The sequence below is a fragment of the Desulfovibrio inopinatus DSM 10711 genome (assembly GCF_000429305.1).
Classification (GTDB): Bacteria; Desulfobacterota; Desulfovibrionia; order Desulfovibrionales; family Desulfovibrionaceae; genus Alteridesulfovibrio; species Alteridesulfovibrio inopinatus.
The window spans coordinates 37,215-94,885 of record NZ_KE386880.1; the positions used below are offsets into that span (position 1 = coordinate 37,215).

Consider the following 57,671-nt stretch of genomic DNA (forward strand, 5'->3'; position numbering starts at 1 on the left):
AACAATCTACACATAAAATCGTCGACTGGTGTGTTTGCATCCATCCTCAACTGTGTTGCATCGGTCGCATACAACACAACAGGGAGTCCTCTCGTTGTGCGGCCGATGATTGGCCTGGATGATATTGGTGGTGATACCTTGAGCCGGCTCGTGTTGCGTTTGCATGATGCGTCAAGCGGATTGCCGTATAACTTGTCAGCGATGCCGGATGGCTCGTATGTATATATAGCCGTGCAAGGATATGCATGATTGGAGGTTGTTATTATGGCGTTACGTGGTCAGTATATCGTGCCCGCTGGCGTTAATCTGGCGGGACTATTTCCTGGAGCATCAGAATATGTATCAGATGTTCCGTACACAATCCCCTCGGCCCTGATTCGTGTCCTTTCGCCCAGTGTCGAGCGGTCAAATGCTACGCCAAAATTCGTAGGGTATATCGATAGGTTACAAATTACAGCACTGGATGATGAGGGCGACGCCGTGGGGGTGCTGTGCGTCCCGGTTGCGTTTCCATTCCCGATGACTGTGGGGGATAATGTGGGCGATATTGTCGCGCAATCGTATGTGCATCTCAAAACACTACCGGAGTTTGTGGGCATGGAGGATGTGTAGGTGGAGCGGGGCTACTAGAGAGTGTTTTTTTCGCACGTGGTGTGCAAAATTTTCTAGCGCGGGGTGCGCGGGGATAGTTTAAAACGATTGTATGAGGAATGGGTTCAGGGGGGCGGAGGTTCAAATTATTTGGCGCTGTATGCCAAGAAAAAAGGCTTACGATTTTTAATCGTAAGCCTTTGAAATTTTTGGTGGAGATGGCCGGGATTGAACCGGCAGCCTCAGCGTTGCGAACGCTGCGCTCTCCCAATTGAGCTACACCCCCGTGGGAAGAGCAAATTTTTATGAAACGATGAAGGATTCGTCAAGAAAAAATTATCGACATTGTGTCGAAAAGTGTTTGGAGGCGTTTCGTATAGGTGTGGTCTCGGAAAAGGAGAGTTTTCCAGTCTTCGCGGAGAGTGGTGCATAAGGATGGTTTGGCCAGCAGCCGTTGTATGGTCGTTGGTGCTTGGTCGGGGGACGAGAACGTTATGGGGTGTGTCAGGTCTTTAGGAAAGAGAGAGAGTCCCGGCGTATTGTCCGTGACGAGCAGACCTCCGCTAGCAAAAACGTCGAAGTGGCGTTGCGTCAGGCCATGTGGAAGAAGGAGGCTGGTCAAATTGAGCGTTATTGGGGCATGTTCATAAAAACTGCTGAGTGCTCCGTAATAGTCCACTGGAGGACGCAAATCCGTGCCATGGGGCAATCGGTCGTGCCACCCCTCATCGCCTATAACGGTGAGTCCGCAATGTTTGCTCACGTTGGACAGAACGGCCGTACGAAGAGAGAGGGAGGCCGTTTCCGCGGCAAAGCCGAGAGTTCGTACAGTCTTACCCGGCCACAGTGATGATTGTCCGAGTGTCGACATCCACCAGTCGAAGTCCGGTCGTGTGCCATGCCGTATCATATCTTCAGCGTGGCGCAGAATATTGTCAGGGACTCGGCATCCAGCAAAAAACGCGTCTTTACCGGGAAACGCGCTTCGTCCGACAAAGAGTGGTGCGGTAAGGGATGGCTGCGGTGCAGCGTGCCCCGGATGGAAAATCGAGGGGTCAACCGCCAACGGTAAATGATAGACTTGCTCGGCGCCGTGTGCTTTTAAAGGCGCGAGAAACCAACTGTCGGTGATAAATAAATGGAGTCGTTTCCAATACGGCGCTTTGAGTCGACTGATCAGGTGGAAAGGGTTGTCCACGCACCAGGTTGCACAGGGGATGTTCGCCGCTGTCAAACGTTCGAAGAGGAGTCCATGATCGTCAAAGCCTTGGAAGTTGACACTGAGAAAAAGACGTGGTCGTGCATTGGCCAGGAGATCGTTGAGGTCTTCGTGAGTTATCTCCGGATTGATCCGATGCACATTCAAACCAAGTGCATGCAGTGCTGTGTGAATTTCCTGGACGAGTAATCCTTTCGCGTCTCCGACAAGCGCAATCGATTGCTCCGTAATATGACCGGTTGGCACCGGAAACAGTAAGTTCGCCCATAGCGGTCCCCAAAACGATGGAAAGAGTGACATGCCATGCTGATACGCATAAACACGGCCAAAATGGTGTTGTGTAATTTGGTCTGGTTTTATGCGCGTCCAGTCGCCTGGGATGGCGGCCATGAACTGCGCACGTTGGCTGGGAGTCCACTGTGACAGCGTGTCTTCGCTTTCTATATAATAAACCTTTGGCTTCGGAGTTGATAGTCCGTCATCATGGACAAGACGAGTGCACATATCGGTAGGGTTGGGACCAAGACCAAGGCACAGATATGGGCCTGAACCGGCATCCTGACGAAGATATTGCTTGGGACCGGACATGAGCGTTCGCATTTGGCCGAGTTCATTACGGACACGTAATCGGAGTGGACGAAGTGATTTTGTCATAACGGTATTGTGTTTGCCAGAGGGGTGCCTGCACGAGTGCAACGGGGAGGAACCAAATTCACTGTGTCGTCGCATGGAATACATTTTTTCAGTCGGAATCGACGGGGAGACCCCTCTTGGCGTTGTCCGCGTCTTCAGGTATGATACCAAATTGGACAAACACCATGAAGAAATATCAGGATCATTATTTTAAACGGGCCAAACAGGAAAACTATCCTGCACGGTCTGTCTACAAGCTTCAGGAAATCGAAAAGCAGTGCCATATATTCAAGGCCGGGCAGGTCGTGCTTGATATGGGGGCGGCACCGGGTTCCTGGACATTGTATGCGGCAAAGAAAGTTGGGCCATACGGACGTGTGTTGTCGGTTGATATCCAAGAAACACAAACGGAATTTCCCGACAATGTGACGTTTCTCGTTCACGATGTTTTTGAACCCGAAGGCGCACTACAGGAGTTGTACGAACAGTACAGTCCGTTCGACATCGTCTTGAGTGATATGGCTCCCAAAACAACGGGCATTAAATTCACAGACCAGTGCAATTCTTTGGAATTGTGTGAAAGTGCTTTGGAGGTGGCGAAAGAGCGCCTCAAACCAGGAGGCCATTTTGTCGTCAAAATTTTTCAGGGACCGGATATAAAAGCCTACACAGATTCCCTGCGCCCGCTTTTTACCAAGGTGAAGACCATCAAACCGAAAAGTTCTCGCTCCGAAAGCAAAGAAGTGTTCATCGTGGGGCTTGGAGCGAAACCACAATAATAATCGCTTTATGCCGGGCACACGGCAATGGAGCGTCCCAGGGCTTTCCCTGGACGCGTGGTTGATCTGTGCGACCCGAACAACAGGAGGAATACATGGCCGGACATAGTAAATGGCATAATATTCAGGCGCGGAAATCCGTTCAGGATGCCAAGCGTGGAAAAATATTCACCAAGATCACAAAAGAGCTCATGCTCGCCGCCAAGGCTGGTGGTGCTGATACGGCACTGAACAATCGCCTGAAAACCGCCATTGCCGCGGCAAAATCAGTGAACTTACCCAAAGATAAGCTCGAAATGGCCATCAAAAAAGGCACGGGCGAACTGGCCGGAGAAAATTTCGAAGAGGTTATGTACGAAGGCTACGGTCCCGGTGGCGTCGCTATTTTGGTTGAAGCCGCTACGGACAACCGCAACCGAACCGTCGCTGAAGTCCGCCACATCATGAGCAAGAAGGGCGGATCCATGGGTGAAGCCGGCTGTGTCGGCTGGATGTTCGAGAAGAAAGGCGTCCTGACGTTCGACGCCACCAAATATACCGAAGAACAAGTTCTTGAAGTGGGCTTGGAGGCCGGTGTCGATGATGTTATTGCGGACGAAGAAACCGTAGAAGCGCATGTGGCACCGGAAGATTTTTCGGGCGCACAACAAGCCTTCGACGATGCTGGCATGGAATACCAGAGTGAGCTTTCGTTGTTGCCGCAAAACACGATTGGCGTCGACAAAGAAACTGGGACCAAGCTCGTCGCGCTGTTGGAAGCTCTTGAAGACAATGACGACGTGCAAAAAGTCTATTCCAACTTCGATCTTCCTGATGATTTTTTTGATGACATGGAATAACCAGGCATCTCACGGTTCATTATATTGGATCGGGGCCGTCGGTGCGGAGCTGTCCTCGTGACGGCTCCGCGTCCTGGAAATGGCGTGGTTGTACTTGGGCTTGATCCCGGTTCCCGTGTCATGGGATACGGTCTTGTGCGGGAAACGTCGGGCGTGTTGTCCTTTGTGGATGCGGGATGTCTTCGCATTGGCGCAGAACCGGATTTCGCGGTTCGTTTAGGACGAATTTTTACGCATGTGCGCGATCTTATTGCCCGGGAACAACCCGATGCGGCCGCCGTTGAAAATGTGTTTCTCGCCAAAAACACCGCGTCGGCTTTAAAACTTGGTCAGGCTCGTGGTGCAGCGTTAGCGGCATGTGCTGTCGCAAACGTCCCGGTCCACGGGTACGATCCTACCGTTATCAAAAAGAGCCTTGTCGGCGTCGGGCGGGCAGAAAAGAGCCAAGTGGCATTTATGGTGGCTCGTCTGCTCGGTCATAAGAAGACCTTGGCTGCCGACGCGTCTGATGCCCTAGCCGCGGCGGTGTGTCATCTTAACCATCATCGCATGCGTATGCTAAGCAGGCTGAAATGATTGGATATCTCGAAGGCCGCGTCATGGCCAAAGATGAAACCGGGTGCCTGCTTCTCACGGCGGGTGGGGTAGGGTACGACATCAGGCTGTGTGCATCGGTGTTGGCTGAACTTCCCGACATCGGCGGTCAAGCCGGTATATTCATCCATACCATTGTTCGGGAAGATGCACTCGAACTTTATGGATTTTCCAGCCTGGATGAGAAAAAGACCTTTGTGACCCTGATCGGCATCACCAAACTCGGTCCCAAAACCGGCTTGGCTATTTTATCTCGATTTTCTCCCGATGATCTCCGTGCCATTGTTGTTGGGGACGATGTCAATGCGCTGACCATGGTGTCAGGCATTGGCAAGAAATCCGCTCAACGTATTTTTATGGAACTCAAATATCGGTTGGATGTGGATGGCGCTCCGACACCAGTGCAAGGAAAGCCGGCTGCGACAAACACATTTGCGGATGCATTGACCGGTTTGACCAATCTCGGCTACCGAGAAGATGAAGCTAGAGCTGCATTGAAAGCTGTTTTTGAAGATGAACCAGAGGCCGATGTCTCCATGGCGCTACGTTTGGCGCTGAAACACATGGCCGCGGAGCGAGCATGACCCTGATGTCTGCGGGGAACGATGAATCGATCCGTCCGGAACGGTTGTCTGACTTTGTCGGGCAAAACGAACTCCGGGCCAATCTCGAAGTCTTTTTACAGGCTGCTCGTGATCGCGGGCAGGCTTTGGACCATGTTTTATTTTATGGCAGCCCCGGTTTAGGGAAAACGACCCTGGCGCGGATTATGGCAGGAGAACTTGGTGTCAATCTCGTCACCACCTCCGGACCGGTTTTGGAACGTTCCGGTGATCTCGCGGCTATTTTGACGAATCTGGGGAGCAAAGATCTTCTCTTTATCGATGAAATCCATCGTATGCCTCCGGCTGTGGAGGAGATACTCTATCCGGCCATGGAAGATTTCAAGCTGGATCTCATCATTGGGCAAGGGCCGGGGGCTCGAACCGTCAAAATTGACCTGGAGGCGTTTACTCTTGTCGGCGCGACCACTCGTATTGGGCTGTTGACGTCGCCGTTGCGTGACCGCTTCGGTGTTCTCCAACGCCTCGAATTTTACAGTCCACAGGAACTTGCTCATATTGTTTTGCGTGCGGCATCCATTATCGGTGTTCCGCTCACAGACGATGGGGCCATGGAATTGGGCCGACGTTCACGCGGTACTCCACGGATTGCCAACCGTCTTCTACGGCGCGTACGTGATTTCGGTGCTGTCCAAGGCGCTGAGGCCATTGATGCCACAGTGTGCTCGCAAGCATTGGATCGGCTGGATGTGGACCCATGCGGCCTTGATCAGATGGACCGGCGTATTTTGTCGATCATCATCAATCATTACAATGGTGGGCCTGTTGGTATCAAAACGTTGGCCGTCGCCTGCTGCGAAGAAGTCAGGGCGCTCGAAGAGATTTACGAGCCGTTTCTTATTCAATGCGGGCTTATCAAACGGACAGCTCGCGGACGGGTCGCCACGGCCAAGGCGTATCGTCATCTGAAAGTCACCTTGTAAAGGAAATCGCCATGCCAGTAGTTCAGAATCTCGATGTGCGGCTTTTGGCTGAAACGCCTGATGCCTTGTCACTTATTTATGCCGCCTTTCGACAATGCTATCATGCCGGGTTTGTCGGCGACATGTGGCCCAAATTGCTCTCCGGCGAAATTAGTCAAGACAAGCAAGCGGAGTTCATTGAGAAAGTCATGCAATCCGGCCATGACTCGCCGATTGAACATGTCAGTTTCACCTTTGCGATTTCCGGGGTGTCTCGCGCACTGACCCACCAACTTGTACGACATCGTATCGCATCGTATTCTCAGCAGAGTCAGCGGTATGTGGATGCTGGCGGTTTCGGATATATCATGCCTCCCGCTATTGCCGGTATCCCAGAGGCAAAGGAAGTGTTCGAATCCTTTATGGCCCATGCCGAGGAGACATACGGGAAACTTCAGGAACTGTTGGCTCATCGCGGAAAGAAATCGAATGAAGACGCACGGTTTGTTTTACCCAACGCCGCGGGGTCCAAGATTGTCGTGACCATGAATTGTCGATCTCTCATCCATTTCTTTGAGTTGCGGTGTTGTATGCGCGCTCAGTGGGAAATCCGAGCTTTAGCCGATCTCATGCTCAAGGAGTGTCGTATGGCTTTGCCCGTTGTCTTTGCCGTCGCGGGAGCAAAATGCGAACGTTTGAGGTATTGTCCTGAGAACGCAGCCTTTACGTGCGGCAAATATCCCCTTTTGGGTCAATAAGCCCCCAATCCCCCATAATAGCTGATTTTAGCCCATTTATAGGGCTATATAGGGCAAAGGCGTCAATTGCATTTTGCGATAGTGCGTCTTTGCCTTTTTCTAAGATTTTCAAAAAAATAAAAAAAGTCTTGAATAAAAAAGGGTTGACAACTCCACGAACATTGGGCTCATGCGCGTTTTCTCCGTGTATGGATGTGTTTTCAAGGGTATTGACAGCTATTAAATGAGAAACAGTCGTTTCTTCGTTCAAATTCACAAAGAAAACTGAGATATTTCTATTTATTGAAGAATATACCTGTGGAAAAAATATTCACAATCTGTGGATAAAAAAATTGAGAAAACCCGAAAGGCCAGCAATGGCGCCCTCTCTCGACTGTGTCGATTGTTTCCAAAAACCATGAGGATATTGGGATAAGATAGTTTTTTTAGTGGGTTATGCTGTAGAGAAACATGTCGGGTAGACGAGTCTAGCATGGCCTAATCAGCTTTTACGTTTTGTGTGCACAGCTGTAGGTTGCGCTTCATGAACGCCATGTGGAAGAGTACCAAACGCATCTTAGAGTCGAGTCTGAATCCTGGTTTGTACCAGGTATGGATTAAACCGTTGAGTGCAGAAATTGACGGGGAGGAAATGACCGTCATTGCGCCCAACCCTTTTGTCGCGTCATGGGTTAAAGAGCGTCTGATGGACGCCATTATAGAGGCAGCCACTCAAGTTGTAGGTTTTCGGCCTCGTCTCTCGGTACAGGCTTCGTCTGAGCAGAAGCCTCGAGCTGTCATGAGCGTTCAAGAAACCGTTCACGGCATGGAGCAGCTTCATCTGCCCGTGCACCAGGATCCGGTCAGCACGCGAGATATTTTCCGTTTTTCATTTGATGACTTTGTCGTCGGTCCATGTAACGAATTAGCATATGCAGCATCGCAAGATATCTGTCGCAAGCATTATGCTGCCGATCAATTGTACTTATGTTCTAGCCCTGGTCTCGGCAAAACGCATTTGCTGCAGGCTATTGGTGCAAGCATGGCCTCGAAGCAAAACATTGCCAAAAAGCGCGTCGTCTATCTGACGGCTGAAGAGTTTGCCTCGCGCATGGTCATGGCGTTGAAAACGAAAGAAATTGAACGTTTCAAGTCTTTTTTCCGTGAGAATGTCGATATGCTTCTTTTGGAAGATATCCACTTTTTTCAGGGGAAAATGAAGCTCCAAGACGAGCTCCTGAATACAATCAATGCCTTGAATTCCCGTGGATGCAAAGTTGTCTTTACGAGTTCTTTTTTGCCGAAAGAACTCAATGGTGTTGACAGCCAGCTTTCGTCTCGTTTCAATGCCGGTTTTCTCGCGGTTATTGACAAACCTGATATGCCGACCCGTTTGCATATCCTGAATCGTAAAGCGCAGAGCTTGCAAATTCAGGTTCCGGGCGAAGTTGCCGAACTGATGGCCGGTCGCATTACCTCGGACATTCGTCAGCTTGAAAGCTGTCTGCATAACCTCATTCTCAAGGCTCGGCTGCTGAAGCGCAATATCACCGCCGAACTCGCCATGCAGGTGCTTAAAAATTACAATACTGACCCTGATAATCTCAGCATGAATCAGATTGTGCAGTTCATATGTAACACTTATGATACAAGTGTGGAGCAATTGCGTTCCAAAAGTCGGAAACGTCAATTTGTTCTTGCGCGCAACACTGCTTTTTTCTTGGCACGCAAACATACGGAATTGTCGCTGCAGGATATCGGTCACCAATTTAATCGCCGTCACTCCACGGTTATCAAGGGCATTACGACCATTGAACGTCACATGTCCATGAAAACCCCCCTGGGCCGCGAACTGGAAAAGACTCTCGATAAATTGACGGCATAATTCCTTCTCATTTTCAGTGGCCTGTAAAAAGAAAGGCAGAACGGTTTCCGTTCTGCCTTTCTTTTGGTGTGGGCGGGGAAATATCTCCTTCGAAAATCATGTGCTATGTCTCTTCAATAGCGGTGAGCTGCATGTTCCCCCATACGGCTATTTCATCACCGAGTTGGGCGAAAAATCCTTCTACACCACGTGACTTGAGCTTTGGAGCGTTCTTGGCTACCTGTTTGAGATCCTCAGGCGTGGAAATGGCGTTGGCAAGTGCCGTGGCAAAGGCATCGGCGACGGCAGCCGAGGAAGATCGTACCGTGACCATATCAGCCAGCCCGAAGCTCAGCGAGTGACCGATGGTGGCCGACGAGGCACACAAGGCTGTTGGAAAATCCTCTGGGGAAAGCGTCAGACCGAGGCGAATCCCTTGAACTGGACGCGCTAACAGGCCGATAACGCGAGAACGTGTCGAGTGCATGAACACATCGCCCCCGTTTTCGACAAGCAAATTGGGGCTTTGGGATACATGTTCTTCCGCAACAGCTTGGGCGATGGCCCCAGCGACGGCAGCCATAGGACCGACATGAGCGAGGCGGCCAGCCTCTGCCATTATACGCACAATGCGCGGAGCTTCGTCAGAGACATCGACCGGCGTTAAGCTATGGCTGAATTCAGGATGAAGCGTGATAAATGTCTTGATCTCGGCGCGAAGCCGTCGCACTGTTTCGGTTACAGTTGTACTGAGGTCGGTTTCTGCAATGATATGCAGGTCGGTGTGTTCCAAAACAACTTGAAAGGCGACTTCGCCCTGTTCCGGATGATGCCGACGATAGGCGCGATCAACATCAAGGTGACGTGGGCTAGGGTGTGAAGGAGTAGTTTTTTTAGCCATATACATCGTCATTGGCCTGATAGGCGCTGATAATGATGAAAGAAAGGGTACATGTATGTCAAAGGCGGCAGGGGATCAACCTGCGGTTTCCGTCGTGATCCCCACCTATAACCGAAGTCGTTGTGTCGGAAACGCGATCCGGTCGGTTTTGCAACAGACCTTCCAAGACGTGGAATGCATTGTGGTTGATGACGGCTCAACCGACAATACGATGGAGATTCTTACTGCTTTTGACGACGTGCGATTACGTGTCACAACACAGCCCAATGCGGGGGTCTCCGCAGCCAGAAATACTGGAATTGCGTTGGCACGAGCGGATATCATTGCTTTGCTTGATTCCGACGATGTTTGGTTGCCTGAAAAAATGGAACGGCAACTGCAATTCATGCACGAGTATGGCTACGCAATATGCCAAACCCAGGAAATTTGGGTTCGTCACGGGGTGCGGGTCAATCCCATGAATAAACATGCCAAGCCACACGGTCATTTTTTTGAAAAAGCATTGACCATGTGTCTCGTCAGTCCGTCGACAGTAGCCTTTACTCGGCAATTTTGGTGTGAATGCGGCCCCTTTGACGAAACGCTTCTTGCCTGCGAAGATTACGACCTGTGGCTTCGAGCGCTATTGGATTATCCTGTTGGCTTGCTTGATGAAGCGTTGGCCATCAAATACGGGGGACATGAAGACCAACTTTCACGAAAAATTATCGGGCTTGATCTCTACCGTATATATTCCCTGATTGCTCTTCTCGGTCATCCTCGGTTGGTGGGGGAGCGACGAACCGCGGTGATCCGGGTTTTGACCAAAAAACGCGATGTGTATGTCAAAGGTTGCCTCAAACGCGATAAACCCGAAGAGGCCTGCCGCATCGCGGAGAAAGTCGATGTGGCTCTGAGCACGATGCGGTAGCAGGCCAAATGATATAAAAGGTATCTGTTGATTAATCAGTGTACTCAACCTTGCTGACGGCTTCTTTTTTGATGGTATTCAATGCGTCCATGAGAACGGTACTGACGTTTTCGCGGATGTCGCCTGCGACGATAATAAAGAGCAAATCGTCGCCTGGTTCAAAAATACCTTCGTGAGCTTTGGCAATAACCTTGAAAATACCCGGCTTTTTTGAGAATTCCTGACAGAGCGCCTCGATTTTATCGTGATCAGGAGTGACTTTGAGACGCGATACGGTTTTGTCTTTGTTTCGAGTGGTACCGCGGACAACACCGTTATGCACGAGAACCATGCCCACGTTTTCAGCGAAGCCCGGTTCTTTCTTCAGTTCGGCAATTGTTTTGGAAATGTCCATGACGTTTTCCTCCTTAAATCGTCTGCTGTGAGTAGGTTTCATGTATAAACTTTCTTCGCTTTTGAAAAAATTGCCCATCATCAGTCAGTCTCGCATGGTGTCTTCGGGACTTGGGGTCTGGATGCTGTGGTCGGGCTCCATCGATCAGGCCGTGTACCATACCATGCGCGAGTATGGTGGTTTTATGTTGGGCGAAGAAAGCCATCAGTGCCTGTGGTTCTTTTTTGGCGATGAAGGACTTCGCGCGTTGGCTCGACTGCAGGTCTGGGCGCGGGTCAATCAGCTACCGGTGTTTTTCCAGGCAATTCCAGTGACAGTTCTTGTCGGATACAAGATGGAATTGTCGTTGTCGATTGCCGAGGATCTTGCCGAACAAAGTATTAGACCGCCCGATGAGCTTGAAGTTTGGGTCCATCCCAACCTTCGTTCCATGGTGACCAACGTCCCCGGACTCTACCTCAAAAAGTCGAACATTGTCTCCGGGCTTGCCAAGCACGATTGGGAAGTGCTGCAAGCTGCTCCCGGATTGTCGTTCGAATCATCTCTCGGATGGATATACATCATTCGTCCTCTTGGCGACCCCCTTGACAAAAAATTTTCTGAAGGCTGGCGTGGAATATATTCACAAATCCAGGCTATGCTTGAACGACTTGGCATCAAGTATATTTTTCATGAAGGCTATCTTATTTTTCAGCTTGAAGGACTGCGCCTCTTTCAGTCCTGGTGCCAAGAATATCTTTCGTTTATCGACCGGATCAAAGATAACCGTCAAGAAGGGAAGTACTGGCCATGCGTCATTGTGACCGTACCGCGCAAGGGACACAATTTCAGTAAAGACCTTCCGAAGAAATTGCGCATTGATTGGAAGCAACTCACTCCTGATTTCCCCCATATGAGCTACCGCTCGGCACTCCTCCTGGGGGGAGATTTCACCATCCATGAAGTGAATTATGGTGCGCAAGTGAATTCGCTGGAGGATTGGTGCAATGTTTCTCTCTCCAGCGACTCGACTGATCGCGATGTCGGTAGCCTAACGATTCAGTACCCCTCCGAGGCGTTTGCGGGCAAATTGGCTCCATGTTTTTATTGTGGCCTAACGAACCACCCTCCGACGATTTGTCCAAGCAAACGTATTCCCAACTGGACGCCGGAAACATGGGATGCCATGTCCGAAATCGACATGAAGCAAATCAACGAGCTTTTTGGCGAACTCAATGCCAGTCTTTCCAAGGAACCTGTCGAGGGAATGACGAGCATGCTCGAAGAGACCGATGAAAAATCGACACTTCTTCGGGCCGTGTTTGAAATTAATTTTGCCTCACAACTTCGCATGATGGGCCTTGTGTGGAGATCTCGAGGAAAAGAACTCCCCCAGGGGCTCCAGCAACTCAATGAACCTGAAGGGGAGATCATTTGGGCGTCGCTCGAGAGTTTACGCAATAATGATTTAGCCAGTGCCGAACGACAGGTTGGCGAGGCGTTGAGTAAATATGTGCGAGCGTTTCAACCGCGCAGTTTGCAGGGCAACCTGGCCATGGAGGCGGGGGATTGGCCGAACGCGTTGTATTACTGGCAGGAAGGAGCGCGTTTTTCCTATACAGCCCTTCAGCGCTCGTACCATACATTTCTTCAGGGACGCGGACTGGAGATCATGGGAGAGTACCAAAAGGCCATTGAATGCTATAAACAGGCGCACCGCGAGTGTCCTCGTTGGTACGAATGCTCGTATCGTCAGGGCGTTTGTATGGTCAAAATGGGATTTACCGACCAAGGGATGAGTGTGTTCTATGAAGCCATGGAAACGAATCCCCACATCTTCAATCGCCTTCTTATTGATCCGGAACTCGAGCGCGGACGTCTTCATGTTTTGACCTCGCTGTGGCGAGCATGGAGTAAGGCGAAAAAAGAAGTCGAAGAGACGATCGAAGATTTGCCGAAGATGTCCGAAAACATGCGTAGTTGGTTTCCGGAAGAAAACGAATTCATCACAGATGGCGATGCACGCCTTGCAGAGATTACACGTCTCTCCAAAATTAATAACTATGTCGCATATAAACGGGTCATAAAGGGGTATGAAGATATCCAGAATGATCTCCGGGAGACCGTCGATAAAGAAATCAAAGTCTTACAGAATAAGAATGTGCGACAATATGATGAACTCCGTGCCATTTCGAGGGAAGCGGCCTGGTTCCCATTTCCCAAACTGTTGCGGGATTTTAACAAAGATTTCAACTTTTGCGCGTCAAAACTGAATTGGATGCGGACCTCCTCGCAGCATGTGGCACAGAACTTCCGCAAGTCACAAATTTTCGTCGATGAAGTGGAAGAACGCATAAAAACACTGAAAGCGCGTCTCGTCACACTACGCATTATTCGTGATGCGACATTGTTTGTTATGCTGCTGGGACGGAATTTTGTTTGGCTTGAAGTTATCGGCCTTGGTTTATCTCTCGTGTTTGTCCCGTTGTTTATCTATATTTTCCATAAAACCGGTCAATTTTGGATTGCGGATCTTGTTGAGCGGCAAAAATGGCAACTGCAACGCGGTTTAGTCATCATTCTCAGTATTATTGCTCTTGCCTTGGCGGCGATTAAAACAGCTGTCTCATTTGAAGGGAAGAAGCAGGAGATTTTTAAGAAAGTTGATGATGAAACTCAGAAGAAGCAGGATGAAAAGAAAGAAAAAATACGCCAAGCCAAAGAACGGCGAGAACGTGCTCGTGAGGAGGCACGTGAGGAGGCTCGGAAGAAACGTTGAATCTGCTTTATTGTCGGGTGTGATGAATTGACGAAACGACTGGAGGGAATGCCTCCTCGTAGAGGAGATTTCCTCCTGCTATTTTGTAGGGATCAAAACTGGTTGCGAACGACATGAACCGTTTTAACGATGGCGCTGATTTATTGATAAAACTTTCGTATTTTACTGTGTGGTTGAAGTCTCTTCAAACGACAAGATGATCTCAGAGAAGAAAAAGCAGCGTTGAAACGACAAAAAAAAAGCGGGGCCGTGGCTCCGCTTTTGTGTTGGCTGATGAAGGATGCGATTTACACGCAGCCAGTGGGTTTGGGCAGGCCAGCCATTTTACAGGCTCCTTTACCCGGTCCGGAGGGGAACAGCTCATAGATGTGTTTGAGCTTGTAGCCGGTGACCTTGGAAAGAATGCGAACCATGGGGGCGATGCCATTCTTTTTGTAGTAGTCCTGCAGGAATTCGATGACCTTGTTGTGTTCGTCGGTCAGGTCCTTGATGCCTTCGCTGTCTTTGACGTAATCAACCCACTCGGGGCACCAGTCTTCAAAGCGCTGCAAGAAGCCATCTTCGTCGATATCAAAGTTTTTTCCCTGGAATTCTACGCTGGGCATTCTGCATCCTCCTTAAGGATTGTGTTGAGAGTTCGGAGTTCCTATCACGAGTATAACGTCGTGTCAAAACTCCTTAAATCGGGACCTTTAACGTAAAACAGCGATCCGCTGTTTCATGACTTGAGGCATCATTCTGAGTGCGAGGACTTGCCTGCATACCAGAACGAGAGTTGATGAAGTAACCCCCAACCCCATCGAGTTTCGATACCTAAAAGGGAAAGGGAGTTATTGTCAACGATTTTACGCACGCTCTTTGCATTTTACGTGTCTGAATTGTCGTCGGCTATGAGTTCTTTCAAATGGTCGTGGATAAAGTCAAGGCTTGGGTCCAAGCGTAACGCGTTGTTGAGGCAATGTATAGCCGCTTCGGTGCGCCCCAGAAACTTATGGCATAAACCGAGATTCGCCAAGTCCATTGCCGATCCCGAGTCAAGATCAAGGGCCGCTTCGAAGTCGGTTGCCGCGGCTTCATAATTCTGTGCTTTGAAAGCGCATACACCCCGCAGGTTGAAATATTCTTTCACCTGGTTATCGCGAGTTATTGCTTCGTTGAGGAGCGGGACGGCATCTTGCCACTTTTCGTCCAATGTCAGGCTGTAGGCCAGATAGAATAGAGCTAATGCCTTGTTCTCGTCATCGGGTTGCTGCGAAATGGCTCGTTCGAAGTGATAGGCAGCTGTTGTGGCCCCTTCTGTTCGTAGAGCGAGGAGACCATGAAAAAAAGAGAGGAAATGGCCTTGTGGGTAGATTTCGGCCAACGTTTCCAAGCCAACGATTGCTTCTATCGTGGAAGCTTCTTCAGCAAGAATGCGGCCGGCAAACAGGCCGAGGCTGGCATGAGGTGTCCGTTCACGGAATAAAAAGCCGGGGACAATATTATAATTTGTCGGAATTCCGAGGCTCGGTTGTGTTGTCTCTACCGAGAAAAGCCGGCGTTGCCGTTGTGCCAGCGATGTTGCTACCTGGCGAAGTTCAATGAGGATATCGTCATCTTCAATATCGGGCAGGCTGGTCAAGGAAACGGTTGTACCTTTCTCCAGCCACGCAATATCCGCCAAGTCGGTAAACTTGGACAGACCGGACGCTTCATAATTACTTCCGGATTCGAAATCTCCGGCAAGCTGGGCTATTTCCGTTAAGGCTCGAATGGCTGCTTTGGATGGTGAGGTCGATGTGCCGGCCGTAAAGACAATTTCCGACGCTTCGGGAAAAGAGGCCGGATCATACGCCACAGCTCCGACAGTGGGAACAGGCATGCCAAGCGTAAAATCTTTGAGGATAACGGTAATTCCGTTGCGGGTGAATTTTTCGAGAAGTTCAACAAGGATTGGATCGGTTACACTCGTCGGATCAATGGTGGGCAAGTGTGGTTGATCGTGATCGATAATGGCACAGACATGACGTTCTACGAGTTCACACGTGCCTTGCAGGATGGACTCCTCAAGACAGTTGCCCGCACTTGATCCGTTAAATTCATTGAGCTTTTTAAAGAAATCGAGCGGGATATAGACGGTTTCCCCAGATTCGACGCATACTGCTGGACAAAAACGCCATCGGATAAGGTCAAGAACACGTATAGCGTTTTTTTCAGAGAGCTCTTCTCCCACGGCCTTGAGCAGTTCGGACACGGGGATGAGTTTGTCGCTATACAGCTCACGAGCTTCGCTATACGTCAACTCCGTGAAATTCTCCGGGGTGTTCCAGAAGGAAAAGAAACTATATCGCTCCGCTAATTCCATAAGAGCCGAGGCTTCCGCCTGAGCAACGCTTGCGCCTTTTCCCATTTGTTTGCGGGTGGGCATAACCGCTCGGGCTGCGTCGCCACAGACGCTCAAGAAAACAGGGATGCCAAGACGACCAGTATCAATACGCCGGGTTTCGGCCAACACATCGTTGCCGAGCGCTCCAAACGCCTTCTTGGCGTCGGCAACGGTTACCTCTGGAGAGATGAGCTTGTCCGAATCCTTGGTATAACCTTTCTTTCGAGAAGCGAGTTTACGCATGTTTTTTCGGGGTAAGACGTGTGATAAGGCTGAGTTGCCTATCCTGAGCATTGCCATCACCTGAAGATGGTTTGAATCCGATAGGTTTCTCGTCAATATTGAAATCACGTTCGATGAGCTTGAAGAATTTTTTAGGTTTGCGATGGTAGTCGCGCGCTAAAACAATCTGAGAATTGGCATTGGGCTTAAGGTGAGCGTTCAGGAATTTAGCAAGTGCCCGATATGTCGGTTCCATATACAGCACTTCTGAGCCGATGATAATGTCATACGTCTCATCGAGCCGCGTGGAAGTGAAGTCAGCCACTGCGGCTTTTGCTTGGCCAACGAGATTATTTTTTAAAATATTGATGTGAGTGAACAGGGCCGCATCGGGAGCGATATCCGTAATCGTTGCTCGAAATCCGGCTTTGGCTGCGGCGAGTCCACATATACCAATGCCTGCTCCGATTTCCAGAAGTTCGGGAGCGTTGGCAGATGGTATTTTTTGGACGACATATCCCAAGAGGACGGACGTCGGCCAGATTTTGGCCCAAAAAGGAAGTTCGAGTTTTTCTCCAGGGGCGGTGTCCCGATCCAACGCTTCGATATACGTTGCCATATCCCGAATTTGTAAAAGTTCGAGATGCGTATCACCGATGGTCAATGGTTCAAAAACGATATCATATCGTTTCCGAGCCAAAGTCAGAAGGTCGTCGAGGGAGGTGGAAGCAAGAACGTCTTGTAATGAATAATCGAGGGATGCGGACATGCAGAGCTCCTTGTCAGGCGCATCAGGCTAAAAAAAAGCCGGCCTGAGGCCGGCTTATTGGTGGAGTGGAGCGGGAGACGGGATTTGAACCCGCGACTTCAACCTTGGCAAGGTTGCACTCTACCACTGAGTTACTCCCGCGAATATGGAGGCGGCATCCGGATTTGAACCGGAGAATGGAGGTTTTGCAGACCTCTGCCTTACCACTTGGCTATGCCGCCAAAATTCGAAGAAAGACTTTACTCTCAATGCTTCGTGGTGTCAACAGAAATCTGAGAGAAGCATTATTTTTTTCTGGAGCGGGAGACGGGATTTGAACCCGCGACTTCAACCTTGGCAAGGTTGCACTCTACCACTGAGTTACTCCCGCGTGCAGAGAGAGATCGTTTAGCTGGGACAGGCCTCGACGTCAAGCAAAAAAAGAAAAAAATTATAAATTTTTTTCTCGCAAGACCATTCGGTACCGAACGCCTTGAAGTTTTTTAAAGGGCAATCCTTGTGCAATCCCTTGGAGAGCAGTCGCTTCATCCACAACTTCACTCCCGCAGAGCACATCAAAACCGGCATCGAAGAGAACGGGGGAGAATGGTGTGGTAGGACCGAGCATCATCAAGAACGCGTTTTTCGGGCAAAGGTCAACCAGTGCATCCAGTGTGTTGTTAAGGAAGGTCGTGCCGGTCAAGGCAATCACATCGGCTTGAGGCAAAAGCTCTGGCGCCTTGGCCGCGGGCACATCGCCGGGTTTGGGAGAGAGTTCGAGTACATCAAACGATGCGAAACGATCCCCCATGCGTTCAACGAAAGGAAAATGGCCAATGACCACTACACGTTTTCCTTCTCCTTTTTTGAGAATGAGATCTTGCGCTTTGAAATCAATGGCGTTGTCGGGAGGAGGGAGGAGCGAATTAATGGACCCCATGCACCATGAAGGATCAAACGCTGGAGAGGGAGCGGTTGGCGTGTCGATAAAGAGTCGAATCAGTTCCATAACCGTTTTATCCTGCGGTGGACTGATTTCGAATAATCCGTTCGACCGTGAAGCGAGACCGGTCCTGTTCCCCTGAACAGCACACATACAATCGCCTTGAATGATTTTTGCGACTGGGGAGTCCTTGACGTCTGGCAGATTCGATACAATTTGGTGAAGAATAGATGGTTTCATACCATGGCTCCTTGAAGGAAATTATAAAATTACGAATGTTGGACTTTACGGTCAAGCAAGATTTTAGTAGAGCGGCTTGATTTTTATCCTTTGAGCGACCAACCTTACCGAGGTGGAGGAACACAATGGACCAAAAAGATATTGAATACTTTCGCGATATGTTAAACGCTATGATGCAGGATATCCTCAAAAAAGGGGAAGAGACGCTTGAGGATATGACCGATACCGTCGAAGTCTACGCCGACCCTGCAGATCGCGCTACAGCGGAATCTGATCGGGCGTTTACTTTACGTCTGCGAGACCGCGAACGAAAACTTATTAAGAAAATCAAATCCGCCATGGATCGCATTGATGATGGTGTCTTTGGAGAATGCGTCGAGTGCGGTGATGAAATTTCCGTTGCACGACTGAAGGCACGTCCCGTGACGACGTTGTGTATCAAATGCAAAAGCAAACAGGAAGAAGACGAGCGTACGCGCAATTAGTTCGGCGTTTGCGTTTTGTCTTGTGTGATACATTATGGAGGCGAATTTTTTTCGGCATCTCGCGGGTGAGCTTGCAGGGGTTCTTGCGGGGGCTCGGATTGAAAAAATTCAATCTCCACAAGCGAATATCCTTACACTGACGGTCTCTGTTCTACGTGAACATGCTGAATGTATGACATTTTTTCAGGGCCGTCCGAAGTTACTTGTGTTTGAATACGGGGGGCGTCAAAGTCTGCTTTTTTTTACGGACCATAAGCCTCCCAACCCCGCATCACCCCCAGCCGCAGTAATGTGGTTGCGCAAGCGTTTGCGTGGCCGAAGGCTCGGTTCCGCGCATTATGATTGGCCTGGCCGCCGTCTTGCTTTTGAGTTGTCAGAAGGACAGGGATCGTATCTTGTTTTTGATTGCAAAAACGGCCTTTCACTCGTCGACACACTTGATGCGGCTTTTGATAATGAAGTGTGTTGGCCTGCTTTGGAAAATGTCCTCTCTAATCCCGATATCTGGCGGGAGTATCAACAGATTTCACCCATTTTGCGTAAAAATCTTGCTACCGACCCAGAGGGAGCGGCTGGCCTTTACCGTGGGCTTGTGGAGGGCAGAGCTGATCGCTTTTATATTACGATGAAAGATGATCGACCAGACCTTGCCTTGAATTTTCTCCCTGTGGGCTTCTTAGGCGAAACGGCACAAGTTTTTGATAGCGCATTGGAAGCAGCGTGTGTTCAGGGACAAGCCATTGTCTTTGGACAAATAGGCGAAACCGAAGCCAAAGAAGATGTCCAAGCCGAGAGAACGGCGGCTAAACGTCAGAAAAAGCGATTGAAACGCATTGAGGCCGAAGAAAGCCGACTTCTTCAATTGCAGACCGAGCGTGCGTTTGCCGATGCTATTGCCGCCAATCTCGACCAGATTGACCCCTCTGCCAGAATGACCAACTTGACGTTGTCGCATCCCGATCATGGCACAGTTGATGTTGTGCTCGATCCGGCCTTGACTGTTGTCGAAAATATGGAACGATTTTATCGACACGCATCCAAGGGGAAACGAGGGCTTGCTCATATTGATAAACGCAGGCAGGCTGTGCTGGCTGGCAAGGATGAAGCGGCCGCGTATGGCCGATCCAAACAACCCGTGCACGACGCTTTGCCCAGCCGGTACAAAGGAGAAGCCGTGCGTCTTTTTAAGACGGACGACGATTTTATGGTCTTGCGTGGCAAGAACGATAAAGCGAACCACCGGCTGCTTTCGCGTTTATCCAGTCCATTTGACTTATGGTTTCATGTTGAAGGAGGACCGGGAGCCCATGTCATCCTTAAACGTGACCATCCGGGGCAGGACGTACCTCGCCGCAGCCTGGAGCAGGCAGCCGTTCTGGCCGGCTTATCAAGTTTTCGAAAAAACGATGCTAAAGCCGAAGTTATTGTGGCCTTGGTAAAAAACGTGCGTACGGTCAAGGGCGCTGCCATGGGACAGGCTTCTGTCGATGTCCGGCTGGAGACAGTTTTTATTGATCTCGATCCCGCTCTTGAAAAAAGGCTCTTGGTCTCTTAAACAAGCAGACAAAGCAATACGCATTCCCATCTTGTCAGAGCAGAAGCGGTGACTATTCATGAGTCTGAAGGGCGAGTAGCGCGGCCCAAAGTCCGTTTGACTTTCTTATTTTCTCAATCCTCGCGCTTTTTCACGGAAAACGCTTTTGAACGAAAACGACACTATACCCAACATGGGGGCGTCACGCCCCGCATCCGACAACACCACGACTGCGCGCCGTTCACAGGCGGGGTGTGAGCGTTGTCTTGATTTTGATGACTCTGCTTTGGCTCAAGACCTTTTTGGGCCACAAAATGAAAATATTCGATTGGTCAGTGAAAAAACTGGAGCTCATATCGATACGAAGGGCTGTACTGCCTTTGTTCGTGCTGCAGATATGGTTCAATGTGACCATGCTGCCGATGTTCTGGTGGAATTATACGGACTGCTCAAAAAAGGATTGCCGGTCTATCCCCAGGATGTGCGTCTGGCGCTCTCCAGTCTCGAGAAAAAGCCCGGTGTGGACTTGTCGAAGGTGTTCACCGAGGCTATGTTTGTTGTTTCGCCTAAAAAAACTATTATTCCCAAAACGCTCAGTCAGCGAAGTTATTTGGGAGCCATTGCCGAAAACGACCTTGTTTTCGGCATTGGTCCTGCAGGTACGGGAAAAACCTATTTGGCCGTTGCCATGGCTGTACGAGCGATAATGGAAAAGCGCGTCAAAAGATTGATTTTGACACGACCGGCTGTGGAAGCCGGAGAAAAACTCGGTTTTTTACCGGGGGATTTGACCGAAAAGGTCGATCCATATCTGCGCCCGCTTTACGATGCCCTCAATGACATGCTCGATCCTGCTAAAGTTCGGGACATGATCACAGACGGGGTCATCGAAATCGCGCCTCTGGCGTTCATGCGTGGTCGCACGCTTACGGATGCCTTTGTTATTCTTGACGAGGCGCAAAACACCACCCCGGAACAGATGAAGATGTTTTTGACACGCATCGGATACGGTTCCAGAGCGGTGGTCACCGGAGACGTGACACAAATAGACCTGCCGCCCAAGATGACATCTGGTTTAGTGCAGGCCATATCCATCTTGCGAGAGGTCAAAGGCATCTCATTTGTCTTTTTCGACGAAGCCGATGTCATTCGTCACCCTCTGGTTGCGAGGATCGTGAAAGCTTATGAGCGCGTTGCAAAAAAAGATTAAAACTCTCGTTGCTCCCTCAGCCAAACCGGTCAAAGGTGTCAAGCAAGAGCCGCCCCGGAGTACATCGTGGGGTATCTTTGTTTTTTTAGCGATATTGCTTGGTGTGAGTATCATGGCTGGTATCAGCCTGAACAATGATATCAAAGTCTTTGTTGCGGGGGAGGTGGCAACACAGGACGTTGTCGCCAACCAGAATCTCAAACTTGAAGACGTTGCCGGAACCAACAGGAAGAGGGAGCTTGTCGGAGAAACCCAACCGCCGGTTTTCGACTACAATCCTGAAAGTTACAGCGACTTGGCTGCCAAAATCAGGGACTTGCTCAAGGATATTGGGAAGGTGACGGACGATGACCTTGAAGCGTTTCGATGGAATGTCTCCGAGGAACTCAATACAGAGGTTCCTCGTTCGACCATTCTTACATGGCGTCGCATAGGATTTCGGAATATCGTCAAAGATCGCGTTCTGCCGTGGATGGAAAAAGCCCTTGAGCCAGGCATTATCGGCAATATCAATATGGTCCGGAATTTTAAGAACGGCCTTATTGTGCGTGATATTGATACAGGAATGGAGAGCTTGCTGTACGATTTGTCTTCCTTACGAGACCAGCAATCTTTGGAAGATGAGCTCAATGACATGATGAAGCATGATCTCGGCTTGCCGCTCCGTACCCGCAATGCCGTATTGACACTTATCCTTCCGTTTGTTCGACCAAACCTGACATTTAATCAGGAAACCACGCAGATCAGAAAGCGGGAAGCCATCGCTGCCGTGGAACCCCTCTTTTACAACATAAAGAAAGGGGAGATCATTGTTCGCCAAGGGGAACGCGTGTCACCGGATGAGCAGCAAAAACTCCAGACTCTTTATGCTAACCGGACAGAAAATTTTAATTTTTTCAAAGTTCCCTGGATATTTGTCATTGGGTTGCTTCTCGTGCTTATGCTGCATTATTCATTGGCAGCCAGGCCGTATCGTGAAGGCTTGACGTCACTTGGAGATCGCGACTGGGTATTTCTCGGGATGGTGTTGTTGCTTGTCGCTATTTTGGCCAAGATTTTCGACTTTGCTCGAATGCCTGTCGCGACAGTCCCCGCGTATATGCAAGCCATGTTTTTTGCGCATGCGATGCCCATTGCCGGTGCCGTCGGGGTGACGGCATTATTTTTTCCGGTGAGTCTCTGTTTCTTTTTGGCGCTCATGTATTCTTTTATTGCAAGTAGCATGGTGTCGGGTGGACTGAATTTGTTTTTTTTCTATTTTGTCGGCGCCTCGTTGTATACTTTCAAAATTAAGCAATCAGAAAGTCGTTCCCAAGCGTTGCAAAGTGCATTTCCTCTTGCCGGTGCGTTGCTGCTGATGTGGCTCAGCCGAAATCTCATTGAATTTGAAGGGTTTCAAGCGGCCGGTTTGGGGGCGCTGTTCGTGGTGGGCAATGCGCTCTTTTCCTTACTTGTCGTTATGGGGCTTTCACCTATCGTTGAAATGACATTCGGATATTCATCACGATTTCGCTATATGGAACTCATGAGTTTGGAACAGCCGCTTCTTCAGCAGCTTATGGTGTCGGCCCCAGGCACGTATCACCATTCCTTGGTTGTTTCCAACATGGTCGAGGCCGGTGCACGAGCAATCGGAGCCAACCCGTTGCTTGCAAAAGTGGCGGCGCTTTATCATGATATCGGCAAACTCAAAAATCCTCAGTACTTCATTGAAAATCAATTCGGCAAAGAGAATAAACACAACAAGCTGACTCCTTCAATGAGCGCTTTGATTTTGATTTCGCACGTCAAGAAAGGCGTTGAGTTAGCGCAAGAACATAAGCTGGGTGATGAGATTATCGACCTGATTCGTCAGCATCATGGCACCACACTCATTGCATTTTTCTATCATAAGGCCAAAGAGCAGGCAGAAGCGAAAAAGGCTGATCCCGTTCGAGAAGAAGAGTTTCGTTATCCCGGTCCCAAACCACAGACAAAAGAAGCCGGGCTTATCCTCCTGGCCGATGCGATTGAGGCTTCGAGTCGCACATTGGTCGAGCCAACACCGAGCCGCATTAAAGGGCATATTCAGAGTATTATTAAAAAAATTTACAACGAAGGCCAACTGGATGACTCTGAATTGACGCTCAAAGACCTGACACTGATCGGAGATACATTTCACCGTATTCTGACCGGTATTTTTCATCAGCGTATCGAATATCCCTCAGAGAAATCCAAAGAAGCTGGGAAAGATACGTCACGCGAGACATCACAGAAAGAGAAGCGAGACAATCTCCAACCCGCCAACCTCCTCAGTCCGGATGTGGCCAAGGGGACGGGATGATACGCATACATACCGCGGCAGGACTCTATCCTCAGGCTCCACTGTCCAGAAATGGTCTGGCGCGACTGTTGGAAGAGATCGCCGAGGCGCTTGATATCGATGTCGAACAGGTTATCGTCAATATTGTCGGTGATGCCGAATCTCGGCATGCAAATGAAAATTTTCTCAAGCTTCCTGGTCCCACTAATGTTCTTGCCTTCGAAGCCTCGTGTGACCAGGAAGAGAGCGAGTCGGGAAGGCCGCCTCTTAGCGGAGAAATTCTGCTGAACGCCGATGCGCTCATGCGAGAATCTCTGTTGTATGGCCAGCCACCAGCCGAACATCTTGTCCGACTTCTTGCCCATGCCTGCCTTCATCTTGTCGGCTTTGATCACGGTCCGCTCATGGATGACCTTATGGAAGCGGCTGTACAGCATGTTATGGAAGTATTCTGCGGTGATAGCATATCCTGCAGGGTGTTTCCATTTTGACGAAATTGTGATAGCTCCTTTCGAGCTATGCCGGAATCCTCCCGCCGTGCGGAGCATCTTGTTCTGAAGATGCCGGCATCCGAAGCACTCTACGCGGCCAGTTCCATCTATAGGTCGCGAATTCCATGTCGCCGACAATCGAAGTGATCGATACGACTCACGGTTTCGTTGACCGCGATGCGATAGGCTCAGCATGCCGAGTGCACCCCACATTTATTTCATGCCACATGGTCAACCCCCAACATGAGAGGTTTCCCATTATGAACACGCCCGAAACAGCCACCATTACTATTGGTGACGAATCCTATGAATTTCCGCTTCTTGTTGGTTCTGAAGGTGAAGTCGGCATTGATATCGGTCAACTTCGCAAACTGACTGGCTGCATTACCCTTGATCCGGGGTATGGCAATACGGGATCGTGTACAAGTGCCGTGACATTCGTCGACGGTGAGAAAGGTATTTTACGACACCGTGGCTATCCCATTGAGGATCTTGCGGCAAACAGCTCGTTTATTGAAACGGCGATGCTACTTATTTTTGGGGAACTGCCCATAAGTAGTGAACGAGAAGAATTTCGTACACGGCTTCGTGAACAAGAATTATTGCATGAAGATTTGTTGCACCATTTCGATGGATTTCCGCCGAATGGTCAGCCTATGGCAATTCTGTCGGCGGTTGTGAACTCGTTGTCGAGCTATCATCCAGATTTGCTCGATATTCAGTCCGATGAAGAATTCCGTATGGCTGTTGCCAAGATTATTTCTAAAGTGCGGACGATTGCTGCATTCAGTTATCGGAAATCCGTGGGTCGGCCCTTTATGTACCCGAATCCGAATTTGAGCTATTGTTCCAACTTTCTCCATATGATGTTTTCCAATCCGTACACAACCTACATGCCGACACCGGAAGCGATTCGTGCACTATCGCTCTTTCTCATTGTGCATGCCGACCATGAGCAAAACTGCTCGTGTTCCACGGTGCGTATGGTTGGGTCCAGCCAGGCCAACCTGTTTGCCTCCGTTTCGTCGGGTATTTGCGCACTGTGGGGGCGTCTGCATGGCGGAGCGAACGCTGCCGTGATCGATATGCTTGATCATTTGCAGGCAGGCGATTTGAGCATCAAACAATATCTCGAACTGGTGAAACAGAAGAAAATGCGCCTCATGGGATTTGGACATCGCGTCTACAAAAACTTTGACCCACGGGCTCGTATCTTGAAGAGCGCGGCGCATAATCTTATCCAGAATATGGATACCCAGGATGATGAGCTCATTCGTATTGCTCAAGAGCTTGAAGATGCCGCACTCAATGACGACTACTTCACGTCGCGCAAGCTCTATCCCAATGTGGACTTCTATTCCGGATTGATCCTGCGTGCGCTCGGCATCCCCGTCAACATGTTCCCGGTTATGTTTGCTATCGGTCGCATGCCCGGTTGGATTGCACATTGGTACGAAGAATTCTGCGACCCGCAGCTCAAGATTCATAGACCTCGGCAAGTTTACATTGGCAAAACCACGCGTCAGTACATTCCTATCGAACTACGGTAAACGGTAAGCGAATTCTAACGAAAAGTTTTTCAAGCGCTCCCTGGACAGATTTTGATGTTCTGTTCAGGGAGCGCTCTTTTTGGGAATTTCAACATCACCAGGTCTATTCTGCCCGCCCTCAATTTTTCAGTATGTCCCATACGAGTTTGAAGAACAGAATATTCAAAAGAAGCTGAGCGTTTGGACAAAGAGCACGTGTAGTAGGTACAAGGTAAGGGGAAAGAGCGGATGTTGCTTTTGAGGAACTGGGGAGGGGGACCCTCCCCAGACAAGACGGTGTCAGTGACTATTTTTTCTCTTGGGCCATACCGCGTTCGATCCAGTCGGACATTTCACGCAGGCGCATATTGAGTTCATAACGGCCGCCGGCAAAAACACCGTAGTCACCACCAAAACTCATGGCCGATGCAAAGCGAATTTTGTTCGAATGGATAAGCCAGATCGTGCTCCAGACATTTTCGACATAGTTATCGAACAACCCGGTTCCGGTTTTCATATCGGTCGGTTCGGCAGCCAAATTGTTATTCCAGGCCATCATGAGCAAATCGGTCGCTGTTTTCGTTGCTGCGTTGGTTGTTGCAATCGTATTATCAAACCGTGGCCAGAAGCCGTTGATCCAGGATGTATCATGGCATCCTTTGCATACGGCGGTCATTTCCTTCTGTCTTGCGGCTTGCTCAGCTGTGTCGATCAAGAACGATGATGCGGGTTCTCCGGTCAGCGTGACGGGAAAGGGCACATCGTTGGCATTTCTAATGATGCTTGTGTCGGGCGATTTAGGTTGAGGATGAGCATACGGCAACCCAAAGATGCGCCAAGGCAGGCGAGGAGACATTGCATGCGTCCGTTCGGTCAATACGGTCCCGTCAGGCATGCTTAAAAGACTGACGTGGCAGGCAGCGCATGTCGGAGTGGTAAAATCCGTCCCCACGGTCCATGGGACGGCGTTATAATTCCATGAGCTTCCTGATGAGGAGAATATTTTCCCGTGGCGACTCACTCCATACACTTTATACGCCGGAACATCAGGGCCATCGTGGCATTGCTTACAGGTATAAGGTTTGCGGGCCGTGGCCATGGAAAAGGCATGACGAGAATGGCACGCTGAACAGGAGCCAAGGCTACCATCCAAATTGACACGCCCAACACCGACATTGGGCCACCCCTGGATGACAGGGAATTCCATTTCTCCGAAATCCGTATCCCGTGTTGTCGTACTGGTCACAGCAAGCTTGGTGCCGTGGCAGGAATAGCATGATTCGTTTTCTGTCTTGAGGTTGGGAGCTTTCAGGCTGAGTTCTCCCCCGTGTGCGGCCACAAGTGTCCCGTTCATAGAATCCATAAGCGTTTTGTACAGCGCGTTATCGGCCATATTTCCATACGCATGGGACATGAGGTTATCTTTATACTGGGTGGCTTCTTCGCTATGGCACACCGCACAGTCGTCAGGACTGACGGCTATATGAATGGTGTAGCCGTTGTGCTCAAAGCTGTCTTTATGAGCGTCGCCACGAACCATGTGACATTCCGCGCAGCCGATAGGCACATTACGTAGATTTTCGGGAATATCGGTGCTGGAGACTTTACGGCTGGTTTTTTCGACCTTCAGCGCTTCCGCAACTGTCGTTTTGGCGTGACGACTCTGTTTCCAGTCCTCTACAATACCTGGATGCACAGTCTCGTGGCAAGAGAGACAGGTTGAAGTGTCATCACTCACTTCGGGCTCCTCGGCCTGGGACGGAAGCGGCACTGCAAAACAGACCGTGGTAGCGAGACATGAGAGGACGAAGAGTCGAAACGCCGTCATAGCGATATCTCCTTAAACGTTGAAAGTGGAAGGCGGTTATTTAATTTTTGTTTCAACCGAACGAATTTTTTGTTCTAAGCGACTGCTATCGCCAGTACGGGAGTCAACTTTCAGGTTGATGTATACCCGGTCGCTTTCTTGACGCATCGTATCATGGCATTCTTTGACGATATCCAGAAGTGTGCCGAGGTCACCTTCCATGATGGTTCCCATAGGCGTAAATTGGTAAGTGACACCGGAATTTTTTACGATTGCCACGGCTTTCGCCACATGGGACGAGAGGTTGATGCCTTTATCAATGGGAAAAATGGAAAATTCTACAATAGCGCTCATCATCGTATCCTTGGTTGAAAGTGTGGGAGAGGCATCGCTTTACTGTATAATAACATTTTGAGGCATGAGAATGTTGACGCCTTTGATGGTTTTGCTGTTAATGAAGGGGCGTAAATAGGTTTCGAGTGGCTCTTCCGTCACCTGACGGGTTTTTCCAGCCTTGGCATGACGAAAGAGGAGTGTCCCGTTGGGTGTTCGGATTGCAAATCCTTGGTGAGAAACATTGATGTTGGTGCCAATGGATTTGGCCAGATTCCAGTTTGGCCGAACGATATTGATAATAGAGCCAGACGGAATAGCATCAAAAATGGTGCTATTGGGTTTGGAGTTCATAAACAGAACATCAAGCCCGATATACGGAAGCGATGCACGTCCTGGTTTGAAGTTTTTTCCTTCGACATGCAGAGCGTTAAGCAGCGAAGCCTGTGCTGTCGATGTCGTGGGAGCGGGGCTCAAACGCGACGTGGGGAGTTTACGGTACCAGGTGTTTTTATCGATAATAGCCGCGGCCTTGTTAACGCCGTATTTCCCTGCGACGTTTGCGGTAATATCTTTGACAAAGCCTTGGCGTACGTTCTCAGGCACCCAATCCATGCTGATAAAGTGATTGCGTGAAACAAAGGCCACTTTACCGTTTTTATATCGCATGCGGATGATGAGTCTCTTGAAATCTTTAAAGTTCCGTGCCATGGCCAAAGCGCAAACGGTTTCGATATAGGTGGTGCAATCAAAGCCGTCGAAGCGAAAGACAGGGTCTTTGTCGTATTTCCCTGTACTTCCTTCTCCAAAGAAGTCGGCTTTGTACGGCGCCCCCAGGAATGCGGCGCTCATTCTATCAATGCGTACAGGCATGGGATCGTTGGCATTTTGCGCGATGAGGGCGTTAATACTCTGCATAGTGGCTGCTCCGGCCAACGGTTTGGTCGGGGTGATCATAGCAGCCTGGACGGTTCCTGCGTTTAGCGTCAGCATTGCGAGGATGATAAATACGCGAATCATGGGGTATCCTTCAAATCAAGACATTGGTCTGTGTAGTCGGAGTTGGCTCGGCGGCCAAAGCCGTGATAGTATTCTTGAACATATGATAAAGGAAAATAAACGGCGTACGCCTCATTTTGATTTCAAAAAAAATACTTTCTGGCAAGCCGTTTTGGACGATAAACATTCATGACTCTCTCATCACCTCATTCTCTCATAAAAGACAAAGAAGGCAACGTAGTTCCTCCGCTGATGCTGTACGTGCATGTGCCGTTTTGCCGAAAAAAATGCCGGTATTGCGCGTTTTATTCCAAAGTGTTCGATATGAATGACTTGGAAATATATCTCCAGGCACTGTCTCGGGAGATGGCATTTTGGAAAAAACTGTATGGGAAGCGTCCCATCTCGAGCGTATTTATTGGTGGAGGGACGCCGAGTTTGTTGCCGGAGTGGGCTCTTCCTCGACTCATTCCGGAATTGCGTCGTCATTTTCTTATTCAAAAAAATGCAGAATTTACATTCGAATGTAATCCCGATTCCAGTCTTGATGTCGGGTACTTGCGGAATTTACGTTCCCTCGGAGTCAATCGGTTAAGCATTGGTGTCCAAACGCTCAACAATGAACGTTTACGTCTCTTAGGACGACCGCATGATGGACAAACAGCCCTTGCGGCGGTTTCGGCAGCGCGTCGCGCGGAATTTCGAAATATCAGTCTTGATCTGATGTGGGGAATTCCAGGACAGCGCCTGCGGTTATGGTTGGAAGAACTCAAGAATGTGTTGGAGCTCGCTCCTGAACATCTCTCGTGTTATGGCTTGACCTTGGAGCCGGAGACACCCCTTGCCGAGGATGTTCAGTCCGGCAAACTCACCCTTCCTGACGAAGACGAGCAGGCAAAAATGTTCCTGTATGGGGCTCGCTTGCTCGAAGAACGAGGTTATCTTCAGTACGAAATATCCAACTTTGCCAAAATTGGTTTTCAATGCCGGCATAACCTCGGATATTGGCAAGGAAAAGATTATCTCGGGCTTGGACCATCCGCTGTTTCAACTATTGATGGCAAAAGATTTGAACATCCAGCCGATCTCCGCGCATACGCCAAAGCAGCATTGGCCGGTACCCTTGGCGAACACGCTGTTTCCTTGACGATGGAAGACCGCATTCGGGAAATGATCATGCTCTCGCTTCGAACGTCCTCCGGGCTTGATCTCAAACGGTTCCGCAAAGAAACCGGCCGTGATTTTTTTGCCGAGCATAAAGCTTTGCTGACAGCGTTACGTCAAAATGACCTTATCCGCCTTCATCCTGGACGTGTCTGTTTGACACGCAATGGGATGATCGTCAGCAATGTTATCCTTGAACGTTTGATGTACCCTCAAAAGGACTCCCTGTCTGACGCCGCTCCGACCACGCCACAGAAGATGGAACCCTCGGATTAAAAACGTTCAAAAGCTTTGGTGACGGCTTTTTTCATGTCGTCATAGGCTTTATCAAATCCCTCTTTGAGTTCTCCCCAGGCTCCTCCACTGGCTTTTTGGAGCAAGGTGAGACTATAGCGCGCAGCATCGTATTTTTCTGTCAGTCGTTCCAGATCCCCTGCATATTTTTCCAGGTAGTCACCTTCTTTTTGAGAAACGGATTGCTTGGCGCCATCGATTTTTTGTTTCCAATCTTTGAGCTTTTCTTCCATTTGCACGCCGAATTTTTGCTTCTCCTCCATACGAACCTCCTCATAGTGGTCATATAACGTATGATGACAATACAGAATCTTTCCTTTCATGGTCAAGGAGGTCTCTTAAAAAACGATCTTGACGGAAGGGATCAGTGTATACGAAAAGCAATTCAAAGGGCTGTGGCAAGCTCAGACGAAAGGCATACATCTTGCTTGGGTGTAGCAGTGATCATGGCAGCGTCAAAAAAAAGACAATGCCAAATCTCGCGAGAGGGGGAGTGATTATGATGAAAGGAAAACGCCGTGTGCTTATCACTTGGTTCGCAGCGGTATGCATCGTCTTGACTAGCATTGTGGCGAATGCTGGTTCTTATACGGCAGGGTCCGTCTACGTCGAAGGCAAGGGCGGCGTGTACGGTTCGACGAATCCCAATATTGATATCGCGTACTCGTACGGTGCTGAACTTGGCTACTTTTTAGCCGATGATTTTGCCGTGGGTGTCGAGCTCATGGGATATTATTTTGAGCAGCAAAAACGTATCCCCACCGTGTTCGGGACAGATGTTCGTTTCTCACCCGTCAGCGCTTTGGGGCCGGCTTTGACCGGACGGTGGTATTTTGCCCATTCTGATGCCGGAGCGGTCTATATCGGTGCTGGGCTCGGTGGTCTCTTTGGCGACGGCAAAGTCCCGTACAACGGCTACTATACGAGCTTAACCGAACATGCTGAACTCGGCTTCTCCGTAAACATGACAGAAGGTCTCGATCTGAAAGGAGCAGGCCGCTACATGCACGTCGGCGAATTCGATGGAACGGGAGCTGATTTGTTCGGTGGAAATTTGGGCTTGAATTACTCATTCTAGACGGGGAGTGGCATACACTCGGAAAGCACTTCGTCCTATGATTGTATTTTTGCCGTGCAACACGGCAGTATGGCGCCGATACGCATCTCGTATCGGCGCCATTGTTTTACGCCGGTATTACCTCTTTTTCTGGCAGTGTGGACAATGGGTCGAAGTGCGCCCAGCGAGCTTATAAGCATCAAGCGGATGGGCGCAACGCGGGCAGGGTTGACCTTTTTTTCCATATACGGCGAATTCGTTTTGAAATCCTCCATCAAGTCCTTCAGCTGTGCGATAGTCTCGAATGGTGCTGCCACCGGCTGCGATCGCACGGCGAAGCACATCCTGGATGGAAGAATAGAGTTTTTTCCGATCAGACGCTGTTAAATGTGATGTTTTCGACTCGGGATGAATGCCGGCTCCAAAGAGTGCTTCATCGGCGTAGATGTTGCCGATACCGACGACAACCGCCTGGTTGAGTAAAACTGGCTTGATTGGTCCCGTTCGACGATACAGACGCGATTCAAACTCTTCAAATGTCATCTCAAGTGGTTCCGGGCCGAGTCGGGCATAGAACGGTTCCTGTTCTAAATCGGTCCTCGAATAGGCTCCACACCAGCCGAATTTTCGTACATCCTGGAAATAGAGCGCATTGCCGTCATCCATAGGAAGAACAAGCCGGGTGTGAGGTGTTATCGCCGACGCGGCGCCGGTTTCATCCGGGCTTGTCGTGATGAACAGCCGGCCCGTCATCTTGAGATGGACAATAACAACGGCCTCTTCCCGGTCTTTGTCAGGAGCGAGGTGAAGTCGCACGATCTTGGCGCGACGACTTGTTCCGGATATTTCACGGTTTAAGACAAGCTGTTTGAAAACAGCAAGCGGTTGTTTGAGAACACCCGACCATAAGGGGAGAGCATCAATAAAATGTCGCCCGGTAAGACCTGGGGCGAGACCGCGGGAAATCGTTTCCACTTCAGGAAGTTCTGGCATGATATACTTGGGGTATGAGTTTCTACGATGTTGGTTAATACAATTGTTGGTAATGAACCAATGTATTTATTGTTAACTTCACCGGTTACTGTGGGACAACCGTTTACGATGTCATTCCATCTTGCAGAGAGATTGATTTATAATGAGTATCTCTGATATATTCCAATTTCTTTTGTTTCATTGTTTGTTGATCTCGTTGTGTTCTCTGGTGGAAGATGTATAGCTTTATTTTTTTAAACAGCCAGGATATCAACGAAACGTGCTTTCAGAGTTGAGAAAATTTTTTATAAACAGAGTTTATTTTATTCACGAAAAAAGTTGCTTCAACAGGTTGGCGGTGATAGAAAAACAATTCATGATTCTCATGTACAATAATCATTCTTTAGAGGATGAATAGTGAACCATACCAAAACATATGAAGAACCGTATCCTGGCAATGTTCTCGTTCCGAGCACGATGCTGGATCGTTGGCAGTCAATAGTTGACCTTCTTGCAGAATTCTGCAAAGTCCCCGCCGCGTTGATCATGCGAGTGGGAAAGGGATTGATCAGGGTTTTTCGGACAAGCGCTTCTCAAGGAAACCCTTACCCTCTCGGCGCAACGGAGCATTACTTCTACAAATGTGGATTATATTGCGAGCATGTCATACGAACAAATAAGAAGTTGCTTGTTCCCAATGCATTGGATGATTCAGACTGGAAAGATAATCCTGACGTTCCCTTGAATATGATCTCGTACCTTGGCTTTCCTATTTTGTTCCCTGATTTAACTCCGTTTGGAACAATTTGTGTCCTGGACAATAAACCCAATATATATTCTTCCTCTGTTGAGGCGTTGATGCTCCAGTTTCGGGACATCATCGAATTCCAGCTTGCACAGTTATGTCAATGTATAGAACTCCAAACAGAGTTGGAATCGTACCGGATAAACGACCACTTCAAAAAAAAGTTCTCGGAAGAATCGCCCACGAATCCCCAAGACAAGTTACTGGAGCTTACCAAATCTCTGGTCCGCGCTAACCAGCAGTTGAAAACCGAGATAGACATGCGCATTCAGGTTGAAAGGGAATTGAAGCGCGCTCAACAGGAAGCGGTTGCTGCCAGTCAAGCGAAGAGCGAATTTCTGGCCAACATGAGCCACGAGATTCGAACCCCTCTCAATGGCATCATGGGGATGCTCCGATTATTGCAGGACTCGGATCTTAATGAAGATCAAAAATTATATACATTTTACAGCGTTCAATCAACACGCCGATTGACCAATTTGCTTTCAGATATCTTGGATTTATCTCGTGTAGAGGCGGGAAAACTAAGCCTCCGATCATCGCCTATTCATGTAAAGGAATGCCTCACGGCTGTGGTAACGATGTTCAAGCCTGCCGTCATAGAGAAGAATATGGAAATCACCCTTCATGTAAGCCCGGATATTCCAGACACTCTGATGGGCGATCCCACCAGAGTACAACAAATCTTAAGCAATCTCATTGGCAATGCTGTAAAATTTACGGACAAAGGATCCATTGAGATTGAAGCTCACCCCTTACCCATCCGAAAAGGAGGCGAGCTGCGGATTTTGTTTTCGATCTCCGATAGTGGCATCGGAATTCCCGAGAACAAGATGGAGATCATCTTTAGCGCTTTTGAACAGCAGGATGTTGGCTATCAGCGAAAAAATCAGGGGGCAGGGCTTGGACTGGCAATCTGCAAAAAACTGGTGGAATTGATGGGCGGAACCATGGCGGTGGAAAGTATTGAAGATAAAGGATCTGTATTTTATTGTTGTTTACCGTTTCAGACAACCGATGATTCTTTGCTCATTGCGCCGTCGGAGTGCATTACTCAAGAGAGCAAGGCGTCCATCCTGCTGGTTGAAGATGACGAATTGTCTCAACTTGTCGTGCAAAAGTATATCCAAGCCATGGGCCACAAGGTGAAGGTGGCCAACGACGGAAAGGAAGCGCTTGAAATCTTGTCGCACAGTACGTTTGACTTGGTTCTCATGGACATTCAGATGCCGAATCTCGATGGCATATCCGCCGTCCAGGCTATTCGCCGTGGCAAGGCGGGAAAGGATAACGTAGACATTCCCGTCGTCGCCCTGACAGCGTACGCCATGATAGGAGACAAGGAAAAATTTTTCGCATCCGGCTTCAATGGGTATTTAGCCAAGCCCATGACAAAGGAAGCGCTGGCGGACGTCGTGCATCAGTTTATTGAGGACACTTTGGGCTGAAGGTAATCCTTCCATTTTTAGCAGCTTTCAGAAGTCTCATTACCGGACAGAATATCAAGCTCGTTATTCCGCCCAAAAAGAATCGTCTCACCGCGGAAATACGACAAGCACATTTACAAAGAACGACATCTCGTAGAGTGCTTTTTTGCAAGCTCAAAGAGTTCAGACGGATTGATACCCGTTACGAGAAATTGGATATTACTCTCTTGGCAATAGTCATTATCGTTTCATCTTTCATCTGGTTGCGGTAATTTAGAAACACGCCCAAGTGAAAACCAAAATTCTATTCGGGTACCGTTCGAGCTTCCCAGCGTTCCATGCACTTTCTGAAAATATGGGGATAGACGACGAAATGGCGGAATGGTCGGATACAGCTCATGTAAAACGCGCTGAAAGCGGTCCTATACTTGATGTACACCGCAAGGCGGACCTTCCACTTCCCTTCTCCCGAGGGAGACCAAGCATAATGCATTAATGCATGCTCGGTGGAATTGGAGAGTTCATGGAGCGTTTCGTCCGCGAAGGTATACACTGGCCTGAAGTTCATATAGTCTCGCGTTGAGATGTCCATCGCGCGTTCCGGAGTGTCTTTTTCAAGATCGCTTTCCTGCAAACGATCCCGAAGACTCTTTTCCCGACAGCCTGGAATAGGGAGATTATTCAAGTTATTATCGATGCGAAATAAAGCTCCGAAAACCTTTCGCACTCTGAAGAGCATTCCAGTTAAGGAGACATCATAAATGCTCTTCATCATAGGTTCAATGGCGGATTTCTGGAATAAATGTAAATCGACCCCGTCCTTTGCGCTGAATTCATAGGGGAACTCCCAGGTATCCTCAAGGAGGAAATCGGAAGCCAAAGAACGAACCCTCCAGTTGAATTTGGTATGCGTAGAAGCCGCAGTAATAAAATTCATAGCTATTCCTTTATAAAAGATAGTTTTCACCAAAAATGATGAATCATTTTTCATTCTCAAAGCATTTGCCACAGGCGAGGCAACCATGCATGTTTTGTCGGAACGTTCGATGAGTCCTGTTGCTATTTCTTCTTTTTTTATTCCATCAAAACCATATTCATTCCGTTGGCAGTATCTTCATATTTTCTTGCACTTCCAATAATTGCAATTGCTTTCATGTTTGATTCTCCTTTTCTTCCAAATTAATCCTATTCGATTTCCCTGAAGAATATAGTAAGAATCTGAAAGCAATAATTGTAGAAAAACGACACATTGGGGAATTTATTCTGGGAGCCAAGGAGGAATTGCGACAAGGCTTGCTGGAATTCAAGGACATATCCAACTGTCGTTGACGGATCGGACGCCACGACTATAAAACGTACGCACAGGTCCGGGAAAAGCAGCAATCTATTGTGGATAAGACGGCGTGAATTTGGTGAGAGAGCTGTCCAAGAAACCTTGGCTCCCTACAACTTTAAACGAGTATTTGTTTAATAGCCTGATTTTCTTTCATAAATATTGAAGGAGGACAGCCTGTAAAGGATTCAAAATCTTTTATAAAATGGGATTGATCAAAAAAATCGAATTCATGTGCAAGTGTTGCCAAATTTACTTCCTTCCTGTTTATCAATTTGTTTAATATGCTTTGAAAACGGCTTAATCTGTAAAATGATTTGGGGGGTGTACCAATGTATTTGTTAAAAAATCGTTCAAATGTCCGAGGATTTATACTGTTTCTAAGACAAAAGTCATGAATACTCAGGTTGCTTGAATAATAGAAATGCAGTTGTTTGTATGAGTCGACGCTCAATCGTGCATTTGGATCTAGCAATTCTAGAAAAAAATTTTCGAGCAAATCAATCTTTTCTGATATTGTTGCTGTGTCTATGAGTTTTTCTTCAATTTCATGAACTCTGCTCCGTAAAATTATATCAAGGCCAAATGTTCCATTCTTAAATTCTGATACAGGAATTTTAAAAAATGGATAAAAGCCAGCTGGAAAGAACGAGACGCCAATGGCTGATGCAGCGCCATGCTGTTTCAATGTAGTATATTCTTTAGTTAATCCCCTGAAAAAAATATTGCTCGGTATTTCGCTTGAAATGCCATTTTTTTCAAATATCATTGGAGATAGAAAGTTAATGATAATGTCTATATTATTTACCGGGAGTATTTTGTGGCACAAATTTATATTTCGGCATTCAAATACCCAGAAGTATTTAATCAGGTTTTTAAGTTGTGTTACTCTAGGATAGAATTTATTTGTATGGATCGTATCATCGGTATATTCACTATATTTATCTTGGGTAATCGTTGTGTGTTTTGGTATTTTCATATTTTCCCTCTATTCATACTTGCTACTTACACATAACATATTAATCTGTGGTTTCTATTTATCTTTTATGCATATTTATGAATCAGATGACATGAATATTTTGAATGTTATGCGGATATGAATAATTTTTTTTAAAATCAATTTCATTGAAGGATAGCCTTCTTTGATAACGAAACACAAGAATTCCTCTGAGAGATTACGCCATGGGGCACCGGTGCGAAAAATCCACAGTATGCTGTCGAACATAAGTCGGGCATCTTTGGATGGTCTGTCCCGCCGTTCTTGGCGAGGAGGGGAGAAGAAAGGCTGGAAGAGTTGCCATAGCTTGTCTGAAAAGCTGTGGCGACTCATCTAGATACAATGCTATAACCAATATTAATGTCTAGAATTTTTTAGAAACACGTCCAAAAAAAATTATGATTTTTGAGAAGGCTAGTCCGACGACGTTGAGCAGGCTACCCGTGATCAACGCTGTCTTCTTGTTGAAGTCAACATATTTTTGAACACCTCATCAGTATCCCAGTCCACTCAGCGTTTTATCGTCACATCAACCGTCTCACTGCCACGTTTGACAGTATAGACAAGCGGAGCATCGTTTTTCGATGCCGTGATGGCCGCTTTGTGGAGGTCGGCCAGGGAGGTTATTGGGATGTCGTTTGCCGTCAGGATGACATCGTCTTGCATGAGTCCGGCGTGTTCTGCCGGTGATTGTGGGGCTACTGTGATGACATGGAGGCTATTGTCTATTTCGCTCAGTGTATAGCCAAGGCGGCTGCGATGGAGCAATGGACAATAGAAAAAGATATCTCCCGCTTTCGGGTCCGGAGCTTCCTGGCCTCGCCATGGCATGACGAGCAGGGCGCGGGCGGTCGGGTCAAGCGTCTTCAGGCGATGAGCAATCCCATATCCGTATTCGACGTGTCCATTCCCTACAATAATTGCAACGGGGCGATGGGTGGATGCATGCACACGCGCGGCTTCGGTTGCCATTGTCGTGTCCCACGCGGATTGAACTCGAATAAACCGGTCGAGATTCGGAGCGTTGTCCCGATTTTTGAGAAATGACATGTGCGCTTTGAACTGGTCTTCCAGCATGCTCTTCTGGGCGTCGGGAGCAGGCAAAACCGGGGCGGGCAAGAACGCACGTTCTTGCGGGGGCAGTCCTTCGATACCGACTTTACCATATTTCCGTGCAAGTCCTTTGGGTAAGTTCAGGGCATACAGAGGATACCCATATTGGGCCGCCGTTTCAAAAATAGGTCGATACAGCGAAAAATCGTATCCCCATGTATGCTCCCAGTCGAGGGCTTGGGGAAGTTGGTCAATGGAGAGACGACCGGCGTTGAAATCATCCAAAACGGGTTGGAGATCGACCGACACCATTTCCAGTCCGACAGCGATGGATACACCGGCTTGACCTAAGCGCTTGAGAAAATCGGCCTGCATCGCATGATCACAGGCATTCGTGTGGACTTCACCAAGGAGCAGATACGCCGCATGACGCGCCTGATCGAGCAATTCTTGGGGTGCAAGGCGAGTAAATCCGTCTGAACTATCCGGTGTCGCCCGAACAAATGTGCCGGAGTCTGGGAGTGTCATTGTTATGGCAGAGGAAGACGATGCGGTAGGGGCTGCTGTGGAAAGGGCGGGTGGCCGCGCGGTTGCGCAACCACCCGTCAAGAGAAGGCTGAAAGCAAAGAGATAATGAACCGTTTTGCGGTTTAATCCCACTTGCGTTTATCCTCAATGGGTTTGATCTGCGGGGGCAGCGTTCCCGGAGCCAGCACTTTGAGCGCAGGGCGCAGCTTGATCTTCTCGCGGAACAAGTGCAGCAGCTCGTCTTCACGACGGAAGTTGCTCGCTTCGATCATCAGCGTCATTTCATCAATGCCACCAGGATTGGTGACTTCGATCTGCCAACGCTTGATGTCTTCGAACCGAGTAATAACCTGTTCGACCTGATGGGGGTAGACAAACAGGCCTTTGATACGCGCTGTGGTGTCAACCCGGCCAACAATGTTCCCCAAGCGTGGCGATGTCCGGCCACAGCTACAGGGAGAGCGGTCAATGTAGGATAAATCACCCGTGGCTAGACGAATCAGTGGGTACGTCTTATTAAAGGCGGTGACGACGATTTCGCCGACTTCACCGTCTTTGAGCGGAATCCCCGTGTCCGGGTGGCAAATTTCGACAAACGCTCGGTTTGCGATATGCAGGCCGTTCTTCTGGAAGCATTCGTACCCCACGCAACCGACATCGGCGGTGCCGTAGCCTTGGCGCATGATAAGGTCGAATTTTTTTTCCAGGGTATTGCGCAATTTTTCCGAGAATTTTTCCCCGGTGACAAAAGCGACTTCAAGGAAGAGGTCTTTGCGCAGGTTGAGCCCGGATTCTTCGCCTTTTTCGGCTAAGTGCATGAGGTAGCTCGGCGTCCCGACATAGCCGGTGATGCGCAGCTTCTGCATGATTTCGAGCTGTGTGGCCGAGTTGCCCGGGCCGGACGGCATAACCGCACATCCCAGGTTCCGCAGGGGTTCTTCGAACATCAAACCGGCTGGCGTCAGATGGTAGTTGAACGTAATCTGAACCACGTCTCCAGAGCGGAAACCGGTCGAGTAGAACCCTTCGGTCCATCCCCAGTAATCTTCGTCGCGATCTTCGGGGTCGAAAATAGGGCCGGGCGAAAGAAAGACACGACGGAGTTCGCCCAGGTCTTTTGTCAACAATCCACCAAGCCGTGGTCCCATGGACTGCAAGAAGATGAGTTCTTTCTTCTTCAGGATGGGGATATGCTTGAGGTCGGTCAACGTTTTAAATTTTGATACCTGGAACTGCGCCCGGTCAAAACGCTTTTTGACATCCTCGGAATAACGATACGCATAAGTGAGGAGATCTTTAAGCTGTATCTGATAATACTGTCGCCGTTCGGATTCGTCGAGCACTTCGCGTCGGCTATAAATGCCCTCGGTGCGGTCCTTGCGGGTCATGGCTTCACCTTTGTATGTCGTGATAAAAAAGGGTACGGACTTGATTCTATATCAAAGTCGAAAAGAAAAAACGACTAACACTCGCCGCCAGATTTTTCAACCCCGGAATCAGAAGCGTCGGATACGCTATCTTTTTGGGGTGTTGGTGCGTTTTCAACCGCGTCTTCCATTGCAGATGGAACGGATTCAACTTCAGAAGCGCTTTCAGAAGGCACCGTGTCATCAATCGGGGCTGCTTCCTCGGTCTTTTTGACGGGAGGATTGACCGGACCGGCATTGTGTCGGGCGAAAACGAGAAATCCGGTATGGGCAACCATGCGATCTTCAGGACGTAAACGCTCGGCAACGGGCTTGTAACGCCGGATGAGAATTTCGAGCACTTCGATATCGTCGAAGGGAGCGTGTTCAAGACGGCCGAGAAGCTGAGATATCTGGTTGGTTGTCGGGAGTAAGAAACCGACCGGTGCACCTGGAGAAATCGCCGCTGCAGCCTGATCAATATAGTCCCACGGGGTGCGCACGTCGAGGAAAAGTGCATCGGCAGGCGGAACAGGATTGCCGTTGGCATCAAGAAAGCCTTCTGTAATATCGCGCTGGTGTCGTGTCACGCGATGCGATAAGCCGACACGCGCCAGGTTTTTGCCGCACAGATTGGAAAATTCGTCACGTCGCTCAAATGTATGAACGTGGCCTTCGTCGCCGACAAACCATGCCAGCGACATGGTCAAACTGCCTGAGCCGCTGCCGGCTTCGATGACTGTAGAACCGGGGCCGATGCCCAGCCGCATAATGATGTAGCCGATTTCCTTCGGATACATGATTTGCGTGGAACGCTTGACGTTTTTGGCCAGGTCATACAGCGTGGGCCGCACAACCTTGTACGGACGACCGAGGTGCGTGTAGACCGTGGCTCCATAGCCGGCTTCAGCCGCCATGGTGAGATCAATGGCACCATCCTGGGTGTGAAGCTCTTTGTCCGTTTCGAGGCTTCGCAGGTAGCGTTTCCCTTTCGGGCTTAAAAGCAGCAGCAATGGGCCGGTATTGGACATGATAACTCCGCATTGAAAGATAAGGCGATACCCGCTTGTTCAGGGGAACATACAACACAGGGTTGTAAAAAAACACCTGAAATATGCGCGGTGTGGACTCAAACGATTGTGAGCGGTCGCAAGAGCTGATAGGAGATGTGAAACCGCGTGTGGTTGTTTATTGAAATTGTCGTAAGGAGTAAAGCGACCAGTCTGCATCAATCCGGAGAATCGAACCGATTCCAATGTGGGGCACGGACTGGAGGGGGGCTATATGACAGATAGTGCGGTACCCAAGGAGCGAGTAGCCTATTTATTGGATAATACTGAATGGGGCAAAGAGTTGACATGGGAGGAAGTGGAAATCATGTCCTCTTATCTGTCTCTTCATGAATACAAGGAAGGAGAATACATCTTCAACGAAGGCGATTCCGGTGAATACATGGGATTTCTGGTTGAAGGAAAAATTTCCATCCTGAAAGAAACCGATGAATTGATGGAAAAACTCGTCTTGACCTTGCCCGAAGGAACGCACTTCGGCGAAATGTCCATCATTGACGGAGAGCGCCGCTCGGCTGCTGCGTTTGCACAGACCAATGTGGTGTTGTTGGCCTTATCGAAGGGAAAATTTGACGAACTTATTCAGGTGTATCCGTATTTAGGTATTAAAATTTTGAGAAAAATTGCCAAAATATTGAGCCGACGCCTTCGCCAGACGACGGGCAAAATGGTCAAAATGCTCTAGCCCGTTATGTCCGATACCAAGTATACGTATGTGTTCGGTCCGGTGCATTCCGGTCGGTTGGGGATTTCGTTGGGCCTAGATGTTCTTGGACGCCGCATTTGTTCTTTCAATTGTCCGTATTGTGAAGTCGGTGTCACTGATGTGTTGACCGTCGAGCGTGCACCGTATGTGCCAGCGAATGTCATTATTGGGGAACTCGATCGGTTCGTGAAAGAAGGACCGGATTTCGACGTTGTCACCCTCGGGGGGCTTGGTGAACCGACACTCAATGTCCAGTTCGGCGATATTTTGTCGCAAGCCAAAGCACTCGTAAAAGACCGCAAAACCGCCGTTTTGACAAACTCCGCCCATCTCGACGATGCCGATGTACGTCGTGAACTCTGTCTCGCCGACATGGTTCTCCCCTCGCTTGATTCGCTTGTTGAAGATGAATTCAAGCGGGTGAACCGGCCTCATCCATCCTGTTCTCTTGATAGCATACGACAGGGACTTTTGGACTTCCGCAGCATGTATTCGGGCACAATGTGTCTGGAAATTTTGCTGCTCGATGGGATAAACGACACCACAGAAAACTTGGATCGGCTCGAAGATTTTTTGCATCATCTTCGGCCAGATCGGGTGGATGTCGTCACCATGACCCGTCCCGGGACATCAAGCAAGATAAAGCCGGCTTCTGCGGAATCTCTCCAACGATTTCGGGAACGACTGTGCGGAGTGGGGACAAAAGCGACGTCAACCGCGAAAAAACGGTTATCCTCGCTGGACAAAAAAACGCCCTTGGGGCAAGAGGCCGCGCAGGACATGATTATTTCCTCCCTGCGTCGCAGGCCACAAACGGCCATTGATCTCGCCAAAGCGATGAGCATGGATGTGACCATGATAGAACAGGAACTCGCCATTCTTGTTGAACGTGGTCGCGTTCGTGAAAAACGCAAGGGAGATTGTATATTTTTTATATTGGCAGACACGATGATTGATTTATGAGAGGCCCGTTTTTGTGATGCAAAACAAATCGCCGCGCCGACCGATCAAGCACGCTCTCACTCGTATCGTTGTGTCTTCGCATACTGACCGCCTAACAGGCGCGCCGGAAAATGGAGCGCGGCTCCGGATATGCGCTGGAGAATTTTCGAATGGCAAGGAGCAAGAAGAAAAAAGCCAAAATGCTCATTAGTGTTTTACCTGGAGAACAGGTCGAAGTGGCCATTTCCCAGGAGGGCATTCTCAAAGAATATTATGTGGAAATGGTCCACCAAGCCAAAACACGGGGGAATATCTATAAAGGACGCATTCATAACATCGATCCGTCTCTGCAAGCGGCATTTGTCAATTATGGAGCAGAGCGAAACGGTTTTTTGCAGATCGATGAAGTCCATCCTGAATATTATATGAACGACTGGATCTCGGATAAAAAAACGAAATATCCGCCGATTCAGAAAGTTCTCAAGAAAAATCAGGAAATCCTTGTCCAAGTTGTGAAGGAACCCACGGGTAACAAGGGAGCATTTTTATCATCGTATCTCTCTCTTCCGGGACGGACGTTTGTCCTGACACCGGGGCGAGAACAATGCGGTATTTCCCGGAAAGTCGAGGATGAAACGGAACGCAAACGCCTTAAGGATATCGTCTGCAACATGAAGGTGGGCGAAGGTCTGGGCGTTATTGTGCGTACAGCCGGTATGGGAAAATCCAAAACCGCGCTGGAACGCGATCTGTCCTTCCTCAAACGCTTGTGGAAAGAAGTCCGTCATAAAGGCACGACGCTTGAGTCACCTGTTCTTGTCTATAAAGAAGCCGATTTGTCGGCGCGAGCTGTACGGGACTACCTGACAGAAGACATTGGTGAAATTTGGGTAGATGATAAGGATACGGCCAATAGGGTGTCTGAGATGGCGGCCCTTATTTTTCCTCGACGTACCGACATCGTCAAAGTCCATAGCGATCTTGATGTTCCATTGTGGGATAGGTTTGGCTTACGAAAACAGATTGAACAAATTCACGGTAGGGAAGTCACCTTGCCGAGTGGTGGTCGACTTGTTTTCGACCATACAGAAGCCCTGACCGCAGTCGATATCAACTCGGGCAAGATCGGCGGCGAAAGTAATTTCAAAGAAATGGCCCTCAAAATCAACAAAGAGTCGGCGGTGGAAATTGCGCAGCAACTCCGTCTCCGGGATATTGGTGGCCAAGTCGTGATCGACTTTATTGAGATGAAGGATCGCAAGCATTGTGGCGAAGTGGAAAAAGCACTGCGTCAAGCGTTCAAGCTGGATCGGGCACGAACCGATGTCGGCAAGATTTCCCGGTTCGGTTTGCTGGAATTGGTGCGTCAGCGGCTTGGTTCTTCCGCGCTTGCCGTGAGTACGGAAGCGTGCTGTCACTGTGCAGGGACGGGAACGCGACGAAACCTGGAATGGCAAGCCATGCAAGCACTCAAAGATATTTATCATCTCATACAGCGGAGCAGCAAGACGTCCGAAACTGTTGTGTATAAAACATCGACACGGCTTGCGCTGTATTTACTCAATGACAAGCGTGCTCGGTTATGCGATTTTGAGCATTCTTTCGGAAAAACAATCGAGATTGTTGCCGAGGATGCATGAGTTCCACGCCGCGAATTCTTTTGCATATGTGTTGCGGGCCCTGTTCGGTGACGGTCATCGACCGTCTCAAACAAGCAGGGTTCGCTGTCACCGGGTTATTTTATAATCCCAATATCCATCCGTTGACTGAGTATCTCAAGCGTCGTGATGGTGCGGCACAAGCTGCTGAGGCTTTGGGGATCAATATTATTTTTCGCGACGAGCCAACCGGACCACAATTGTTTTTACGTGATGTCGCGCATCGTGAGTCGAACCGCTGCTTCTATTGCTATAGTCTTCGTATCAAGCAGACGCGCAATATTGCCGCGCATGGCCATTTTGATTGTTTTACGACAACGCTTTTATATAGTCGTTATCAAAAGCACGAAATGATTCAGGACGTGTGTCGCGATGCTGCCGCCGGATCACCTGTGGCATTTCATTACGAAGATTTCCGCGACGGCTGGCAGGAAGGGATTGATCGCTCAAAAGCCATGGGGTTGTACAGACAACCCTATTGTGGTTGTATTTACAGCGAATATGAACGCTACGAAAAACAGCTAAAGAAACGAATCCGGGCGATGTCTTCGGACGGCTAAGCCCAGGACCGCGACCAGGTCGTGTCCGGCTTTGCATCCACGCCGTTTTCGATGAGGCAATATGCGAACGCTTGTCATGAATCTGACCCGGTTTGGCGATCTGCTGCAGACGCAGCCCATCATATCCGGGTTGACTGATCGCGGGAATCACGTTGAAGTCGTCTGTCTTGAAAATTTTCAGGCGGCCGCCAAGCTTTTACGAGATGTGGACACGGTTCACGCCGTCCCGGGAGCAAAGTTTTTATCCGGGTTGGAAGCTGGGTGGCAATGTGCCCTGTCGAGATTGTTTGCCTTTAAAGACGCTGTCCTTTCCTCATCTTCCGCTCCGATTTCTCTTGTCGCCAACATGACCCCGGCGCTGTCGGCCCGGCTGTTATCCCGTTTCTTTGGGGAACAGCATGTGACGGGTTTTGCCATGGACGAACTCGGATTCGGAAAGAACACTTCCCCCTGGGCAACGTTTCTGGAAGCGTCATCGAAAAACCGCGGCATGAGCCCATTCAATCTTGTCGATCTGATGTGGCAAGCTGCTGGACTCGGTGTCGAAGAGCGAGTCTATCGTCTCAAAACGCCTTTGGATGAAACCCTCCACGAGGCACGAGAGCTTCTGGATGCACAGGCTCCGGAATCCGCTGTTGGGTATGTCGGTTTTCAACTTGGCGCCAGCGTGGATCGGCGGCGCTGGCCTTTGGCTTCATTTGTCCAACTTGGTGAGCGCCTCTGGCAGGAACGAGCACTTGTCCCGGTTCTCTTTGGGGCGAAAGGGGAAGTGGAACTTGCGTCTCGGTATATCCGCGCAACCTCCAGCCCTTGTATCGACCTTATAGGGAAGACGGGCTTGGATATGTTGGCAGCGTTGTTGAAACAGCTCTCGTTGCTCGTTACCAACGATACCGGAACAATGCATCTTGCCGCTGGGCTTGAAGTGCCGATTGTGGCCGTATTTTTGTCGACAGCTCAGCCATTCGATACCGGGCCGTATCGTGCCGGGAGTATTTGTCTGGAGCCGGATATGGATTGTCATCCCTGCTCGTTCGAAGTGCCGTGTCCCCATGATCACGCTTGCCGGAATCGTATTGATGTTGAGACAATGGAACGGGCTGTTGCCTTGCGTCTTGATGATGAAGGCAATGTCGATTTATGTGGCCGCGATGTCCGTGCATGGCGTTCGTATGTCGATTCTCATCAGTTTATTGCTCTGGCGTCGCTTTCCGGACATGATCATGACGATCGAACGTTGTGGATTGATGTACAACGTCATTTTTATCGTCAGTTTTTTGACGATGGCCCCATCACGCCCTATCCCGCACCGGTTTCGTTATCCGAAGCAAACCAACATACTGTTGCCGAGGTTCTTGCACGCTCTTCAGCGTTGCTGGAATTGCTTGTTCAGCAAGGTATGTTGCTGGAACGGAAACCTTCCGATGTGTTCAAGTCGAAGTTTATGACCACATGGCAAACCGTGCAGACGTTGTGGGCAAACACGGTCTTTTTTTCCGCATTGGGCCGATTATGGCTTTTTGAGTCGCAGGAGCAGGGTCAAGATTTTCCTCTCTTTTTACGGCGTGTCGCTCGATATGCCGAGCTTATTGGTGCTATGCGATCGCTTGTTTAATATTTCTTTCTATTTCGATGTGTTATGACACTGTCTAAAATATGTGTGTTGAATTCACTGATTGGCACAATACTTGATAGAAACTTGCCAGGAAATATTTTCGCACATTAAGACTGAGACCCGAGGAGGGAGTGTCATGATAGTTGTCGACGGCCAGCAGACTGAACTTGATATGAGTGGCTTTGCAAACCTTGAAGAAATCCTTGTTAAAGTCGCTGAAGAAAATCACCTTGAAAATCGCATTGTCACTGATATCTTTGTAAACAAAGAAGCCTTTTCCGAAATTTATCCTCACCAAGCCGAAGATATTGATGCCAGCGAAGTCAAATCGCTTGAGATCGTTTCTGTTCCCATCACGGAAATGGCGGTCAATATTACGGATGAGTTGGAGAAAGTCATTAAGCTGATGGACCATGGTGCTCGGCGTGTTGCCGATTTGTTCCGTCAGGCCGAAGACAGTGAAGCGCTTGAAGTCTACCAGGATTTGGTCGACGTGACGCGCGATTTTATGAGCATGATCGGTGTGCTGCGTTCTGAATTCAATCTTAAGGATTTCGATGAGTTCAATGAAGCGCTTGCAGAACTGTCTGAGTTGTTCTCGGAAATTCTTGAAGTTATTGAAAATGAAGACTGGATTTTGTTGTCTGATCTTCTCGAATTTGAATTTGTTCCTGCTGTAGAAAAGTGGTTCAAAATTATCGGCATGCTGCGCACTGAACTTTCTAACTACGTCTGCGGGTAACTACCATGGCTGATTCGTTGTCGTATCTCGATACCGCCCTTGAGACCGGGCGTAAGGAACTTGACCTTATTTTGCGTGGTGAAGTCGAGGAAGCGGGAAAACTGGCCGATGAGCGAGGAAAATTGCTCAATATGGCCTGGAAAGAGCGCGACGGCGTTCAGATTGCCAATTTACGTCAAAAGCTCGTTCAACTTCAGACGCTACAGGGTCAGATCTCGCATGAAGCCAAGAGACTTCATGAGCAACTCAGATTGGAATTGACCAAAACGAAGCAGGAAAATAAGCGTTTTTCCGGCTATCGATCGACGGTTAAGCCCAAATCCATTTTTAGTAAGTTCATCAGTAAAATAGGATGATCTTGCTTCAGCATGTCATACAATGCGCGAAAAAAAGCCCCGCCGTTTCGGCGGGGCTTTTTTTCGCGTGGAGCAATGATTGTGGAGTCGGCGAACACAAACACGCAACCGAGTCAAAAATAAGGCGGTTTGACGACAGGCCTGCATCTCCTTCAATTTGAGCGTGTGAAAATTATTTTGTAGTACATTGATATTGCTTGCTTTTATGTATTTTGCCGTGTTGGCAAAGAAGTTGCAGTAAGGTTGGCGATGCCATGAAATTGTCAGGCTGAGGCCTGAACGCGATACAACTATAATGCACATGCGCTGCAATTCATAAAAAGGAGGAGTTATGCTTTCGCTTTTTACCGGAACTGAGAGGAAGCAGAAGAGGCAGACCGATGAGATTAAACGCGGCAAGCGAATGCAAAACGCCAAAGAGATGTTTTTTACAGGCAAATTTCCTGTCGTTACCACCCCGACAATTAAAGGACGACGCATCAAACGTGTGCTCGGGCTTGTCAGTGGGAGAAGTTATGACTCGGAATGTGCTTTTTATGGATTGACCGCCTCTGCCATTGATATTGGTGCCGATGCCATTATCGGCTATCAGGAAAACGTGGCATTTCATCCCGATGGATCCAAATATTTTTCGTGCTACGGAACGGCCATCACATTTGAGCCTGATGACCCCAAAAAACGCACTCGCCGTTCTGTCATGCAGTAACGACGTCGTTAATATCTCCCGAATGGGTGTACAAAAAGCCGGACACGTTCCGGCTTTTTGTTTTTGTATCGTTATAGTAATGCAATGTACTTGCGTTATGTTGCTTCCCGTGACACAGCATGCGACGGTTTCGTCCATCACTCTAACCATGAATAAAAACCATGACCACTCTGCATCGAAAACGAATTATTGCCGCGTTGATTTCAGCCGCAGTAGGGACGATTCTCGTTGCGGTCAAATTTTGGGCATTTGCCAAAACGGGATCGTCAGCGATTTTGTCCGATGCGCTTGAATCCATTATTAATATTGTTGCCGCTCTGTTCGCCTTGGCGAGTGTTATCGTGGCGGCCATGCCTCCCGACCGCAATCATCCGTATGGTCACGGACGCATTGAGTATTTCTCTGCGGGATTCGAAGGCTCTCTCATTATTTTAGCCTCATTGGGTATTGTGTGGGAATCGTATGACAAAATATTCAATCCGCAGCCTATCCCCAACCTCGACGCAGGTTTAATCCTGGTTGTCATTGCCGGGGCCGTGAATCTGCTCCTTGGCCTCTTTTTGCTTGGTGTCGGGAAAGCGACATCATCGGCAACACTTGAAGCCGACGGCAAGCATGTCCTAACGGATGTCTTCACATCTGCTGGCGTTGTCGTCGGTTTGGTTTTGGTATGGTTCACGGGCTGGGTCTGGCTCGATGGTGCCGTGGCCTGCCTCGTCGCGGTCAATATTTTGTTTATGGGCGTATCACTGGTGAAGAAGTCGTTTAGTCGACTTATGGATGCGGTTGACCCACATCTTTTGGAAGAAATTTGTCTGGTGCTTTCCAAGAATCGCAGACCAGCCTGGATTGATATTCACCGCTTGCGAGCTCGTCGAAGCGGCAACCGAGTCCAGGTCGATTTCCACCTCATTTTACCACGAAATATCAGTCTTGATGCGGCGTACAGTGAGGTACAGGATATGGAAGCCGTTCTGAAGAATGATTTTCACGATGATATCGATATCCTCATCCGGGCAGAACCCTGTCGAGACGGATCGTGCTCTCGATGCGGTCAAGCGAGTTGTGGATTGCGAGCTGCAGAAACGGTGTCTCAACCCGTTTGGTGTGAAGGGCCCGTCGCGGCAGACGGGCCCATGTCATCATCATGATGGAGGCAGTCTTGTTTTCGATATTCACGCCGGGTCGTTATGGTCCGGCGTTTTTGTTTCTTGTGAATCAAACAGATCTGCGATTGTTTCAGCAAAAGCAAAAGAACTCGTGAAGGCCGGGGAGATGGCGTTGAGTATATGGATGTCTCCATCATGCTCTTCGACAAGAAAGTCCATAACCAGTTCATTCGTTTGCACATTGACGAGCTGAGGACGGATTCCAACCTTGGAGCTCGGGGCTATATCGGTTGGGTTGAGGTGTTTGACGAGTTTGGAAGCGTCCTTGAAAAATTGGGAGAACATGTATTTACGCGGTTCGGTCAATGCGATGGTGCGAAATTTTGCATTGCGGGTGAATAGGACGACATCACGCCAGGCAAAGCGGAAGGCTTCGGCATCAAGTCCGCCGAAGAGGCTGTAGTTTTCTCTTCCCAATGCCGGAATGGCAGTGGGCCCGATATGCACCTCGCCGGCCACGCTTTTGGTGAAATGCACGCCGAGGAATGGGTTGCGTATGTCCGGTACAGGGTAGATGCTTCCTCGAATCATGCCGCGCCGCTCAGGAACAAGTTGACGGTACAAGCCTTTGAACGGAACAAGTTGGTAGGCATGGCCAAGTCCGAATGCTTGCGCGACGACGTCGCTATAAGCACCTGATGCATTAATAAAGCGCCGATATCGTAAAGGTCCAGACGTGGTCAAAGCAAGACCGGGACGTATGGGACGGACAAATGCAGTCTCGAAAAGAATGCGGGCTCGACCATCTGCCGTGATATCCTTCACAAGGTGTTGCACAATACGTTTTGGATTGATGACAGCCGTTTCAGGGGAGTGGATTGCTTTCTCAACAGTGGCCGCGGCCGGTTCGATTTCGGCTAATTCCTTGGTATCGATCAACGAAACTGCCGCACCGATGGTGCGAGCGCGGTCGTAAAGTGCAAGAAGACGCTCATGTTCGTCATGGCTGGAGGCAACGATGACTTTTCCCGACTGCTCGAGTGGTAAGCCTTTTTCACGACAATATTCACGCATCATCCGGTTGCCGCGTAGGCAGGTTTGCGCTTTTGTTGAACCGGGAGCGTAATAAATACCCGCGTGGAGTACTCCGCTATTGCGACCCGAAGCATGTTTTCCTACATCGGTTTCCTTTTCGAGCAAGACGATGTTTTCATATCCGCGCCGCAACAGTTCTCGTGCGATGGAGAGGCCAACAATGCCGGCGCCACTTATAAGAATTTCTGCATGTTCCATTTCCGTTCTCCCTGAAGAATTCGTTATCAAGCAACAGGATCAAGTGCGTCGAGGAGTTGACGAACACGACGAATGACCGGGGGATAAATAAGCATAAATGTATGACTGACGGGGGCGGTAGCCTCAATAACCCAGCCAGAGTCTCGAGGAATAAGATTTTTTCCCGGAACAACCATGTTATCAATGCAGGAATAGAGGCACATCTTGGGGATATTCGGGAGGGGGTGCTGTTCCAGTTTTTTGATGAGTGCCCCGTCAGGTGCAATGGAGCGTCCGAGATGACCGGTTGCCAGGTGGGCTAAAATACTACCGCGGTGTGGTGTCCCCAAAGTCACAATGCCGGCAACGGCATGCGCTTGCTGCGAGGTGGTCAAATATCGGCGAATGACGAGTCCACCGAGGCTATGCCCGACAAGAATGACATGTTTTTGCTCTGTCTCCTTCAGAGCAGTTTCAATTGTATCCTCAAGTCTGGAGCAGATGGTGTCGATATTCTGGAAAAATGAGGGATAGGTGAGCGCAAACGTGGGCCTTCGGCCGATTGTACCTATGCGAAATCGAAACGCAAACCAGGCTGCCGAAGAATGATAAAGCCCGTGGACAAATACAACGGGCACTCCGCTGAGTTTCCTGCCTTTGATTGTACGGAGACGCCACGGGAGATACCCGAAGGGGACACTGAAGAAGGCGACCGTATGACCGATGAAGCACGTGACCATGGCAACCGTCAAAATACCCGATACGTGAGCGATTCCACGAAATCCTTGCGGAGTATCGTCGGGAGAGCGCGTCAGCAAGTCGGCAAAAAGAAACATGGTGCTTGTTAACGTAACAAAACACGCGAGTAAAAGGATGAGCCAAAATACGGTGAAGACCATAGTCGACTCCTTATCGTTATGGAAAAACAACATGAAACTACGGTGTTACCGGGAAATTGGCAATGCTTGGATGTTGGAGAGTTGGGCTGGGTAAGGCAAGAAAAATTTTTTTTAAATAATTTGAAAAAAGTTTGTTGACAGCGGGGGGGCATCTGCGTAGAAGGTCTTTCTCACGAGGCGGGCGGATAGCTCAGCTGGGAGAGCATCGGCCTTACAAGCCGAGGGTCACAGGTTCGAGCCCTGTTCCGCCTACCAGTGAAAAGATAGCGGGGTCGTAGTTAAGTCGGTTATAACGCCGGCCTGTCACGCCGGAGGGCGCGAGTTCGAGTCTCGTCGGCCCCGCCATTGACAACACAAGGTCTCGTGACCTATTATATTTCAAAAGTTCACCCCCAAAAAGGATTGGGCTTTTGGATTCCCACAGATAGCGGGGTCGTAGTTAAGTCGGTTATAACGCCGGCCTGTCACGCCGGAGGGCGCGAGTTCGAGTCTCGTCGGCCCCGCCACTGTTCATTCCCAGGCAAAAAGCCTGTTTATTCGTTCAAGGGACTAACGCAAGTTGGTCCCTTTCTTATTTGTGGCGTCTCCAGTTCTGGCTCCCTTCTTTGAAGTAGACCCGGTCTATATCAAAGACGGGGCAGGACTGGAGAATTGCTTTTCCGACATGGTTGTTGTCACGCTATCCGAACAGTACTTTTCCCTCTAGTCTGTAATTCTCAAAGTTTCGAAACCCGTATGTTCCTTTGAGGTCGGCTGTCTGCCGAGGCTGGGCCAATACTCGATATTATCCATCTCAAAACGTCAAGACGAAAGGCTTGCGCAATTCAACCGATTTGTCTTTGGCATACACGTATAGTTGCGGTGTTTGAGCGCTTGGCATCTTTTTTCCAATCGCAGAAATGAACTCATTGTAGTTTCCTGAAAACGTACCTTTCGCCCATGTCTGAAGCAAAGATTCCGTGAATATTCCTTGGGATACACCATCTGCTGCAGTCTGGTTCTCAGATGATCCAGCGAGGACGATCAAATTTGCCTTGATTTCAGGCATATTCGGAGGGCGACGAAAAACAGCGGAATAGGACAAATCTTGCACTACAATAATAGTCACCCCAGCCTGAAAACGAGCGAAGCGTTGATATATCTCCTGAGCAAGAATTTGTTTTTCGAAGAGTACCCAAGCCTCTTCAAGCTTGTCATGCTCATAATTGGTTAAGTCTGGAAGTTGGCTACCATGACCTGATATTGTCACCAGACATGTGTGAGCGCTGTGTTGTCCGTCACCCAGTGGACCACGTAGCTCCTGATACCGCACACGACGAGCAGCAAGCCGTTTGATATGAGGCTCTTCAAACGGCTTGACCTGCTTTGCACCCGCAACCAGGTGCGATTGTCTGAGAGGGGACCAACTTTGCGACTTTGGCCAAGAACTCGTTCGATATGCGGCGTACTTCTGGAGTTTTGTCCAATAGTTAGGTTTCTTTGACAGCACAATCTTCAACTTCTTAACAGGACATGTGTTCTAGAATTTAATTGCTGCGTCGAGTCATTGCCATACCCAGGCCGGCCAAGACCATGAATCCTCCTGCGGTCCGCAACATCGGCCGAGACAGTTTTTCGTTTTGCAGCATATCTCGTGCGCTTCCTGCGGCAATGGCCCAAAGGGACGTAATGATAAACGTTATAAGAAGAAAAGTCGGAATAATTATAGAAAGTTGTAAACCCAAAGAATGCGAAGGATGAATAAATTGTGGTAAGAAGGCCGCAATAAAGACGAGGCTTTTGGGGTTGAGAACAGTAACAATCACTCCTTGCACGAATACATTCATTGTCTGAGGTGCAGCATTAACGTTGGGATGGGTGTCTGATGATCGCCATTGTTTGATGCCAAGGTAAACAAGATATCCTGCGCCTATCCAGCGAGCCCATGTAAAGATTTCTGTTGCAAAATGAACAATTGAGGCCATTCCAATTGCTGTAAGAGCAAGTTGAATCGCAATACCAGCCGTAGCGCCAAGAACAGTGATGATCGCAGTCTTCCAACCAAAAGCGATGCTATGTGATATCGTCAACAATACACTTGGACCCGGCAAAGCAATCATAATCGTTGTTGCGACGACAAATGCGAAAAATATGTTCAATTCCATTTCTTTCAATGCCTCTTTTCAAGAGTGTCACGCTGTGAACGGGATAACGGGGAACGAACCGGCGCGGTTTCAACCATGAATAATACGAGAGAGGGATGGTATCAAAAGAAGTGGAAGCATATTTTGCACAAAAGCCGATTTTCTTGTTTCATCGGCTTGTCGAGGCGGAACTATTGTTTCCGGCTGTTGCGAGGCGAGTGCCCGAAATAGAAGGAAAATCGACGACTGAATGAGGACACGTCGCTATATCCCACCATTTCAGCTATAATGCTCAATGGATAATCTGTGTGCGCGAGGAGCGCTCTTGCTTTTTCCATTCGCAACTGTTGAAGGAATTGACCGGGTGTTTTCCCTGTCTGTTCCTTAAAAAGTTTTTTGAACTGACTCAAACTGAGCGCAGAAATTGAAGCAAGCTCTGCGACGCTCGTTGACGAGGAGATATTTTTTTCAAAATGTTCGATGACTTTTGCAATACGAAAATCAATGTTTGGTAAAAATATCGCATGATGGAGGAGTTGTTCGAATAATTCCCCGATAGAATGCTCCAAGACCGGGTTGAGACGGTCTTCCAATTGTTTTTCAACAAAATGGCAGTACATTTGTAATGGCACAGGCACACTGACAATAAGAGAAGGTAAATTTTGTAGTGTCTTTGGAAGTTCCTCCAGATCCACAACGAGAAACCGGGATTGTTCATCCGGGATGCATTGGTGCAGGCAACCAGCCGGGAAGACGATACACTGACCAGGGCCAATTCGACCGTCACCATTGTCGGTAAAATTGTCAGCACCTCCTTGGAGAGCGATGACCAATTGATGGTATGGATGCGTATGGCAAAAACTGGCAGAAGAGAACGTGCGAATGGATAGCTTCATGCCTTGTTCCTCTATTATATTGCATGCCATGAGTTTTCTATATGGAATTCGTGTATGTAAACAAGAGGGCAATCCATGGTGCTGTCCATTTTCATGATGGACTGTGGTTCGCTTGCGAGACACGGAATGTGCCGATGACCTTCTTGAAAGAGAGGGCTTTCGTTGTGTCTTGACGACATCCGGTCAATGCTTACAATGCGCGTATTGATGGCCCTGTGTATCAACCTTTGAACTCAATTCAGAGTGAGCAAAGAAGGAGCAGTTGTCTCGGTTTACACACAATTCTCTTGCTGAAATAGAATTCGTCCTGCGCTGGCAGGACCATAATGACGAACATGAAGAATATTATTGTGCCCGGCGCGTCAATGCGTGGCGTGATATTTTTCCCCAAGCAGTGCGCGAAGGGCTGGAGGGGGCTGTTCAGGGTGATGTGCTCACGACGACACTATCGCCTCTGCAGACCGTGCCACCACATGATCCCAAGCGGCTTGCTGTTGTACCGACAAAATCCTTTCAGAAAAAGACCATCGCACATCGTCTGGTAACGCCTCGGATCGGGAGATTTTATCCCATGGGGATGCTGAGCAGTCTTTCCGATGTGTATCCCCAAACTGTGACTCCGTTTCGCCTGATTGCTATGGACGATAATACGATGACGGTGGATAGAAATCATCCCCTCGCTCCGTACGCTTTGTCTTTGGAAAGTCGCGTGGTACATGTTGAGGAAAAACAATCTGATACCGGCGGAGTCGTTCATCACTGGTTGGAAGAAATATGCAATTGGGGTCCGGGAATGCAAGCGTCTTTGCCGGGAATCCCCACGCAATTTGTTGATGAGCAATTTTTTACGCGAAGTGATGAAAATGCGGATAGCCAGTTTTATCGTGAACCGCGTATGATCGGGCATGTTGATGCACAGGCTTCAGCGAATCTCCTTCGTGCATATTCTACATATTTACAACCAGGATTGCGCGTTCTTGACTTGATGGCGAGTATGGAATCGCACTTGCCTCAAGGCATGGATTTGGAGGTTGTCGGCTTGGGATTGAATGCATCGGAGATGCAACACAACTCAAGGCTTGGAAGATCATTCGTTCATGATCTTAATCAAGACCCTATGGTTCCCGAAGCACTGGGTATGTTCGATGTGTCCGTTTGCAGTCTGTCCATAGAGTACCTTACCAATCCGCTGAGTGTGCTGCGGTCATTGCATGAGCACCTCAACCCTGGAGGGTGGGCGCTTATTGGGTTCTCCAATCGTTGGTTCCCGACCAAAGCCGTCGAAGGGTGGCTTGATTTACATGATTTCGAGCGCATGGGGTTCGTCCGTCAACTCTTGCATTTGGCAGGATTCAAAACAGCCGGAAAAACCATGAGTTTTCGCAATTACTCAAGGACGTTTGGCGACCCACACTTTTTTGAAACTAAAGGAGTGAGTGATCCGGTTTTTGTCGTAGCAGCTCAAAAATAAGTAGTCGAGTGCCATGCAGATGTACCGCTTTGCCACTTCCCCTGACCGCACGTTGGTTCATTCATCACGTGGGGCCAGGGGCGGTGGAGACCATGCTTCCTCTTTCACCATTACCCATAGTGAAGGAGGCTGACTTTTATTGCTCGTATCCGCTTCACGATGCAGGAAATCACCGCGCTGCATCAAACCGTTTGGTGTGAGGTGTTCACCCGGTTACGACCTTGTCGTTTCGCTTCGTAAAGAGCCTCGTCAGCAAACGAAACGATTTGTTCGGGAGCAATGTCTTCACATGGCAGCATTGAGGCCACACCGAAAGACAATGTGACGTGATCGGCAACCTTGGATTTCACATGTTCAAGGGCCATATCTGCTATTGTTTGTTCGATTCGTGTTGCAACCTTGACGGCGCCTTTGCTGTCAGTGTGTGGGAGAATAATTAAGAATTCTTCCCCACCATACCGTCCTGCCAAGTCATCGGGACGTTTAAGGCTCGTCGCAATGGCTTGAGCTACTTTTGTCAGGCTCTTGTCACCTTCCTGGTGGCCGTAATAGTCGTTGAAGAGCTTGAAATAATCAATGTCACACATGATGACGGACAAGGTCTTCTTTTCCCGTTTCAGCACCTGCCATTCATGGTGAAGTCGTTCATCCAACAATCGTCTGTTTGCTAAGCCGGTAAGCCCATCCTGTTTCGCCATGCGTTCAAGTTCATTATTGGCTCGCATAAGCTCGGCGGTGCGCTCCGTAACAACGATTTCCAACCGTTCTTTTGCTTTTCGTTCCGTTTTGATCAGTTCCAATTGAAACGCCATATTTTGTTTTTGCAACAGCTTCACCCTATGGGCCAATGCAAGGGAAAAAATGGTCAATTCCGCCATTGAACCAGGCAGGTAGGAATATCGGGTGACAATGTTGTATGGGATAAGGTCCATGAGAAGCAAAGCAAGGAGGATTATTCCTAGAAAGTACATACTCATACTGAGCAGGTAGTAACTTGACAATTCAATGTGTTTTGCTTGGGCGTAGATTCCAACATATATAAAAAAAATATATGATGGAAAAGCGATAAATGTGAGGTATTGATAGTAGGTGATGTCGATAAAGCTCGTAATTCCGGAAATCAAGCTGATAGCGGCGATAATGAGCAAGGTGGTGTCAATTTTGGGAAGATTCGTTTTTGTCTGAAGAAGTTCACGGCTAAATAGCGAGAGGAATACCAATACAAAATTTGTAATTGCGTTAAGACGGTAGTGATATGATTCATGTATTCCTGTATAGAGATCAAATCCACTGTACAGCATAACCCAAGCACCAAAGCACAATCCATGAAGTACGTAGTATGCATAGAGTTTTTCACGGAGGGAAAAAAACAGGAAGGTATTGTACATGAGTAAAGCAAAGACTGTTCCAAAATAAAAGAAATAGCATGCAGTTACCAGTTGCTCACGTTTCAAAAAAGCACTTGGCTCTTCAACAAAGCAGCCAATCGTCAGCATGCCGTAGTTTGAGTGCAATTTGATGTAGATGGTAATGGATTGGTGGGGTGCTATTCTAATGG

The 57,671-nt window shown here is 48.9% G+C and carries 54 protein-coding genes and 7 tRNA genes (1 of these 61 only partly in view); 33 read left to right on the forward strand and 28 right to left on the reverse strand.

From position 1 onward, the window contains the following. The coding region (locus tag G451_RS34880) for a hypothetical protein (protein ID WP_211236386.1) at positions 1-249 on the forward strand (249 nt) is incomplete at its 5' end. A 15-nt stretch (positions 250-264) separates the two neighbouring features. Next, positions 265-612, forward strand: coding sequence for a hypothetical protein (locus tag G451_RS0123790; protein ID WP_156921797.1), 348 nt, complete (start codon positions 265-267; stop codon positions 610-612). 189 nt (positions 613-801) lie between these two features. On the opposite strand, the gene G451_RS0123795 is transcribed toward G451_RS0123790, so the two are convergent. Beyond that, positions 802-877, reverse strand: a tRNA-Ala gene (locus tag G451_RS0123795). 39 nt (positions 878-916) lie between these two features. Continuing rightward, a complete protein-coding gene (locus G451_RS0123800; RefSeq protein ID WP_027186204.1) occupies positions 917-2,464 on the reverse strand; it encodes a glycosyltransferase family protein in 1,548 nt (515 codons plus the stop codon). 164 nt (positions 2,465-2,628) lie between these two features. Between G451_RS0123800 and G451_RS0123805 the strand changes: the two genes are divergently transcribed. The 7 genes from G451_RS0123805 to dnaA all read left to right on the forward strand — a co-directional run bounded on the left by G451_RS0123805 (position 2,629) and on the right by dnaA (position 8,802). Continuing rightward, complete coding sequence (locus tag G451_RS0123805) at positions 2,629-3,222, forward strand: RlmE family RNA methyltransferase (protein ID WP_027186205.1); 594 nt, start codon at positions 2,629-2,631, stop codon at positions 3,220-3,222. A 95-nt stretch (positions 3,223-3,317) separates the two neighbouring features. After that, on the forward strand, positions 3,318-4,061 hold the full coding sequence (locus G451_RS0123810) for a YebC/PmpR family DNA-binding transcriptional regulator (RefSeq protein ID WP_027186206.1): 744 nt from the start codon (positions 3,318-3,320) through the stop codon (positions 4,059-4,061). Between the two features lie 57 nt (positions 4,062-4,118). After that, on the forward strand, positions 4,119-4,637 hold the full coding sequence (gene ruvC, locus G451_RS0123815; protein WP_027186207.1) for a crossover junction endodeoxyribonuclease RuvC: 519 nt from the start codon (positions 4,119-4,121) through the stop codon (positions 4,635-4,637). Next, entirely contained in the window at positions 4,634-5,239 is a 606-nt protein-coding gene (gene ruvA, locus G451_RS0123820) for a Holliday junction branch migration protein RuvA (protein WP_027186208.1), read from the forward strand. The genes ruvC and ruvA overlap by 4 nt, the downstream gene beginning before the upstream one ends. A 5-nt stretch (positions 5,240-5,244) precedes the next feature. Beyond that, positions 5,245-6,201, forward strand: a complete 957-nt coding sequence (gene ruvB, locus G451_RS0123825; RefSeq protein ID WP_027186209.1) for a Holliday junction branch migration DNA helicase RuvB — start codon at positions 5,245-5,247, stop codon at positions 6,199-6,201. An 11-nt stretch (positions 6,202-6,212) separates the two neighbouring features. Beyond that, complete coding sequence (thyX, locus tag G451_RS0123830) at positions 6,213-6,938, forward strand: FAD-dependent thymidylate synthase (RefSeq protein ID WP_027186210.1); 726 nt, start codon at positions 6,213-6,215, stop codon at positions 6,936-6,938. Between the two features lie 523 nt (positions 6,939-7,461). After that, entirely contained in the window at positions 7,462-8,802 is a 1,341-nt protein-coding gene (gene dnaA / locus G451_RS0123835) for a chromosomal replication initiator protein DnaA (protein WP_027186211.1), read from the forward strand. 103 nt (positions 8,803-8,905) lie between these two features. Here the strand turns inward: dnaA and G451_RS31405 are convergent, their stop codons facing one another. Continuing rightward, positions 8,906-9,682, reverse strand: a complete 777-nt coding sequence (locus G451_RS31405) for a UPF0280 family protein (RefSeq protein ID WP_034643870.1) — start codon at positions 9,680-9,682, stop codon at positions 8,906-8,908. 55 nt (positions 9,683-9,737) lie between these two features. Here G451_RS31405 and G451_RS31410 point away from each other — a divergent pair, with 55 nt between their 5' ends. Beyond that, on the forward strand, positions 9,738-10,592 hold the full coding sequence (locus G451_RS31410) for a glycosyltransferase family 2 protein (protein WP_034643873.1): 855 nt from the start codon (positions 9,738-9,740) through the stop codon (positions 10,590-10,592). A gap of 31 nt (positions 10,593-10,623) precedes the next feature. Here the strand turns inward: G451_RS31410 and G451_RS0123850 are convergent, their stop codons facing one another. After that, positions 10,624-10,986, reverse strand: coding sequence for a molybdenum cofactor biosynthesis protein MoaE (locus tag G451_RS0123850; RefSeq protein ID WP_027186212.1), 363 nt, complete (start codon positions 10,984-10,986; stop codon positions 10,624-10,626). Between the two features lie 40 nt (positions 10,987-11,026). On the opposite strand from G451_RS0123850, the gene G451_RS31415 reads away from it, so the two are divergent. Further along, on the forward strand, positions 11,027-13,744 hold the full coding sequence (locus G451_RS31415; RefSeq protein WP_034643876.1) for a tetratricopeptide repeat protein: 2,718 nt from the start codon (positions 11,027-11,029) through the stop codon (positions 13,742-13,744). A gap of 287 nt (positions 13,745-14,031) precedes the next feature. Here G451_RS31415 and G451_RS0123860 read toward each other — a convergent pair whose 3' ends face one another. The 7 genes from G451_RS0123860 to G451_RS0123890 form a co-directional block, all read right to left on the reverse strand. Further along, positions 14,032-14,349: a TusE/DsrC/DsvC family sulfur relay protein gene (locus G451_RS0123860; protein ID WP_027186213.1), complete on the reverse strand. Its 318-nt coding sequence runs from the start codon at positions 14,347-14,349 to the stop codon at positions 14,032-14,034. A 260-nt stretch (positions 14,350-14,609) separates the two neighbouring features. After that, entirely contained in the window at positions 14,610-16,352 is a 1,743-nt protein-coding gene (locus G451_RS0123865) for a YcaO-like family protein (protein WP_027186214.1), read from the reverse strand. Beyond that, entirely contained in the window at positions 16,345-17,100 is a 756-nt protein-coding gene (locus G451_RS0123870) for a class I SAM-dependent methyltransferase (protein WP_051261846.1), read from the reverse strand. Before G451_RS0123870 ends, G451_RS0123865 begins: the two co-directional genes overlap by 8 nt. 66 nt (positions 17,101-17,166) lie before the next feature. Further along, positions 17,167-17,241: transfer RNA gene (locus G451_RS0123875), tRNA-Gly, on the reverse strand. 5 nt (positions 17,242-17,246) lie between these two features. Further along, positions 17,247-17,321: transfer RNA gene (locus G451_RS0123880), tRNA-Cys, on the reverse strand. 74 nt (positions 17,322-17,395) lie between these two features. Continuing rightward, positions 17,396-17,470 (reverse strand) — tRNA-Gly (locus G451_RS0123885). Positions 17,471-17,530: 60 nt separating this feature from the next. Beyond that, positions 17,531-18,262, reverse strand: a complete 732-nt coding sequence (locus tag G451_RS0123890; RefSeq protein WP_034643879.1) for a Rossmann-like domain-containing protein — start codon at positions 18,260-18,262, stop codon at positions 17,531-17,533. Between the two features lie 125 nt (positions 18,263-18,387). On the opposite strand from G451_RS0123890, the gene dksA reads away from it, so the two are divergent. From dksA to G451_RS0123920, 6 genes are all read left to right on the forward strand, one after another. Next, positions 18,388-18,747, forward strand: coding sequence for an RNA polymerase-binding protein DksA (gene dksA / locus G451_RS0123895; protein ID WP_027186217.1), 360 nt, complete (start codon positions 18,388-18,390; stop codon positions 18,745-18,747). A 34-nt stretch (positions 18,748-18,781) separates the two neighbouring features. Beyond that, a complete protein-coding gene (locus tag G451_RS0123900; RefSeq protein ID WP_027186218.1) occupies positions 18,782-20,302 on the forward strand; it encodes an NFACT RNA binding domain-containing protein in 1,521 nt (506 codons plus the stop codon). Positions 20,303-20,474: 172 nt separating this feature from the next. Then, a complete protein-coding gene (locus tag G451_RS31420) occupies positions 20,475-21,491 on the forward strand; it encodes a PhoH family protein (RefSeq protein WP_051261847.1) in 1,017 nt (338 codons plus the stop codon). Then, entirely contained in the window at positions 21,466-23,814 is a 2,349-nt protein-coding gene (locus G451_RS31425; protein ID WP_084448751.1) for an HD family phosphohydrolase, read from the forward strand. The genes G451_RS31420 and G451_RS31425 overlap by 26 nt, the downstream gene beginning before the upstream one ends. After that, positions 23,811-24,284 carry an rRNA maturation RNase YbeY gene (gene ybeY / locus G451_RS0123915; RefSeq protein WP_034643882.1) on the forward strand — a complete coding sequence of 158 codons (474 nt, stop codon included), beginning with the start codon at positions 23,811-23,813 and terminating at the stop codon, positions 24,282-24,284. Before G451_RS31425 ends, ybeY begins: the two co-directional genes overlap by 4 nt. Positions 24,285-24,544: 260 nt before the next feature. Beyond that, positions 24,545-25,834, forward strand: coding sequence for a citrate synthase (locus tag G451_RS0123920; RefSeq protein ID WP_027186220.1), 1,290 nt, complete (start codon positions 24,545-24,547; stop codon positions 25,832-25,834). A gap of 286 nt (positions 25,835-26,120) precedes the next feature. On the opposite strand, the gene G451_RS31430 is transcribed toward G451_RS0123920, so the two are convergent. From G451_RS31430 to G451_RS31435, 3 genes are read right to left on the reverse strand one after another with little or no spacing between them, the layout of a single operon-like run. Next, positions 26,121-27,641 (reverse strand): multiheme c-type cytochrome, encoded by a 1,521-nt coding sequence (locus G451_RS31430; RefSeq protein WP_034643884.1) that lies wholly within the window; start codon positions 27,639-27,641, stop codon positions 26,121-26,123. 36 nt (positions 27,642-27,677) lie between these two features. Beyond that, positions 27,678-27,974, reverse strand: a complete 297-nt coding sequence (locus G451_RS0123930) for an MTH1187 family thiamine-binding protein (RefSeq protein ID WP_027186221.1) — start codon at positions 27,972-27,974, stop codon at positions 27,678-27,680. 39 nt (positions 27,975-28,013) lie between these two features. Then, entirely contained in the window at positions 28,014-28,973 is a 960-nt protein-coding gene (locus G451_RS31435; protein WP_051261848.1) for an N-acetylmuramoyl-L-alanine amidase-like domain-containing protein, read from the reverse strand. A gap of 168 nt (positions 28,974-29,141) precedes the next feature. On the opposite strand from G451_RS31435, the gene hemW reads away from it, so the two are divergent. Continuing rightward, on the forward strand, positions 29,142-30,392 hold the full coding sequence (hemW, locus tag G451_RS31440) for a radical SAM family heme chaperone HemW (RefSeq protein WP_342663775.1): 1,251 nt from the start codon (positions 29,142-29,144) through the stop codon (positions 30,390-30,392). Here the strand turns inward: hemW and G451_RS0123950 are convergent. Then, entirely contained in the window at positions 30,389-30,673 is a 285-nt protein-coding gene (locus G451_RS0123950) for a sll1863 family stress response protein (RefSeq protein ID WP_027186222.1), read from the reverse strand. The two genes, hemW and G451_RS0123950, sit on opposite strands and share 4 nt — an antisense overlap. A 236-nt stretch (positions 30,674-30,909) precedes the next feature. Here G451_RS0123950 and G451_RS0123955 point away from each other — a divergent pair, with 236 nt between their 5' ends. Continuing rightward, positions 30,910-31,488 (forward strand): hypothetical protein, encoded by a 579-nt coding sequence (locus G451_RS0123955; RefSeq protein WP_051261849.1) that lies wholly within the window; start codon positions 30,910-30,912, stop codon positions 31,486-31,488. 117 nt (positions 31,489-31,605) lie between these two features. Here G451_RS0123955 and mutM read toward each other — a convergent pair whose 3' ends face one another. Next, a complete protein-coding gene (gene mutM, locus G451_RS0123960) occupies positions 31,606-32,460 on the reverse strand; it encodes a bifunctional DNA-formamidopyrimidine glycosylase/DNA-(apurinic or apyrimidinic site) lyase (protein WP_027186224.1) in 855 nt (284 codons plus the stop codon). A 396-nt stretch (positions 32,461-32,856) separates the two neighbouring features. Between mutM and G451_RS31445 the strand changes: the two genes are divergently transcribed. Next, positions 32,857-34,692 (forward strand): GAF domain-containing hybrid sensor histidine kinase/response regulator, encoded by a 1,836-nt coding sequence (locus G451_RS31445; RefSeq protein ID WP_051261850.1) that lies wholly within the window; start codon positions 32,857-32,859, stop codon positions 34,690-34,692. A 283-nt stretch (positions 34,693-34,975) separates the two neighbouring features. Here G451_RS31445 and G451_RS33305 read toward each other — a convergent pair whose 3' ends face one another. The 6 genes from G451_RS33305 to G451_RS31460 form a co-directional block, all read right to left on the reverse strand. After that, on the reverse strand, positions 34,976-35,608 hold the full coding sequence (locus G451_RS33305; RefSeq protein ID WP_051261851.1) for a DUF2867 domain-containing protein: 633 nt from the start codon (positions 35,606-35,608) through the stop codon (positions 34,976-34,978). A gap of 514 nt (positions 35,609-36,122) precedes the next feature. Next, positions 36,123-36,983: an AraC family transcriptional regulator gene (locus tag G451_RS0123980; protein WP_027186225.1), complete on the reverse strand. Its 861-nt coding sequence runs from the start codon at positions 36,981-36,983 to the stop codon at positions 36,123-36,125. Positions 36,984-37,058: 75 nt separating this feature from the next. After that, positions 37,059-37,334 (reverse strand): transposase, encoded by a 276-nt coding sequence (locus tag G451_RS35460; protein ID WP_084448753.1) that lies wholly within the window; start codon positions 37,332-37,334, stop codon positions 37,059-37,061. 177 nt (positions 37,335-37,511) lie between these two features. Next, on the reverse strand, positions 37,512-38,714 hold the full coding sequence (locus tag G451_RS31455; RefSeq protein ID WP_051261852.1) for a ChaN family lipoprotein: 1,203 nt from the start codon (positions 38,712-38,714) through the stop codon (positions 37,512-37,514). Further along, a complete protein-coding gene (locus tag G451_RS0123995) occupies positions 38,705-39,970 on the reverse strand; it encodes a phenylacetate--CoA ligase family protein (protein WP_027186226.1) in 1,266 nt (421 codons plus the stop codon). The genes G451_RS31455 and G451_RS0123995 overlap by 10 nt, the downstream gene beginning before the upstream one ends. A gap of 74 nt (positions 39,971-40,044) precedes the next feature. Continuing rightward, positions 40,045-41,019, reverse strand: coding sequence for a tRNA (adenine-N1)-methyltransferase (locus G451_RS31460; protein WP_084448754.1), 975 nt, complete (start codon positions 41,017-41,019; stop codon positions 40,045-40,047). Positions 41,020-41,272: 253 nt separating this feature from the next. Between G451_RS31460 and G451_RS0124005 the strand changes: the two genes are divergently transcribed. The 9 genes from G451_RS0124005 (at position 41,273) to G451_RS0124045 (ending at position 49,494) form a co-directional block, all read left to right on the forward strand. Further along, positions 41,273-41,743 (forward strand): Crp/Fnr family transcriptional regulator, encoded by a 471-nt coding sequence (locus G451_RS0124005; RefSeq protein ID WP_027186227.1) that lies wholly within the window; start codon positions 41,273-41,275, stop codon positions 41,741-41,743. A 6-nt stretch (positions 41,744-41,749) separates the two neighbouring features. After that, the gene (locus tag G451_RS31465; protein WP_034643888.1) at positions 41,750-42,727 is read left to right on the forward strand and encodes a radical SAM protein; all 978 of its coding nucleotides are present in this window, start codon (positions 41,750-41,752) and stop codon (positions 42,725-42,727) included. A gap of 149 nt (positions 42,728-42,876) precedes the next feature. Continuing rightward, positions 42,877-44,346 carry an Rne/Rng family ribonuclease gene (locus G451_RS0124015; RefSeq protein WP_027186228.1) on the forward strand — a complete coding sequence of 490 codons (1,470 nt, stop codon included), beginning with the start codon at positions 42,877-42,879 and terminating at the stop codon, positions 44,344-44,346. Continuing rightward, complete coding sequence (locus G451_RS0124020; RefSeq protein ID WP_027186229.1) at positions 44,343-44,924, forward strand: epoxyqueuosine reductase QueH; 582 nt, start codon at positions 44,343-44,345, stop codon at positions 44,922-44,924. The genes G451_RS0124015 and G451_RS0124020 overlap by 4 nt, the downstream gene beginning before the upstream one ends. A gap of 61 nt (positions 44,925-44,985) precedes the next feature. Beyond that, positions 44,986-46,539 carry a glycosyltransferase family 9 protein gene (locus G451_RS0124025; protein ID WP_027186230.1) on the forward strand — a complete coding sequence of 518 codons (1,554 nt, stop codon included), beginning with the start codon at positions 44,986-44,988 and terminating at the stop codon, positions 46,537-46,539. 136 nt (positions 46,540-46,675) lie between these two features. Continuing rightward, on the forward strand, positions 46,676-47,281 hold the full coding sequence (locus G451_RS0124030) for a DUF8043 domain-containing protein (protein ID WP_027186231.1): 606 nt from the start codon (positions 46,676-46,678) through the stop codon (positions 47,279-47,281). A gap of 5 nt (positions 47,282-47,286) precedes the next feature. Then, a complete protein-coding gene (locus G451_RS0124035) occupies positions 47,287-47,637 on the forward strand; it encodes a hypothetical protein (RefSeq protein ID WP_027186232.1) in 351 nt (116 codons plus the stop codon). A gap of 331 nt (positions 47,638-47,968) precedes the next feature. Next, positions 47,969-48,343, forward strand: coding sequence for a YbjQ family protein (locus G451_RS0124040; RefSeq protein WP_027186233.1), 375 nt, complete (start codon positions 47,969-47,971; stop codon positions 48,341-48,343). 161 nt (positions 48,344-48,504) lie between these two features. Next, on the forward strand, positions 48,505-49,494 hold the full coding sequence (locus tag G451_RS0124045; RefSeq protein ID WP_027186234.1) for a cation diffusion facilitator family transporter: 990 nt from the start codon (positions 48,505-48,507) through the stop codon (positions 49,492-49,494). 24 nt (positions 49,495-49,518) lie between these two features. Here the strand turns inward: G451_RS0124045 and lhgO are convergent, their stop codons facing one another. Together lhgO and G451_RS33310 are read right to left on the reverse strand one after the other, a co-directional pair. After that, a complete protein-coding gene (gene lhgO / locus G451_RS31470; RefSeq protein WP_084448755.1) occupies positions 49,519-50,745 on the reverse strand; it encodes an L-2-hydroxyglutarate oxidase in 1,227 nt (408 codons plus the stop codon). A gap of 26 nt (positions 50,746-50,771) precedes the next feature. Continuing rightward, on the reverse strand, positions 50,772-51,623 hold the full coding sequence (locus G451_RS33310) for an esterase/lipase family protein (RefSeq protein WP_051261854.1): 852 nt from the start codon (positions 51,621-51,623) through the stop codon (positions 50,772-50,774). A 179-nt stretch (positions 51,624-51,802) separates the two neighbouring features. On the opposite strand from G451_RS33310, the gene G451_RS0124060 reads away from it, so the two are divergent. The 3 genes from G451_RS0124060 to G451_RS0124070 all read left to right on the forward strand — a co-directional run bounded on the left by G451_RS0124060 (position 51,803) and on the right by G451_RS0124070 (position 52,129). Then, positions 51,803-51,878 (forward strand) — tRNA-Val (locus tag G451_RS0124060). 13 nt (positions 51,879-51,891) lie between these two features. Then, positions 51,892-51,968 (forward strand) — tRNA-Asp (locus tag G451_RS0124065). Positions 51,969-52,052: 84 nt separating this feature from the next. Further along, positions 52,053-52,129, forward strand: a tRNA-Asp gene (locus tag G451_RS0124070). A 287-nt stretch (positions 52,130-52,416) separates the two neighbouring features. Here G451_RS0124070 and G451_RS0124075 read toward each other — a convergent pair. From G451_RS0124075 to G451_RS0124085, 3 genes are all read right to left on the reverse strand, one after another. After that, the gene (locus G451_RS0124075; RefSeq protein ID WP_027186235.1) at positions 52,417-53,112 is read right to left on the reverse strand and encodes a caspase family protein; all 696 of its coding nucleotides are present in this window, start codon (positions 53,110-53,112) and stop codon (positions 52,417-52,419) included. A gap of 37 nt (positions 53,113-53,149) precedes the next feature. Beyond that, on the reverse strand, positions 53,150-53,767 hold the full coding sequence (locus G451_RS0124080; RefSeq protein ID WP_027186236.1) for a LysE family translocator: 618 nt from the start codon (positions 53,765-53,767) through the stop codon (positions 53,150-53,152). Positions 53,768-53,937: 170 nt separating this feature from the next. Then, entirely contained in the window at positions 53,938-54,642 is a 705-nt protein-coding gene (locus G451_RS0124085) for an AraC family transcriptional regulator (protein WP_027186237.1), read from the reverse strand. 262 nt (positions 54,643-54,904) lie between these two features. Here G451_RS0124085 and G451_RS31480 point away from each other — a divergent pair, with 262 nt between their 5' ends. Then, positions 54,905-56,113, forward strand: coding sequence for a hypothetical protein (locus G451_RS31480; protein ID WP_051261855.1), 1,209 nt, complete (start codon positions 54,905-54,907; stop codon positions 56,111-56,113). A gap of 182 nt (positions 56,114-56,295) precedes the next feature. Here G451_RS31480 and G451_RS0124100 read toward each other — a convergent pair whose 3' ends face one another. Continuing rightward, positions 56,296-57,671: the 3' portion of a diguanylate cyclase gene (locus G451_RS0124100; protein WP_027186238.1), read on the reverse strand. Its footprint extends 433 nt past the window's final position; 1,376 of the gene's 1,809 nt are visible here — the last part of the coding sequence; its start codon lies off the right edge, out of view; it ends in the stop codon at positions 56,296-56,298.

Bases quoted from the DNA above. Each gene is read 5' to 3' on its own strand.
- G451_RS0123790 (WP_156921797.1), top strand. From the start codon at position 265: ATGGCGTTACGTGGTCAGTATATCGTGCCCGCTGGCGTTAATCTGGCG.
- G451_RS0123800 (WP_027186204.1), bottom strand. From the start codon at position 2,464: ATGACAAAATCACTTCGTCCACTCCGATTACGTGTCCGTAATGAACTC.
- G451_RS0123805 (WP_027186205.1), top strand. From the start codon at position 2,629: ATGAAGAAATATCAGGATCATTATTTTAAACGGGCCAAACAGGAAAAC.
- G451_RS0123810 (WP_027186206.1), top strand. From the start codon at position 3,318: ATGGCCGGACATAGTAAATGGCATAATATTCAGGCGCGGAAATCCGTT.
- ruvA (WP_027186208.1), top strand. From the start codon at position 4,634: ATGATTGGATATCTCGAAGGCCGCGTCATGGCCAAAGATGAAACCGGG.
- ruvB (WP_027186209.1), top strand. From the start codon at position 5,245: ATGTCTGCGGGGAACGATGAATCGATCCGTCCGGAACGGTTGTCTGAC.
- thyX (WP_027186210.1), top strand. From the start codon at position 6,213: ATGCCAGTAGTTCAGAATCTCGATGTGCGGCTTTTGGCTGAAACGCCT.
- dnaA (WP_027186211.1), top strand. From the start codon at position 7,462: ATGAACGCCATGTGGAAGAGTACCAAACGCATCTTAGAGTCGAGTCTG.
- G451_RS31405 (WP_034643870.1), bottom strand. From the start codon at position 9,682: ATGGCTAAAAAAACTACTCCTTCACACCCTAGCCCACGTCACCTTGAT.
- G451_RS31410 (WP_034643873.1), top strand. From the start codon at position 9,738: ATGTCAAAGGCGGCAGGGGATCAACCTGCGGTTTCCGTCGTGATCCCC.
- G451_RS0123850 (WP_027186212.1), bottom strand. From the start codon at position 10,986: ATGGACATTTCCAAAACAATTGCCGAACTGAAGAAAGAACCGGGCTTC.
- G451_RS31415 (WP_034643876.1), top strand. From the start codon at position 11,027: ATGTATAAACTTTCTTCGCTTTTGAAAAAATTGCCCATCATCAGTCAG.
- G451_RS0123860 (WP_027186213.1), bottom strand. From the start codon at position 14,349: ATGCCCAGCGTAGAATTCCAGGGAAAAAACTTTGATATCGACGAAGAT.
- G451_RS0123865 (WP_027186214.1), bottom strand. From the start codon at position 16,352: ATGCGTAAACTCGCTTCTCGAAAGAAAGGTTATACCAAGGATTCGGAC.
- G451_RS0123870 (WP_051261846.1), bottom strand. From the start codon at position 17,100: ATGTCCGCATCCCTCGATTATTCATTACAAGACGTTCTTGCTTCCACC.
- G451_RS0123890 (WP_034643879.1), bottom strand. From the start codon at position 18,262: ATGAAACCATCTATTCTTCACCAAATTGTATCGAATCTGCCAGACGTC.
- dksA (WP_027186217.1), top strand. From the start codon at position 18,388: ATGGACCAAAAAGATATTGAATACTTTCGCGATATGTTAAACGCTATG.
- G451_RS0123900 (WP_027186218.1), top strand. From the start codon at position 18,782: ATGGAGGCGAATTTTTTTCGGCATCTCGCGGGTGAGCTTGCAGGGGTT.
- G451_RS31420 (WP_051261847.1), top strand. From the start codon at position 20,475: ATGGGGGCGTCACGCCCCGCATCCGACAACACCACGACTGCGCGCCGT.
- G451_RS31425 (WP_084448751.1), top strand. From the start codon at position 21,466: ATGAGCGCGTTGCAAAAAAAGATTAAAACTCTCGTTGCTCCCTCAGCC.
- ybeY (WP_034643882.1), top strand. From the start codon at position 23,811: ATGATACGCATACATACCGCGGCAGGACTCTATCCTCAGGCTCCACTG.
- G451_RS0123920 (WP_027186220.1), top strand. From the start codon at position 24,545: ATGAACACGCCCGAAACAGCCACCATTACTATTGGTGACGAATCCTAT.
- G451_RS31430 (WP_034643884.1), bottom strand. From the start codon at position 27,641: ATGACGGCGTTTCGACTCTTCGTCCTCTCATGTCTCGCTACCACGGTC.
- G451_RS0123930 (WP_027186221.1), bottom strand. From the start codon at position 27,974: ATGAGCGCTATTGTAGAATTTTCCATTTTTCCCATTGATAAAGGCATC.
- G451_RS31435 (WP_051261848.1), bottom strand. From the start codon at position 28,973: ATGATTCGCGTATTTATCATCCTCGCAATGCTGACGCTAAACGCAGGA.
- hemW (WP_342663775.1), top strand. From the start codon at position 29,142: ATGACTCTCTCATCACCTCATTCTCTCATAAAAGACAAAGAAGGCAAC.
- G451_RS0123950 (WP_027186222.1), bottom strand. From the start codon at position 30,673: ATGGAGGAGAAGCAAAAATTCGGCGTGCAAATGGAAGAAAAGCTCAAA.
- G451_RS0123955 (WP_051261849.1), top strand. From the start codon at position 30,910: ATGATGAAAGGAAAACGCCGTGTGCTTATCACTTGGTTCGCAGCGGTA.
- mutM (WP_027186224.1), bottom strand. From the start codon at position 32,460: ATGCCAGAACTTCCTGAAGTGGAAACGATTTCCCGCGGTCTCGCCCCA.
- G451_RS33305 (WP_051261851.1), bottom strand. From the start codon at position 35,608: ATGAATTTTATTACTGCGGCTTCTACGCATACCAAATTCAACTGGAGG.
- G451_RS0123980 (WP_027186225.1), bottom strand. From the start codon at position 36,983: ATGAAAATACCAAAACACACAACGATTACCCAAGATAAATATAGTGAA.
- G451_RS35460 (WP_084448753.1), bottom strand. From the start codon at position 37,334: ATGAGTCGCCACAGCTTTTCAGACAAGCTATGGCAACTCTTCCAGCCT.
- G451_RS0123995 (WP_027186226.1), bottom strand. From the start codon at position 39,970: ATGACCCGCAAGGACCGCACCGAGGGCATTTATAGCCGACGCGAAGTG.
- G451_RS31460 (WP_084448754.1), bottom strand. From the start codon at position 41,019: ATGTCCAATACCGGCCCATTGCTGCTGCTTTTAAGCCCGAAAGGGAAA.
- G451_RS0124005 (WP_027186227.1), top strand. From the start codon at position 41,273: ATGACAGATAGTGCGGTACCCAAGGAGCGAGTAGCCTATTTATTGGAT.
- G451_RS31465 (WP_034643888.1), top strand. From the start codon at position 41,750: ATGTCCGATACCAAGTATACGTATGTGTTCGGTCCGGTGCATTCCGGT.
- G451_RS0124015 (WP_027186228.1), top strand. From the start codon at position 42,877: ATGGCAAGGAGCAAGAAGAAAAAAGCCAAAATGCTCATTAGTGTTTTA.
- G451_RS0124020 (WP_027186229.1), top strand. From the start codon at position 44,343: ATGAGTTCCACGCCGCGAATTCTTTTGCATATGTGTTGCGGGCCCTGT.
- G451_RS0124025 (WP_027186230.1), top strand. From the start codon at position 44,986: ATGCGAACGCTTGTCATGAATCTGACCCGGTTTGGCGATCTGCTGCAG.
- G451_RS0124030 (WP_027186231.1), top strand. From the start codon at position 46,676: ATGATAGTTGTCGACGGCCAGCAGACTGAACTTGATATGAGTGGCTTT.
- G451_RS0124035 (WP_027186232.1), top strand. From the start codon at position 47,287: ATGGCTGATTCGTTGTCGTATCTCGATACCGCCCTTGAGACCGGGCGT.
- G451_RS0124040 (WP_027186233.1), top strand. From the start codon at position 47,969: ATGCTTTCGCTTTTTACCGGAACTGAGAGGAAGCAGAAGAGGCAGACC.
- G451_RS0124045 (WP_027186234.1), top strand. From the start codon at position 48,505: ATGACCACTCTGCATCGAAAACGAATTATTGCCGCGTTGATTTCAGCC.
- lhgO (WP_084448755.1), bottom strand. From the start codon at position 50,745: ATGGAACATGCAGAAATTCTTATAAGTGGCGCCGGCATTGTTGGCCTC.
- G451_RS33310 (WP_051261854.1), bottom strand. From the start codon at position 51,623: ATGGTCTTCACCGTATTTTGGCTCATCCTTTTACTCGCGTGTTTTGTT.
- G451_RS0124080 (WP_027186236.1), bottom strand. From the start codon at position 53,767: ATGGAATTGAACATATTTTTCGCATTTGTCGTCGCAACAACGATTATG.
- G451_RS0124085 (WP_027186237.1), bottom strand. From the start codon at position 54,642: ATGAAGCTATCCATTCGCACGTTCTCTTCTGCCAGTTTTTGCCATACG.